The organism is Neisseria sicca 4320, from assembly GCF_000193735.1.
GTDB lineage: Bacteria > Pseudomonadota > Gammaproteobacteria > Burkholderiales > Neisseriaceae > Neisseria > Neisseria sicca_E.
In genome coordinates this window covers 1-41072 of record NZ_AEPF01000076.1, presented here as the reverse complement: position 1 = coordinate 41072, position 41072 = coordinate 1, and the positions used below count along the sequence as shown (strand labels likewise).

The window sequence follows — 41072 nt, the reverse complement described above, 5'->3', positions numbered from 1 at the left end:
AAACAGCCAAACCATCTGTTTCAGACGACCTTTTAAATTTTGTAACCCATTAATTGCAATATTTGGCAACATCTCCTTGATACCGCTTGACCAAATCATCACGATTAGCGACGCGCGCGCTTTCGGCAGACTGTTGGTTCATTCGTGCGATACGGCAGTTGTCTTCTTTGTTCTTACGGTTTTCTTCCTCAATTTTTTTATTTTGCTCCTCAATCAGTTTATTCTTAGCCAGCATCCGCTCATTTAATTTCGCCTGTTGCTCTGCCAGCGTACTCTCGTCCACAGCTTCGGATTTGGGTTTGACCGCCGCCTTGACGCTATGCGTACGGATATTCATCACATTGGAGCGGTCAAGCTGGAGCCGGTTCGGCGTATCGGAATAGCTGTTTCCCTTACCGTTTTTCCATGTATAGACACTGTCTGCCGCCAATGCGCCGGAAGAACACAAAACTGCTGCCGCCAATACGGATAATGCAGAAAGTTTGATTTTCATTAAAATTCCCCTATTCAAATGATGAGCGATTAATTCGAAATGACAATATTGTACTTGATTTTAAACAATATGTCATAACAAGAAGATCACTGTGTATCAAAAAGCAAAAAAATCGCCCCTTTAAACATTTAAGGGGCGCAAAAGGAACACAAACCACTACCAAAACTGTTACAAGGCAAATCCTCCTGATTTTAATTGATGGGTTGCCGGATAAAGTGCTTTCATCAAATCATGCGGTGAAAGCGATAAATCTCTGCTGCCTGTCGTCAGACGACCTTGCTTCGGGGCCAGCTCAAGCAGGCAAGTATCTTTAGCTTGGATAAACTTGTTTTTCGTCTGCCGCAACCGGCGTTGTAAAGCGGAAGCAACTTTCTCGTATAAGCTGTCTTTTTTCTGTACTTCACGGGTATTCGCCACCCAGCTCAGACGAATATCGCTGATTTCGTCTTCAATCAGCAAAATGCCCGCCTCTACTTGCTCTGCCTTATTCATACAAGGCAGCCAAACATAATAGCGTCCGTCCAGCGTAATATAGAAAACATCGTGAACTTCACAATCGTTGCAGCATTGGGTTGCCAAAAGCGAGCGGATGGTTTGTTGATGCAGTCTCAGAATATCAAGGGAGACTTGCTTGAAAATACTTTCCGGCATTTCATTCTCCTTTCGTTCTGTTGCGCTGTTGTTTCGTTTCGATGAGTTGAATTATACGAGTATTTTTTAATTTTGCAAATGATAATTGTTACTATTTCATAAAATTGAAATAACACAATGATTTAAAAAGAAATTAATTTTTTAAAAGTTGAGTACTTTACTCAGAATTTAGTATCCATTAGCCTTTTGAAAGACAAACTGTTTTAGCTCGTCTGAAAATTGTCAGCAATTTCTACCTTTTCGTAACCATAAGACTGCTAATACCCCACTTGTCTAAAATATTTGCCATCACCTAAACAACATCACAATAAGGATACAAAGCAACTCCACTCTATACTTTCACCCCCTCCTTGAGTATGATACGAAACATTTTTTCATTCAGTCATTGGAGCATTTGATGAGACGCCAGATTATCCTTGATACCGAAACCACAGGCCTTTACGCCGAAAACGGCGACCGCTTGGTCGAGTTTGCAGGACTGGAAATGGTCAACCGCCAAATGACCGGACGCTTCCTGCATCTTTATGTCCATCCCGAGCGCGATATGCCTGAAGAAGCCGCACGCGTACACGGGCTGACGATTGACGTTTTGGAAGAGAAAAACGCTCCGCCGTTTGCAAAGGTCGGACAGGAAATCAGCGAATTTATCCGTGGAGCGGAATTGATTATCCACAATGCAAAATTCGACGTAGCCTTCTTAAATATGGAATTCCGCCGCATGGGTCTGCCCTCCGTCGAAGAGCTTGGCTGCGAGATTACGGATACGCTGGCAATGGCGCGTGAAATGTTTCCTGGGCAAAAAGCCAGCCTGGATGCCTTGTGCAACCGTCTCTCCATCGACAAAAGCAAACGCGTACTGCATGGTGCTTTAATCGACTGCGAACTTTTAGGCGAAGTTTATTTGGCGATGACGCGCCAACAATTCGACTTAATGGGTGGAGAAGGTGAAGAAGAAACAAAAGAAGACAAACCTGTCATCATCGCCGAAACAAAACGTTCGTCGCGCTTAAAAATCATCAAAGCCAATTCCGAAGAGCTTGCAGAACACGAAAAATATCTCGACGCGCTAGGAGAAGCCTGTATATGGAGACAGGCAGCCGCGGGAGAGAATGTATGAGCAGACGGCACATCGCCCTGATTCCCGCCGCAGGGGTCGGCGCTCGCTTCGGTGCAGGCAAACCCAAACAATATATCCGGATACACGGCAAAACCGTCTTAGAGCATACGGTTGCCATTTTTACACAGCATCCTCTTATCGACTTGGTCGCCATTGTTGTCTCACCTGATGATCCTTTCATTAATCATCTTCAGACGACCTCTGATAAGACAGTGATTTTCAACGTCGGAGGCGATACCCGGGCAGAAACCGTCCGTAATGGCATGCAAACATTGATGGAAAAGAAGTTGGCGGATAGCCACGATAATATTTTGGTTCACGATGCCGCCCGCTGCTGCCTGCCCCAAGATGCCCTGTCGCGCCTGATTCAGGAAGCCGGAACAAAAGCAGAAGGCGGCATTTTGGCCATTCCCGCGGCCGACACCATCAAACGTTCCGATAGCGACGGACAAATCCTGGAAACCGTACCCCGTACAGACTTATGGCAGGCACAGACACCGCAACTTTTTCAAGCCGGATTATTGAATCGCGCCCTATCTGCCTCCGACTTAAACGGTATTACCGATGAAGCCTCTGCCGTAGAACAACTGGGCATAAGGCCTCTACTGGTACAGGGTGATATCCGCAATCTCAAATTAACCCTCCCTCAGGACGAATTTATCATACGGCTGCTTTTGAATACTTGAATAACCTCGACAAAAAGGTCGTCTGAAAACCAGAATTTGGATTTTCAGACGACATTTTTTCGGCAAGCAGTCAAGTAATGCCACATCAACGCCTACAGTTTTACCTCATTTCAAACAATGGGCCAACCAAATGCCCGCTGCCGTCAATATAAACGAACCGCCGACATGGAGGCATACGGATAATGCAGCAGCCACCCACCGCCCCTCCTGCATCATAGCCACCGTCTCAAGGGAAAAAGAGGACAATGTGGTCAGACTGCCTAAGAAACCGGTAATCAACAGCAAACGCCATTGAGGATCTGCGACCCATTCGGCACAAAATCCGATAAGTAAAGCCCCTATCCAGTTTGCGGCCAGCGTACCCCAGCCCAAAATCGGCGCAGCGGGAAGCAGCAAACCAAGTATCCAACGCAATACCGCGCCAACAACCGCCCCTAGGGCAACCGGAAAAATATTTAAGAAGTTCATAATCAAATTAAAGACAAACTGAAATTACCGTACGCAAGGTCGTCTGAAAATAAAAATACTGATTTCTCCAAGCTTTAACAGACATACTTGCTTAGATTGCAACCAAAGTTCAAATCGCTCTTACCAAAGATAACGATAAAACTGAAATAAACGATGAGTGTTATAATAAATGAATCGACACACCCGACAGGTCATCTGAAAAGGACTAATCGACATGCCCCAACGCGTCTTTATCGTACACGGTTTTGAAGGCAATCAGCACGGCAACTGGTTTGACTGGCTCTCGGCACAAGTCCGCGCTGCAGGTTTCCAAGCCGATGCGCTGGCGATGCCCAATCCCGAACGGCCGACGGTTTCTTCTTGGCAGTTCGCCCTTGACCAACACATCGGCAAACCCGACGAAAATACTTTCTTAGTCGGGCACAGCCTAGGCTGCATCACCCTTCTGCACTTCCTCAGCCGCCAACAGCCCGAAAAAATCGGCGGCTTGGTACTGGCGGCAGGATTCGCCGATTCCTTGCCCCCGCTGCCCGCCCTAGACGGCTATATCAAAGGTGCCGCGCCGGAATTTGACATCCTGCGCAAAATTCAAATGCCCAAACACTGCATCGTCTCCGACGACGACACCCACGTTCCGCCCGAATTGACCTTGAGTATGGCGGAAAAACTCAGAAGCCCCGTTACCCACATCGCCAAAGGCGGACACCTGATGGCATCCGACGGCTTCACAGAACTGCCGCAAGCTTGGGAAGTGTTGAAACCGATGCTTACGGGCTAAAAAATCAGCCGTCAGTCACTTCAAATTTCACATTACAGGGCATCTGCCGCCACAAAACGAATCGACATTCTATCACTTGCAACACCTGAATCCCGAATCCATCATGTCAGTTAAACATTACGAAAACTTCCCCGTCGGCTCGCTCGTCATGCCGCGCCGCCTGCGCAAGCCCACCCATGCCGTTTACGCTTTTGCGCGCACTGCGGACGACCTCGCCGATGAAGGCAGTGCAAAAGCCGATGAACGCTTGCGCGCTTTGGACGAACTCAAGTCCGAAATCGACCGCATACAGCGTGGCGAAACACCGTTGACTCCGCTAATGCAACGTTTGCAACGCGAAGCCATCGTGCCTTTCAAGCTACCGCTGCAACCGTTTTACGATCTTTTGTCCGCATTCAGTCAGGATGTTGTCAAAACCCGTTATCAGGATTTTGGCGACCTGATAGACTACTGCCGCCGTTCCGCCAATCCAATCGGACGCATTATGCTGCACCTGTATGGACAAACCGACGAAGTCAGCATCGCCCAAAGCGACGGCATCTGCACCGCGTTGCAACTCATCAATTTTTGGCAGGACGTTGCCGTCGATTGGCAGAAAGGCCGCGTCTATATCCCGCAAGACGACTTGGAAAAATTCAAAGTAAGCGAAGCGCAAATTACCGAAGGCAAAACGGATTTCGCGTTTCAAAGACTGATGTCTTATGAATGCAACCGCGCATTTCAAATGCTCAAAGGCGGTTCGCCCTTGGGTAAAACGCTGAAAGGACGTTTGGGATTTGAATTGCGGATGATTATTGTCGGCGGACAACTGATTTTGCAGAAACTGGACGGCTGCAAATACGACGTATTTGCGCAACGCCCTGTTTTGGATAAGAAAGATTGGCTGATTATTCTGAAACGGGCATTCTTGAAGAAATAAAGCGACTGGAGCAAGAGGTCGTCTGAAAAGCAGCTTGAAGGCTTCAAGGCTGTTTTCAGACGACCTCATCGCAGCCCTCTCATCGAATATGTATCTTGAAAAAATAGTTACCTTAGCCCCGTTTATAGCAATAGTACACCGCCAACCTAATCAATAATTTCAAATCGTAAAAATCATTCTCTTTGAACTTGGCAAGGCAACGGGTAACGCCCTACCGGTTAAATCCTCCATAAGCTCATTGAATCAGGATATACATAAATCAAACGTCGTCTGAAAGCCTGACGGTTTTCAGACGACGTTTGATTTATGATCTATTGAAATTCCGACAGTCGACTTAAGCCGCAGCCTGCCGCCATTGTGCCAAAAGCTGCTTCAATACCTCAGGCTGATCGTGTCCGTTGCGGATAGCGGCCTCCAACCATCTACAAGCTTCATCTGCATTATGCGCTATGCCCGTTCCGTTAAAATAAAGGCAGGCAAGATTGTATTGCGCCATTGCATCATGATTTAGTGCCGCTTTTTCGAACCATTCTGCCGCCTTGGCATAATTCTGAGCCGTACCGTGTCCGTTGTAATACATCATGCCCAAATTGGTCTGCGCCTTCCCATGACCCAATAAAGCCGAACGTTCATACAGCCTCAATGCCTCTAAATGATCAGGATGGCGGTTCAAACCATAATGCGCAGCAAACGCCTGCTGATAAAGTTGCTCTGCCTCCTGCTTCTTCAAGGCTTTTTCTTTTGCTTCGGCATATTCATCGGGTTTATTGCCCAAGGCAATATCGGCAAGCAGTTTCTGATGTGCCTGGATATTTCCTTTATCCGCTGCCTGACGGTAATAGCGCCGTGCCTTCATAGGATCGGGAACTACACCCAAACCATAACGGTAAATATCGCCCAAAATCCTTAAAGCTTCTGAATGCTGCTGTGCGGCCGCTTTTTCCGCATACACATGAGCCTTGCCGGTATTGCGTTCCACCCATTTTCCCAAGAGGTAAATTTCTGCCAATCTTACCTGTGCGTCGCTGCTGCCGCCTCTTGCCGCAGCCTTCAAACGGTGTATAGCGTCTGTCGGATCAGTTTCCAGCAGTAAATCCGCCAACATAGTTTGTGCGGCAGCAATCCCGCTATCAGCGGCATGGCGCAGATGAACGATGGCAAGCTGCTTGTTCGGGTTGGCTCCCTGTCCCAATTTATATTGCAATCCCAGCTGCCAATGTGCTGCAGGAAAATCCTGCGCCGCAGCTTGTCGGTAAAACAAATGTGCCTGAGCAAAATCGGGAGGCGAGGCATATTGATGGTGTTGCGCTAAAAAGTATAATGCTTGCGGATGATGCTGAGCGGCAGCCATATATGCCCATTGCAACGCCTCTTCATGCCGCCCACCGTCATGCAAACTCCGCATCAGTTTAAGCTGGGCATGGATGATACCTTCTTCAGCCAGCTCCTTGTAAGCCGCCATCAATGTATTGAAAGGCATGCCTTGTGATTCTTGAATCTGGAGCAGATTGTATCGAGCATAAGGATGCCCGCTTCCTGCCGCCTGCTGCATCAATCTGATACCTGCCTGCCTATCCGCCGAAATCCCCAAGCCCTGCAACAGACAGCCTGCAAGTTGAAATGCGGATTCCGCATGCCCAGCTTGCGCAGCCTGACGCAACAAAGGAACGGCTGCCTCAAAATCAGGAGGTGTCCTAGTCAAATGTGAAATTGCTTCCCTATAAAATGTGTCAGCAGTATTCATTTTTATAATCCGATTTGTCTAAAATGCACCGGATAATTAATTTTTCTTGTTTTATGCTATACAAGCCAACCGGCGGCCAAGTCGCGCAAGTTTATCAGAATTTCGCCTTCTTGTTTATTCTATTATAATAATTCTCTTATTATCAGATATATAACACGGTGAAGTGTCGTCTGAAAAAGACGGTAAACTCGTTTATAATACGATTTTTCTTTCGGGCCGTTTTAACCATGAAAAAGGTTGAAAAAAACGTATTGGTGCTGCACAGCGCAAAACAGATGTTCGACTTGGTCGATAAAGTTGAGGACTATCCGAACTTTCTCCCCTGGTACAGTAAAACCGAGGTCATAGAGCGCAAAGATAAGGAGCTCAAAGCACGGCTGTTCATGGACTATATGGGTGTGCGTCAATCTTTTGCGACACACAACCACAACATTCCCGGCTCGGAAATCCGTATGGACTTGCTGGAAGGCCCTTTTAAAACCTTACGCGGTACATGGAAGTTTATCGATTTGGGCGGTGATATGTGTAAAATCGAATTTCGTTTGGAATATGATTTTTCCAATATGCTGCTTTCTACCGTCATTTCCCCCGTATTCAACCACCTTTCCGGTACGCTGGTCGATGCATTCGTCGAAGAGGCAGACAGACGCTATGCTTGAAATCGAAATTGTCTACGGAACGGCTGAAAAACAGATATTACGCTCAATCCGTATTGAGCAAGGAGCAACCGCAAGGATGGCTGTACTTCAAAGCGGCTTGGATAAAGATTTTCCTGAATTGGATTTGAATGCAGCCCCTTTGGGTATTTTTGGCAAAAGAGTCAAAGACGATTTTTTGTTGCGCGAACGAGACCGCATCGAGATATACCGCCCTTTGCTGATTGACCCAAAAGAAGCGAGACGCAAACGGATCGGTAAAACCCAATAAAATGCTTGAAAGGTCGTCTGAAAACCGTTTTCTGTTTTCAGACGACCTCTCTTTGAGGAAACACAATGTCAAATAAAATCAAAATGATTGTAGGACTGGGAAACCCCGGTTCGGAATACGAACAAACGCGCCACAATGCCGGATTCTGGTTTATCGACGAATTGGCATGGCAATATAAAGCCACTTTAAAAGAAGAAAAAAAATTCTTCGGCTCAGTAGCCCGCATCAGCATATCCGGCTCAGACTTATGGCTTTTAAAACCGGCAACATTTATGAACCGCTCCGGTCAGGCAGTAGCCGCGCTGGCACAATTTTACAAAATCAAGCCCGAAGAAATCCTGGTCGTCCATGACGAACTGGATATTCCCTGCGGTAGGATAAAATTTAAATTGGGTGGAGGAAACGGCGGTCATAACGGCTTAAAAGACATTCAGGCACGCTTGGGAACACCGGATTTTTACCGCCTGCGCTTGGGTATCGATCACCCGGGAGACCGAAATCTGGTTGTCGGCTATGTCCTGAATAAACCCAGCCCGGAACACAAACAGCAAATTGATGAAGCCATCAATAAATCATTAAAAGCCGTTCCCATGCTGTTAGCCGGAGAATGGGAAGAAGCCGTACGTTTTTTACACAGCAAATAAATTTCAGACGACCTTTGGGAGCAAACAATGAATGAGCTTCTTGAAGTAATTCAAACAGAATCTGTCGGAACGGTAGAAGAAACACTAGACTTTTTCTTATACGAATGCAGCTTGGACGAAGCACCGACCATTGAAGAAGTCAAACTATGGCGTGATGAACTGGACAAACGGGGGGATAAATTTATCCGTTTGTCCGCCATCTGCCAAAAATGGCTGGATGAGGAAATACAATGAAGCTGCCTTTGAATAAGTTTACCTTGTTAGCAGCGGCTTGGTTTGCAGCAAGTATTTACGCATTACTTTTCAAAGAGTCCGGCAATGCACTCCCTCCCTTTCCCAATTTCGACAAGGTTGCCCATTTCATTACATTCTTTGCACAAACATGGTTAATAGCCAAGATCTTTTTATCCGAGCAAAAACGCGTACCTTATGAAAAACTATTGATATTCGCCTTATTGTTTGCCTTCTTTAGCGAATGGGCTCAAGCAACGTTTACAACGACGAGGGAAGGTTCACTTGGAGACGGAATAGCGGATATGCTTGGCACAGTAGCTGCCTTATGGTTTGCCAAAAAGGTAGGGAATGCGAAATTACAGAATCAAAAGCCTATCTGATGCCATATTCGAATACTGAAAACTTCTTAGGCAGTCTATAAAATAAAAAAACCGATTCCCCATATGGAATCGGTTTTTTAAAATGGAAAATTACAGAGCATCTTTCAATGCTTTACCGGCACGGAATTTAGGAGTTTTAGCAGCAGCAATGGTCAGAGGCTCGCCAGTTTTGGGGTTGCGACCTTGACGTTCTGCACGTTCGCCAACGTAGAAAGTACCGAAACCGACCAGAGTTACGGTGTCGCCTTTTTTCAGAGCGTTGGTTACAGCATTGGTAGTGGCATCCAGAGCTTTTTGGGCGGCAGCTTTAGAAATACCGGCTTCTTGAGCAATTGCTTCGATCAATTCAGACTTATTCACAATCAGTCCCTTCCTATCGTTGAAAATAATGAAATGCCCGAATACTCGGGGCTTCGTACTTTTGAGTACCTTTGCGCTTTATAGCAATTCTGAAAATGCCGTGTCAAGCAAAAAATGCGGAATTGCCCTATTTTACAGGCTTCCAAGGCAAACCCGCATCTTTTGCAACACATTTTTTACAAAATCAGTGTTTGGTCGCTTTCGCCCTTGACTTAGGCTTTGCGGCTTCAACTTGCGTTTCTTCGGTACTTAAAGGCGCAACCCAAGGTGTCGGCTGGCTTTCCAAGCCTAAAGCGAGGACTTCGTCTATCCATTTGACCGGATGAATGGTCAGACCGTTTTTCACATTTTCAGGGATTTCTTCCAAGTCTTTGACGTTGTCTTTCGGAATCAGGACATGTTTGATGCCGCCGCGCAGGGCTGCCAACAGTTTTTCCTTCAATCCGCCGATTGGCAAGACTTCGCCACGCAGAGTGATTTCGCCTGTCATCGCCACATCGGCGCGCACCGGAATTTTGGTAAAGGCAGACACCATCGCCAAGGTCATGGCGATACCTGCGCTCGGACCGTCTTTCGGCGTCGCACCTTCGGGAACGTGGACATGGATGTCTTTTTTCTCGTAAAAATCAGGAGCCAAACCCACTGATTCTGCACGGGAACGGACAACAGACCATGCTGCGGATGCAGATTCCTTCATCACGTCGCCCAACTGGCCGGTACACTGGATCACGCCCTTACCCGGCAACGCCACGGCTTCGACAGTCAGCAATTCGCCGCCGACTTCGGTCCACGCCAAACCGGTAACCTGTCCGATGCGGTTTTCACTTTCGGCAACGCCGTAATCGAAACGGCGCACGCCCAAATAGTCATGCAGGTTTTTCTCATTGACTTTAACCGCTTTAGGCTTGGCTTTGCTGGTTTTCTTGGTTTCAGACGACCTCTTCTTATCTTCGTTCAAGGTAATCTGCATCACCACCTTACGACAGATTTTGGCAATCTCGCGATCGAGCGAACGCACACCGGCTTCACGGGTGTAATAACGGATAATATCGCGCACTGCGTTTTCCTCGACCACCAATTCGCCTTCTTTCACGCCGTTGCGTTTCATTTGTTTCGGCACGAGATACTGCATGGCGATATTGATTTTCTCGTCTTCGGTATAGCCGGACAAACGGATGATTTCCATACGGTCAAGCAACGGGGTCGGGATATTCAAACTATTAGATGTAGCAATAAACATCACATCGCTCAAGTCGTAATCCACTTCCGCATAATGATCGGCAAACTTGTTGTTTTGCTCAGGATCGAGTACCTCAAGCAACGCGCTGGCGGGATCGCCGCGGAAGTCGCTGCCCAATTTGTCGATTTCGTCGAGCAGGAACAGCGGATTCCTCACGCCCGCTTTAGCCATGTTTTGCAGGATTTTGCCGGGCATAGAGCCGATATAGGTGCGGCGATGACCGCGGATTTCGCTTTCGTCGCGCACGCCGCCTAAAGCCATGCGGACATATTGGCGACCTGTCGCTTTGGCGATGGATTCACCCAAAGAGGTTTTACCTACCCCTGGAGGGCCGACCAGACACAGAATCGGACCTTTGAGCTTGTCCATACGTTTTTGGACAGCGAGGTATTCCAAAATCCGCTCTTTGACTTTTTCCAAACCGTAATGGTCGGCGTTCAACACCAAATCAGCTTTGGCAATGTCTTTGCTGACACGGGATTTTTTCTTCCATGGCAGCTCAAGCAAAGTATCGATGTAGTTGCGCACGACAGTGGATTCCGCAGACATAGGCGGCATCATTTTGAGCTTTTTCAATTCCGACAGGCATTTCTCTTCCGCTTCTTTGGTCATGCCCGCTTCTTTGATTTTTGCTTCCAACGCATCCAGTTCGCCGCGTTCGTCTTCTTCGCCCAATTCTTTCTGAATCGCTTTCACTTGCTCGTTCAGATAATACTCGCGCTGGGATTTTTCCATCTGGCGTTTAACGCGGCCGCGAATGCGTTTTTCAACTTGCATGATGTCCAGTTCGGATTCCAACTGGGCGAGCAGAAACTCCATACGGCCGATAATGCCGAAGGTTTCCAAAATCTGCTGACGCTGCTCCAGTTTCAATTGCAAATGCGCAGCGATGGTGTCCACCAAACGGCTGTTATCATCGATACCGTTGATAGTATTGATGATTTCGGCAGGGATTTTTTTATTTAATTTGGCGTATTGGTCAAACTGGGTAAGCAGCGTGCGGCGAATGGCTTCAATATCGGGATTGTCCGCATCCGCATACTCATCGACAGCTTCGACATGTGACAGGAACAGTCCGCCGCTCTCTTCAATGGTCAATACTCTGCCGCGTCGGATACCTTCGACCAACACTTTCACCGTGCCGTCAGGCAGCTTCAACACCTGCAAAACCTGCGCGACCGTACCCGTACGGTGCAAATCGGACGCCGTCGGATCTTCGGTATTCGGGTCGATTTGCGCCAGCAAAAACACCGGATCGTCATTCGCCATTGCCGCTTCCAATGCCGCAATGGATTTCGGGCGGCCCACAAACAGTGGCAACACCATATGCGGATAAACGACGACATCGCGTAAAGGCAGGGTCGCCAATGCGCTGTATTCCTCAAAATGTTTTTCTTTTGTCGGCATATTGTTCTCTACTTGGTAATAAATTCGGAATGTGGCTTAAATTGGGATGGAAAAGCGTATTTCAAGACTTGAAAAAGCCGATGTACGCTTCTATTTTTATCGGCAACTTTTTGCGATAAAATACACGCCATTCGAGGTCGTCTGAAAGGCTGGAAACTTTTCAGACGACCTCTCGGCATACAGCACATCAGGAGTCAGCCATGACCGACCAAACCTCACTAATCGAATTCCCCTGCCAATTTCCCATCAAAGTCATGGGCGATTCGCATCCCGAATTTGAAAAAAATATCTTAGAAACCGTCCGTAAACACGCGCCCGATACCGAGCCGCACCACATTACCACCCGCCAGAGCAGCAAGGGCAACTATACCGGCGCGACCGTCAAAGTAAACGTTGACAGTAAAGAACAACTGGACAAAATCTACCGCGCCCTGACCGATCACGAAATGGTAAAAGTAGTGTACTGATATGAAAATCGTGCATAAAGGCATGGTCGAGTACCAACCGACTTTCGAAGCCATGAAAGCGTTCAACGCAGCCCGCGACGAACATACCGAAGACGAATTATGGGTGGTCGAGCATCCGCCCGTTTTCACACAAGGTCTGGCGGGCAAGCCGGAGCATCTCCTGATTCGCGACGATATACCCGTCGTGCAAATCGACCGGGGTGGGCAAATCACCTATCACGGTCCCGGTCAGTTGGTCGTTTACACCATGATCAACTTCAAACGCCGCAAAACCAGCGTCCGCAACATCGTTTCCGCGCTTGAAAACAGCATCATCGCCACTTTGGCGGAATACGGCATTAAAGCGGCGGCAGACCCGAAACGCCCCGGTGTTTATGTCGGCGAGCGCAAAATCGCCTCACTCGGCTTGCGTATTAAAGACGGCTCCGTCTATCACGGTCTGGCATTGAACGTAAACATGGACCTAAGCCCGTTTACCCACATCAACCCCTGCGGCTATGCCGGCATGGAAATGACCCAAATCACGGATTTTGTCCAACCCTGTCCCTCCTTGGACGAGGTCGCACAAAAACTGACTGCACACCTCGAGACACAACTCACACCGAAAGCGAACAATTAATGAGCGAAATCAAAGTTGACGATCCCAAACGCGGCGTCAAACTCAAAGGCGCGGACAAAACCGCCCGCATCCCCATCAAAGTCGTCCCCCTTCAGGAAAAACTGAAAAAGCCCGAATGGATACGCGCCAAACTGCCGTCACGCAAATTCTTTGAAATCAAAGATATTTTGCGTGAACAAAAAATGCACACCGTTTGCGAAGAAGCCTCCTGCCCGAACATCGGCGAATGCTTCAGCAAAGGTACGGCAACCTTCATGATTATGGGCGACATTTGTACCCGCCGCTGCCCGTTCTGCGACGTGGGACACGGTCGCCCGAATATGCTTGACCCTGATGAACCGAAAAACCTCGCAGAATCCGTCAAAGCCATGAACCTGCGTTACGTCGTCATCACTTCCGTTGACCGCGACGACCTGCGCGACGGTGGCGCACAGCATTTCGCCGACTGCATCAAAGCCATCCGCGAAACCAGTCCGAACACCAAAATCGAAATTCTCGTTCCCGACTTCCGCGGCCGTTTGGACATCGCACTGAAAATCCTTGCCGAAACTCCGCCCGACGTGATGAACCACAACTTGGAAACCCATCCGAACCTGTACAAAAAAGCCCGTCCGGGTGCCAACTATCAGCACTCCCTCGACCTGCTGCGCCGTTACAAAGAAATGATGCCGCACATCCCGACCAAATCCGGCATCATGGTCGGCTTGGGCGAAACAGACGAAGACGTGCGCGAAATCATGCGCGATATGCGGGCGCACAATATCGAGATGATTACCATCGGTCAGTATCTCCAGCCTTCAGACGGACACCTGCCCGTCTTACGCTATGTCACGCCAGACCAATTCAAAATCTTTGAAAAAGAAGCGTACGAACTGGGCTTCAGCAACGCCGCCATCGGCGCCATGGTCCGCTCCAGCTACCATGCCGACGAGCAGGCTGCCGAAGCACTTCGCGAAAGTGTGAATTCTAACAATAAATGATACTGAACATCGCTCTTTGGTGCTATACATCGCTAAATGGTGCTAACATGGAATAACAAGATGCCGGTGATCCAGATTAAAGAATTTCCCAACGACGAAAGAGTTTGGAGAATTGATTGGTTCGGAGCAGTACGAAAAAACGATAACGTACCTACGGAACCGACCATCGACGTTTATCTCAGACCTGTATCAGTAACAGACAAAACGTCTATTGCTGATTTTGGCTGGTTAAATAAAGAGCGAATATGCTGCACTATTGGTGTTGGACAACTGCCAGTACTTACTATCGGTTCTCTTTGGAAAAACGGTAAGTTATTGGATTACCAAGTTATCGTGCCTAGTAATCTACCAAACGTTAACATAGCTGAAGATTCTGTACGTTTGATTGAAGCAGCGCATAAAGATCAAACCGGTTATATCATCAATAAAGCTGCCTTTGATATTGGCGGTTTCAAAAATGGATTATCTGCAAGATGTTTGGCTATTGAATCTGATGGAGATCCCTATTCAATCATTATTCCCGTTGCTGAAGTTATTCGTTTTTATTACGCCATTTCAACCAATTTGGCCAAGATTGCTTTTTTGGGGTCATATGAAACTAATTTCGATCAAATCATCGGTGAGCGATGCGGTTTTGATTCAAAAACCAAGATTCTCATAATCCATTTACGACAATGGCTTTACGATAATGAGGGATGGGTTTTGGGTAGGATTTTAAGGGACAAAAATGCACAGCAGGGATTTTTCCAAATTCATCGTTCGTTAGTCAAACAATCAGTGGGGAAGTATCATCAGCCGATGCCGGAAACTAATTTCCCGTTTCAAGGAAAAACAGATTGGGCTGCACGCTGCCTAAGTTTTACGAGCGGTGGAAAAGTTCGTACCTTAATCTTAGAATTATTGCGTTGTACTGCTCCCTTTCCTTTTTCTAATTTAGTGGTTATTAGAGACAATGATGGCAGGCAAGCATCTCCAGAAACTGATCTACCGGAATCAAATAAACGTCCTTATCTAAGGAACCAGAGATTAAAATCTGGTACTTCAAAAAAACTGCATAGCATAGAAGAGCCTGTGCAGAATATGAAAAGAATGGTTATTGACTATGTAAAAGAACGTTTTGGAGATCTTTGGAATAAAGAACTCATCAAGCCTGAAAAAGAGTTTTGTAATTATAGAAAAACAGACTTACTGTTTTTGCCGCCATCGGAATCGACCACAGCATTGGGAACCGGCGACGGTACATCAGGACAGTCCAAAACTGCTCCTATTTCAATCTCTATTAATGTTGGAAAAGAAACAGGCATCGCTCAAAAGCTACGTTCTCACAGTCGTTCCGAAGCTCTGCCTGCTACCTTTGAAAATATGATGGCCGCTGTCCGATATTTATCAGAGAACTATCAAGATAAAGGTGTTACGGCAAAAGTATGGCCGACCCTATATATGCCGTTAACTTCTAATCGTAGCAGTCAATGGTCTTATTTAGATACTTCTGCAACAACAACCAACCTAGTCAAAACTCCAAGAAGAGTTTTAATTGCCGAACTCAATATAGATAATATGCTATTTTGGTTGGTGGAGTTTGAACAAAGAGAATCAGAATCCTTAACTGCTGCTATGATATATGGAGCAAGTTCAATGAAGGCTGAAGAAATAAAAAAAATCCTGCATTTGCTTGCTCGGTCAAAAGGAATTTGGAAAAATATTCCTCCACACGGGAGATTTCATATCAGGCCAATGAAGCATAGCTGGCCGAGTATCGAAGAATATGCTTCATCTATTTACAAAGCCTGCTTGGCAACTTCCACCTGACTTGTGTTTCTGTTGGTACAATCCAAATCTATTAGTACATCTGTCATTTAGATACATTAATATTTTCTTAATTTTTAGGATGCAACTTATGCCACGCACGCAATTATACTTCACATCAAATAATTATCTAAAGAATTCAACTCATTGTGCTGATTTTTTGTCAAGTGATACGGGAAGTACAAAATACCCGAATTAACTTGGCAAGGAAAAGCTCAAGTCAAACTGCATCATCTGGATGTACCGTTTCATTTTCTCAACAAGCAATATGATTTTCACGCGGCTGCCGGTTCACCAGACAACCGCAGCGACAATATTTTGATCCACGCGATAACCTGTTAGCACTTAAATCACTGTTGCCAGAATTTGGCGGGCGGATACATTGCATTTATAGTCAATTAAAATCAAAATAGGACAGTAGCGCATCGCCAAATTGGGCGTAATCAGACAAAACGGTTCGCAGATACCGCTTAATATTCGCCCACACCTTCTCAATCGGGTTGAGCTCAGGTGAATAAGGTGCAAGAGGCAATACCTTATGACCCCATTTTTCCGCCATTTCCCGTAAGACACCCATACGGTGAAATCGTGCATTATCTAAAATAATCACCGATTTTTGAGTCAATGCGGGCAGTAGGCATTGCTGAAACCACGCTTCAAAAAAGACCCCGGTCATCGTATTTTGATAAACCATCGGAGCAATCAGCCGGTTGCCGACTTGTGCGGACACCAGAGATAAGCGTCGGTATCTTTTCCCACTTATCTGCGCTTTCACTATTTGCCCTTTCGGGCTGCGGGCATAGGGACGGAACAGGTAGCGGTCAAATCCTGTTTCATCCAAATAAACACGTTGGTAGTCGGAAAATTCGGCCAGCTGTGTCAAATAATGCGTTACTTTGGCCGGATCTTGTTCTTTGTAAGTGGTGGTCTTTTTTTGCGCGTCATCCCCATCTGTTTGAGTGCATAGCAAACGGCGGCTGGCGTACAATCAAAATGTTTGGCGATTTCATGCAGATAGGCATCTGGGTGTTGCCCAACATATTGAGCCGGTTTTTGCCTATCCAATTTGACGGCATTTAGACCGGTAACTTGATGTTTTAGGCTGCCTGTTTGTTTTTTAAGGCGAATCCACAGGTAAAGCGTGTTTCTCGACAAGTTAAATGTTGCTGCAGTTTGGCTGATGTTTTTGCATTGTTCGTAATAGTTTAAAGCTTTGTTTCTTAAGTCCGCAGAGTATGCCATGGTTAGACCTTCAAAGTTGAGTGTTGTACTATTTCGTTTTTAATTGACTATAATGAATTCAATAATTTTCAAAACATAGTCTTACGATAAAGCTCTTTTCTTATATTTCGGTTTAGAACATCAATCAGCTTTTTGAACTCGTCTGGACAATCATCAAAATCTTTCAGCATATGGTTATAGCGCAAAACACCATCTTTCCATGCCTGAAAGAGATTGTCCGGATAATTATCGATCAGCCACCAACATAAATCCAAAGTATGGTGGCGTTCGATCAGTTCTCTGCTTTCCCATGCTGTACGCTTGCTTTTGTCAATTTTTTGTGGTTGTGAACCGGTTTTTAGGCATAAATAGGAATATAATTTCGGTGCCAGTCGTTGTGAAGTTAATAGCGTGACAAAGTGGTGCAATATTTTCAAACTGTCTCTATAACTGTTTTGTGAACTTTCTACCGGGTAGTGTTCCAACCAAACTAACAGTCTTCGCCATTGTTCAAGTGTATTACCACTCCAAGCTGTAACGGGTTGTGTTTCTGTACAAGCCAAGTCGGTTTTACACTGCCAGCAGAATTTGAGGGGCCGAAACGCTGTTTCTTGCATATTTCCCATCTCTTGCCGATGGAATGCAACACCCGCACCGCAATGTGAACATCGGTCGTGAAGTATCACTTTGTGCTTTGGGCAAAAGGTATAGCAGGCAACACGCCATGACACCCTAAAATAAGGTTCATAGTCTTCTGCTAAGCACAATGGACAGAACAATAAACCGTATCCTACGCGTTTCCGATGGTATATCTGCAAACTGTTTACCCACGTCAGATGTCCTGATGGACGTACTTTATCAAACAAAATGCCCTGAAAACGCCGTAGTGAAGTTCTATCGATTTTCTCCGCACTTATTCCGCTTTTTTCACTTAGCTTTGTAACTATCCACTCTGGAATATATCTGTCAATGTCCCGATTCCATATCTCATAATTGTTCCCAAAGACTAAGTTGCAAAATGTCTGAACTTTTAGTCCGTTCGCATGTGCCGTTCGAACCAGCCATGAAGACAGTAATTCATTATGATACGGATGGGGATGTGCTGGCCAAAGATGTAAGTCAGACATATCTAAGCCAGTTTGTCTATTTGCCGCTTCCGCTCAGTAGGTGTTACCCAGCCGATTGAATCAAGCACTTCATGATTTATTTGTTCCGTTTCATTTTGTACAGCAGTTGCGGCAGCTTCTGTCAGTACCCGAGATAGCTCTCCAATATATCCTTCGCTCATATTGTACAATCTGACGGCAAGTTCTCTCGTTTGCAGTTCAGACGGTCTTTTCAGGGGGATCATTCTTTCAAAGCTAACCAACAACCGAAGAAAATTTCTATCTAAGTTCCATCTAGGCAGAACAGCCGGTTCGAATCGGTTGGATAACTGCGGATCAGTTTGCAACGCACGGAAAGCATCCTTAGTGCCTATACCGACAATCGGTATTTGTAAATCGTTTCCTAGATATTTGATGACATTCAGAAAAGCCCTTTGCCGGTTCATGCTACCAGCCAAGATATGATGGATTTCGTCAATAATCAGCATTCTAGTTTGCATACGTTTGAGTAAGTGTATGACTTGAGTCTGCTTCTTATCTATTCTGTCATGCGATTTATATGGTGCAAAGATTGCATCTAAAATGGTATTGTAAAATCTTCCTTCATCTGGAACAGGTGGAGCCTGAACCAGCAGTACAGGAACTAATACACTGTCACCATCCAAATTTTGGTCAGCAGGATGTTTTCTCAAAAAACGGTGAGCCAGCATGGTTTTACCGTTATTGGTATCTCCGACAATCAGAAGATTCGGCATACGGTGGATTTTGGGATAAACCAAAAGATCTTCCAGTTTGTTCAAAATATGCTCAGCTTGGGGATAACCTATCCAATGCGGCGAACGGATGTGCCAGATGCGTTCCTCTGTGTCAGCATCCAAATATGTGGCGGTTTTTTTGTGCAAATGAGGATATTTCATGACAAATCATCCAAGTCGTCAAACGGCTGTACATTTTCAAAAGACATTTCAGTCTCCAGCGAATCCGTTTGCGGAAAAGCAGTGGCTGTATTATTGATACCGTTATTCTCTTTGGGAACCGGTTTGGTTATAGCAATACTTTCATTTTTTTTACGTCGTTGCATCGCTCTGCGTACCGCTTTGGTTTTACCTTGAGCTTGTTCTTCCATCTCGCGCATCTTGCCATAAGCTGAAAAAATCATTCTTTCGTCAATGTTGGATTTGTGTTCCTGTTTGAGTTGGCGGTTGATTTCCCTTAACTCCCAAATACTCATAACTGGATGGGAACTGTCCCGGTAAGGGATAGCAAAATAGCTATTCAATTCAGGGTCAAAAAACCAGATTACGCTGAGATCACGAGGGTCAAATCGAAACACAAACTGACGAGCCCTTTTCGGGTTTCCCGGTTCTGTTGCACCAATCCAAGTGCGAAGTACATCATGCCAATAATGAATTTTATGGATGGATACGCCATATTGTTGGACGGTTCTCATTTCAAAAGGCATGAAATCCAATCGGAATTTGGTTTCATCTAGGACTTTAGGCGGCATACCTGTTCCCGGGAGAGAGTCAGTACCGAATATACCTTCTTTATATTTGGCCATCGGCGACATACCCAATGCTGAATGCATCCTCTGGTGATACACACCGGTAATGAAAGTTGTCAGCCATTTTTCAAATTCTGACAGTGTAAATACTGCACTGTCTTCGGAATCATAATTACGACGTTCGACAACATTGGAAAAAGTCGTACCGGGCAAAGTATGTATTTCCTGTAAAACCGTACCCAGCAGTCGCTCTATATGACCACCAAAATGTGGCCGCGCCACCGGACGCCATTCAATGTCGATACCGTATTGTTTACAGGCTTTTTCCAATACTTTGCCGTGAAACTCCCTTGCATTGTCCAAATGGATTTTTCGTGGTAATCCCCAACACGGCCACAAGCCTTCCACTTCATGCTGGGCAAGCCATGTTTCTTTTGTCAGTACAGAATGAGCTAGACACAATCCTGCCGATAATGCACTAGGTGGATCAAAGGAAATGTAGAATCCGGGAATCATCCGGCTGAACACATCAACTGCCATTGTGATCCACGGGCGACCAATTGGTTTACGGTAAACATCATCCACCAGAATAATATCTAGTTTCGTATGGTCTATCTGAATGACCGCCAACGGAAAATCCGCATTGGGAAAACTGCCCTTAGACGGTTTAAACTGCTCCTCAGCAGCTTTTTTCCCCTGTCTTTTCGCTATCTTAAACTGAGGATCCAGCTTGCTGATGCGGGCACGGATAGTATTGTTATGAGGATATGCCAATCCTACATCCAAGCATTGCCGCTTGATCTCGTTAATTATTTGTTGGACTGGCTTTTTTTGTTTGGTCAGATATTCTTTTTCAATAACTGATTGGACGATCTTTTCGACATTGTCGTCAATACGGTAACGGCCCTTGTCTTTTCGGTGTTGTTTGAATAAACCCGTCAGCAAACCTGTTTCGTGGTATTTTCGAAGCCATCGGTAAATGGTATTGGCATGAACACCAAACTGTACAGCTCTTTCTTCAACGGCTTTCTTCGTCCGTTTTTTATTGTCTAGTAAAGGCTTGATAATCTCAAAACGTTTTGTTGCTATGGACCATTCTTGTGCATCAATGGTATTTAAATCTTGTGCGGAAGAAGGTTCATTCGTTATGGAGGACAACTCCGTCACTTTAACTTGATAAGTTTTACGGCTTTCTACCTCAGTCAGCAAAACCGCGTCCAAATCCACAACGTTTGTAATTACACAGCAGATCCCGTTAAATTCGACTATTGCCCCCGGTCGAATATCTAACACAGCCTTTCCAGTATTCATCGCTTTCTCCATAATGTAGAATTCATCGTCAGCGGTAGGTTCAAATCTGCACCGATTTCTCCTACGGCCACTAGATACCATAACACTGGTAAAATCTTTGCCTGATTCCACTCATCTTGAAAAATAGCTGCAACTAGCTCTCTCGGAGTAGCTGTTTTAAGCTCTTTTAATTTTTGGTCAAGTAGTATCATATATGGCTCGTAATATTCATGCACAACGGCATTCCGCATATAGGGCAGCAGAAATCGCACGTTTTGAAGATAGACTGTATGAATTTCAACTTCAGTGACCAGTTTGAACATCCAGCCCTTTTGTCGGCAAAATGCTCTTGCTGCCTTAAATTTTGGCTGCAATACTGACCAGTTTTTCCTCAAATCGCTTCGGTATTTGACTTCATAGAGAATTATCGTAACAGGTTGCCGACTAGGTTTGTAGTGCACCAAAACATCAGGTGTGTACATATGCTTTTTGCCGGAATCATCAAACCATTCGATAGAAACCGGTTGTACCTCGAAGCGGATTACATCGGGACAAAACTCCAATAAACTAAGGAAATCCCGTTCCAAAGAAGATTCATAAGCTGCGCAGCCTACAGACTTAGAATGGGCGGCCATTCCGGTGATATTGCGGTAATTTTTGGGAATTTTTCTGACAGGCATGATAATTCAGTCTCAAATATTGTTGTAATTTTGACTTAAGGATAAATTTTTAACCCGTTTAGCACTAAATAATAATGTAGAAAATAAAGTTTTAGTTCGTTTGGGCACCATTTAATGATAGAATTTACAGAAAGTCATGGCGGCGGTTGCAGTCACCACTGATAAATGGAAAAGACGTAAGTAATTTTAGTGTTGCTTACACTGTTCGCTTTGTTGCATGACAATTTTAAAAAAGTACAAACAACTTAATCATTTCCCGTAAAAAAGGTCGTCTGAAAATTTTCAGACGACCTTTCCTCATCTCATCGACAGTCTGGTTGAATCAATCCAGTTTTTTAAAATGGCGGCGGCGTTCCAGTTCGCTCAGGTAACGTTTGCGCAGGCGGATGGATTGCGGCGTGATTTCAACGAGTTCGTCATCGTCGATAAACTCGACCGCACCTTCCAGCGTCAGCTTGATCGGCGTAGTCAGGCGTACGGCTTCGTCGGTACCGCTGGCGCGGACGTTGGTAAGTTTTTTGCCTTTGAGCGGGTTAACGACTAAATCGTTTTCTCGGCTGTGGATGCCGATAATCATGCCTTCGTAAATTTTATCGTTGGGCGATACGAACATACGGCCGCGGTCTTCCAAGTTCCACAAGGCATAAGCGACGGCTTCGCCTTGCTCTTGGGAAACCAGTACGCCGTTGTGACGGCCGGGCATGTCGGGTTTTACGGGCGCATAGTCGTCGAACACATGGCTCATCAGACCGACACCGCGCGTCAGGGTCATAAATTCGCCTTGGAAACCGATTAAGCCGCGTGCTGGAATATGGTATTCGAGGCGGGTACGGCCGTTGCCGTCGCTTTCCATATTGGTCAGTTCGCCACGGCGGCGACCGAGTTCTTCCATGATTGCGCCTTGGTTGTCGTCAGGCACGTCCACGGTCAGGTTTTCATAAGGTTCGCATTTTTGACCGTCGATGTCGCGGTAAACGACGCGCGGTTTGCCGACTGCCAGTTCATAGCCTTCGCGGCGCATGTTTTCCAGCAAAATGGTTAAGTGCAGTTCACCGCGTCCGGATACGCGGAACACGTCGGCATCGGCGGTATCTTCTACGCGCAGGGCGACGTTGGTCAGCAACTCTTTTTGCAGGCGGTCGCGGATTTGGCGGCTGGTCACGAATTTGCCTTCTGTACCCGCGAGCGGGCTGGTGTTGACCATAAAGTCCATGGTCAGCGTCGGTTCGTCCACGCTCAACATCGGCAAGCCTTTTGGATTGTCTTTGTCGGTAATGGTCACACCGATACCGATGTCTTCGATACCGGAAATAATCACTATGTCGCCGGCTTCGGCTTCTTCAAGCGGCACGCGTTCCAAGCCTTTAAAACCCAAAAGCTGGTTGATGCGGCCTTGGGCGATTTGCTGATCGTGGTTCATGACGGCAACGACTTGGCCTGGTTTGATGCGTCCGTTCAGGATACGACCGATGCCGAGGCGGCCGGTGTAGTTGTCGTAGTCGAGTTGGGAAATTTGCAGTTGCAGCGTTTCGTCCGCACTGCCGCTCGGTGCGGGCGTGTGTTTTAAGATGGTATCGAACAGCGGACGCATATCGTTGCTCTCGTCGGTTTCTTCCAGTTTGGCGAAACCGGACAGACCGGAAGCGTAAACAATCGGGAAGTCCAACTGCTCGTCGGTTGCGCCCAAGTTGTCGAAGAGTTCGAAAGTTTGGTCGATGACCCAGCTCGGACGGGCGGAAGGTTTGTCGATTTTATTGATGACGACGATCGGTTTCAGCCCCAAAGCCAAGGCTTTTTTGGTCACGAAACGGGTTTGCGGCATCGGACCTTCCTGCGCATCCACCAACAATACGACGCAGTCCACCATACCCAAAACGCGCTCCACTTCGCCGCCGAAGTCGGCGTGTCCCGGAGTGTCTACGATGTTGATGTGGTAGCCTTCGTAATCGATGGCGGTGTTTTTGGCGAGGATGGTAATGCCACGTTCTTTTTCAATGTCGTTGCTGTCCATCACGCGTTCGTCAACCTGCTGGTTGGCGCGGAATGTACCGGATTGGCGCAGCAGTTGGTCAACTAATGTGGTTTTGCCGTGGTCGACGTGGGCGATGATGGCAATGTTGCGAATTTGTTTCATGGTGATATGTATTTCAAATGATTTTTATCAAAAAGTAACTCGCGATTATATCACGGTTCATCTTATCGGACGGTACACAGTAGATTAAATTTGAATTGGTAGGGTTTTTGCTTTGGCTTGAATGTGATTCGTTCAGGCGTTTGGCGGTAAAGGCATTTGAGAATAATTAATAATAAAATTTGATTGAATTTTGTAATTTATTTGCTTTTGTTTATGGTTAAAGAGTGTAAATGTTTTTGAACGATGAAATGGATTCTTAATACCAATGGCAACAAATATCTATATAAAACAAAATATTGAATTTTCAGACGACCTTTTAAGCTCACTGTTTTTTTTGATAATTGTTTGTATTTTAAATAGAAAATTTGTCAAGCATCAGACTTTTTCATACAATTCAGTCATCAAGAAACGACACGCAACCCGTCTTTTAGAGACTTTAATAACTCCAAAGAAAGAGAAAAAATTATGCAAGGCAATCAATCTGTTATCGATTACATGAACGAACTGTTGTCCGGTGAGCTGGCTGCACGCGATCAATACTTCATCCACTCACGCCTGTACTCCGAATGGGGCTACAACAAACTGTTCGAACGTTTGAATCATGAGATGGAAGAAGAAACTACGCACGCCGAAGACTTCATCCGCCGTATCCTGATGCTGGGCGGTACACCTAAAATGACCCGTGCCGAACTGAACATCGGTACCGACGTGATCTCCTGCCTGAAAGCGGATTTGAACACCGAATACGAAGTGCGCGATGCGTTGAAAAAAGGCATCAAACTGTGCGAAGAAGCACAAGACTACGTTACCCGTGATTTGATGATTGCCCAGTTGAAAGACACTGAAGAAGATCACGCGCACTGGCTGGAACAACAACTGCGCCTGATCGAACTCGTCGGCGAAGGCAACTACTACCAAAGCCAACTGTAATTAAGCGTATAAGGAGCTGAAAATGAAAGGCGATCGCTTAGTTATCCGCGAATTGAATAAAAACTTGGGCTTGCTCTTGGTTACCATCAACCAATATTTCCTGCATGCCCGCATTTTGAAAAACTGGGGCTTTGAGGAATTGGGCGAACATTTCTTCAAACAATCCATCCGCGAAATGAAATCCGCGGACGATTTAATCGAGCGTATTTTGTTCTTGGAAGGTCTGCCTAATCTGCAAGAATTGGGCAAACTGCTTATCGGCGAATCAACCGAGGAAATCCTGACCTGCGATTTGACAAAAGAACAGGAAAAACACGATGCCCTCGTCGCTGCCATCGCCATCGCGGAACAACAGCAAGACTATGTCAGCCGTGATTTGTTGGAAAAACAAAAAGACATCAACGAAGAGCACATCGACTGGCTCGAAACCCAGCAGGAGCTGATCGGCAAAATCGGTTTGCCGAACTACCTGCAAACAGCGGCGCAAGAGGACTAAAACACAAACCACTGCCAAATATAGCAGTCCCTGCACCCATAAACGGCATATCTTTTTGGATATGCCGTTTTTTTTTACATCAAACTCGTCTGAAAAACAGTATTTCGGTCTTTCAGACGACTTATCTCTTCTAAAGAATATGTAATCCTGTGAAACCCCAATCCCATACAAAAGCCCTGAAAACCGGACAAGTTTTCAGGGCTTAATTTTGTATTCTACACTTGTTTACATGCTAAGGGATTGAAAGATAAGATGTAGTCTTAAGTAATAACAGTTCTCATTGATGTAAGTCAAAAAAGCATCGGGTATGCGTTCACATCTCCGCCAATCATTACACTTCATAGAGCTAAACTGCTATTCTGTAAAGGTAAATTTTTTACTACCTATAAATTCTATCTGACAAATTAGGAGCTTGATATGACAACCGATGTACAACAACGCCCTGCTGCTTGGGAAGGTTTTGTCGGCGGTAATTGGGAAACCAATGTCGATGTGCGCGATTTTATTCAAAAGAACTACACGCCTTATGAAGGCGATGCGTCTTTCCTCGCGCCTGCGACTGAGGCAACGACCAAACTGTGGGCGGACGTGATGGAAGGCATCAAAGTCGAAAACCGCACGCACGAACCTTACAAAATTGATGCGCAAGTCGTGTCCGGCATTACCAGCCATGCGCCGGGCTATATCAATAAAGATTTGGAAACCATTGTCGGCCTGCAAACGGACGAGCCTCTGAAACGCTCAATCATGCCGTTTGGCGGTTTGAGAATGGTACAAGACGCGTGCAAAGTGTACAACGTTGAATTGAACCCCGAAGTCAGCGAAATCTTCACCAAATACCGTAAAACCCATAACCAAGGCGTGTTTGACGTTTATACGCCTGATATCCGCCGTTGCCGCAAATCAGGCGTGATTACCGGTTTGCCGGACGCTTACGGTCGCGGCCGTATTATCGGCGACTACCGCCGCGTGGCATTGTACGGTATTGACTTCTTGATGAAAGACAAATTCAACCAATTCAATTCACTGCAAGCCAATTTGGAAAACGGTGTGGATTTGGAAGAAGTCATCCGCCGTCGCGAGGAAATCAACGACCAATACAAAGCCTTAGGTCAAATGAAAGAAATGGCAGCCTCTTACGGCTACGATATTTCCGGCCCTGCGAAAAATGCGCAGGAAGCCATCCAATGGACTTACTTCGCCTATCTTGCCGCCGTTAAATCGCAAAACGGCGCCGCCATGTCCTTTGGCCGTGTGTCTTCGTTCTTGGACATCTACATTGAGCGCGACCTGAAAAACGGCGTGATTACTGAAACCCAAGCGCAAGAATTTATCGACCATTTGGTGATGAAACTGCGTATGGTTCGTTTCCTGCGCACGCCCGAATACGACCAACTCTTCTCCGGCGACCCGATTTGGGCAACCGAATCCATCGGCGGTATGGGTTTGGACGGCCGCACGCTGGTAACGCGCACCAACTTCCGCGTGCTGCACACCTTGTACAACATGGGACCGTCTCCTGAGCCGAACATCACCGTATTGTGGTCTGAACAACTGCCACAAGGCTTTAAAGAATACTGCGCCAAAGTATCCATCGACACTTCGTCTATCCAATACGAAAACGACGACTTGATGCGTCCTGACTTCAATAGCGATGACTACGCTATTGCCTGCTGCGTGAGCCCGATGATTGTCGGCAAACAAATGCAGTTCTTCGGCGCCCGCGCCAACTTGGCGAAAACCCTGCTGTACGCGATCAACGGCGGCGTGGACGAAAAATCCAAAGACCAAGTCGGCCCGAAAACCGAACCCATTTTGGACGAAGTCTTGGACTACGACACTGTCTTTGCGCGCATGGATCAATTCATGGATTGGCTGGCAACCCAATACATTACCGCGCTGAACATCATCCATTACATGCATGACAAATACAGCTACGAAGCTGCGCTGATGGCGCTGCACGACCGCGACGTGAAACGCACTATGGCCTGCGGTATCGCCGGTTTGTCTGTGGCCGCCGACTCGCTGTCCGCCATCAAATACGCCAAAGTCAAACCGATTCGCGACGAAAACGGTATTGCCGTCGACTTTGAAATCGAAGGCGAATATCCGCAGTTCGGTAACAACGACGACCGCGTGGACGACATTGCCTGCGACTTGGTGGAACGCTTCATGAAAAAAGTGGCGACCCACAAAACTTACCGCAACGCAACGCCGACCCAGTCCGTGTTGACCATTACCTCCAACGTCGTGTACGGCAAAAAAACCGGCAACACGCCGGACGGCCGCCGCGCAGGCGCACCGTTCGGTCCTGGTGCCAACCCGATGCACGGTCGCGATGTCAACGGTGCCGTCGCTTCGCTGACCTCCGTAGCCAAATTGCCGTTCGAGTTCGCCAAAGACGGTATTTCCTACACCTTCTCCATCGTGCCGGGCGCATTGGGTAAAGACGAAAGCTCACGCGAACGCAACCTCGCAGGTTTGATGGACGGCTACTTCCACCACGAAGAAGGCGAATTGGAAGGCGGTCAACACTTGAACGTCAACGTACTGACCCGCGAAACGCTGGAAGACGCGATGAACAATCCGGACAAATATCCGCAACTGACCATCCGCGTGTCCGGTTACGCCGTACGCTTCAACTCGCTGACCCGCGAACAACAGCTTGACGTGATTACCCGCACCTTTACACAAACCATGTAAAGCAAAGGGTTTACAGTAAACCAAGCCGGGGGACGGATTATCCGGAACCCGGCTTGATTTTGCCTGAAGCAATGGTTTGATAATATAGTGGATTAACTCCAAATCAAGACGACCGAAGCCAGTACAATAGGGAAATAAAATTCAAATGAGAAAATTGAATAATCACGATGTTCATAAACGGTATCAAAATCGTTTAGAAGATGATGTAGAGTTCACTATCAACTATGGGCTTCCTTTGAGTTGTTTGTGGTCGACCATCAAAGACTTTTCCAGCGATTTTGAAGAGAAAACCGAAGCGTTCTTTATTCTTTTCAAAGAGCTGCTGCGCAGAGGTCATCTGAAACTGCAACGCGACGGGCAAATCATCGAGCATACGCCCGAAGAATGGGAGCGGATATTTAGGGAAGTATGGCCTGAATATGAAATCGAACCCAATCCACTTCCCGGCTATGCCCCGTTTGATATTCGAATGTGGCTTACGGTCGAGGCTCCTGCCTACGCCGTATGGATAGATCCCGAAGACGGTAGCGAATACTGGGCGGGATAAAATACCAATGTTTGTAATAAATGCCTGTCTGAAAAACAGCTTCTTCAGACGGGATTTATTCCAATTATCGGTGATATACAGAGTTTTGTACAAGCACAGACCGCTGCCGATTACCTGTTTGCTTTGCTGGGTGCGGTTCTAGGTATCGGTGAAGCGATACAGGCCTATAAAGTAGCGAAAGCGGCAAAAAATTTACAAGGATAGAGTTATCATTAAATCCCGTTTACCTATTTAAAAACAGCCCATAAACTTCTCACAACAGGGAACATAATGCCCGCGCATTAATCCAATAAGAAGAACCCTCTGCAACACAAAAACAAGTTTTCAGACGACCCCAATATCCGGTACATCAGACACCATGCAGACAACCATCGCCATCAACCCCGAAACACCCGCCCCCGCCAAAGACCTCGGACACCGCCACTACAACGGCAAAGGCATCGTCCATTCCGTAGAATCCTGCGGCGCAGTGGACGGTCCCGGATTGCGCTACGTCCTTTTCCTGCAAGGCTGTCTGATGCGCTGCCTCTACTGCCACAACCGCGACACATGGGACTTGCACACCGAACAAGCTCAAGAAATGACCGTGCCCGAAGTCATGAAGCAAGTCATGTCTTACCGCCACTACCTGCGCGCCACAGGCGGCGGCGTTACCGCCACAGGGGGCGAACCGCTCCTGCAATACGAATTCGTACGCGACTGGTTTACCGCCTGCCACGAACACGACATCCATACCTGCCTCGACAGCAACGGCTACGCCCTGCATTACGATTCCATCCTTGACGACCTGCTCGACCACACCAACCTCGTCATGCTCGATTTAAAACAAATCGACCCCGAAATCCATAAAGTCCTCGTCGGCATCCCCAACACCAAAACCCTCAAATTCGCTCACTACCTCGCCGAACGCAAACAGCCCGCCCGCGTCCGCTACGTCGTCGTCCCGGGCTATACCGACGACGACCGTTCCGCCCACCTGCTCGGCGAATTCATCGCAGACATGGACAATATCGAAATGGTCGAGCTTCTCCCTTATCACGAACTGGGTGCGCACAAATGGGCATTGTGCGGCGACACCTACAAACTCACCGGCGTACATCCGCCTCCCAAAGAAACCATCCTCAAAATCAAATCGATTTTAGAAAGTTACGGCAAAAACATTATTTATTGAGTTCCAATCCCAAAAGGTCGTCTGAAAATGAAATATTCGGTTTCAGACGACCTTTTAGCACTCTTAATACATCCGAACATACAACTCATAAATTATATAATTCAGATAGTTAACAATAAACTATCCAAAATACGAAATAAAACTATACTTTTTCTTAATTTATGCGATAATAGCTAAACAAATTCTTAGCTACTTTGATAACATCCCTTACGAGAACAGCATCATGTCAGATGAAAAAAGCAAAGCCTTAGCCGCCGCCCTTGCCCAAATTGAAAAAAACTTCGGCAAAGGCTCCATCATGAAAATGGATGGCAGCCAGCAAGAAGAAAACCTTGACGTCATCTCCACCGGCTCGCTCGGCCTAGACTTGGCACTCGGCGTCGGCGGTCTGCCGCGCGGTCGTGTCGTCGAAATCTTCGGCCCGGAATCTTCCGGTAAAACCACGCTCTGTCTCGAAGCCATTGCCCAATGCCAGAAAAACGGAGGCATCTGTGCCTTCATCGACGCCGAACACGCCTTCGACCCTGTTTACGCCCGCAAACTCGGCATTAAAGTGGAAGAACTCTACCTCTCCCAACCTGACACCGGCGAGCAGGCTCTGGAAATCTGCGACACGCTGGTACGTTCCGGCGGTGTGGATATGGTCGTTGTCGACTCCGTAGCCGCCCTCGTTCCCAAAGCCGAAATCGAAGGCGAAATGGGCGACAGCCACGTCGGCCTGCAAGCCCGCCTGATGAGCCAAGCCTTGCGCAAACTGACCGGCCACATCAAACGCACCAACACACTGGTCGTCTTCATCAACCAAATCCGTATGAAAATCGGCGTGATGTTCGGCAGCCCCGAAACCACCACCGGCGGCAACGCCCTCAAATTCTACGCCTCTGTCCGCCTCGACATCCGTCGCACCGGACAAATCAAAAAAGGCGACGACGTTATCGGCAACGAAACTAAAGTCAAAGTCATCAAAAACAAAGTCGCCCCTCCGTTCCGCCAAGCCGAATTCGATATCCTGTACGGCGAAGGCGTAAGCTGGGAAGGCGAACTGATCGACCTTGGCGTCAAATACGGCATCGTTGAAAAATCAGGCGCATGGTACAGCTACAACGGCGCAAAAATCGGACAAGGCAAAGACAACGTCCGCGTATGGTTGAAAGAAAACCCGGAAATCGCCAACGAAATCGACGCCAAAATCCGCGCTGCCGTAGGAATCAACGTTGATATTACCGAAGGCAAACTGGACGACACCGACGGCGAACGTCCGGAAGAATAAGCCTCTGCCTAACTTCCAATTAAAAATACGAAAGGTCGTCTGAAAACAAATATAGCGTGTTCCGCTAAAAAGTTTTCAGACGACCTTTCCGCACTCAACAGAAACATAGCCCTAAAAATGATAGAAATACCTACATCGTCATTCCTATAGAGGTAGGCATCTGGAAATTAGAAATTACGGCAATTTTTAAATGTTACCGACGAAATACCCAAGATCTGGATTTCCACCATAGCCTGTCCTCGCACAGACATAGGAGAAAATAGCGACTTCCAAGTTAATCTTCTGTATTTTAAAAAATTTCAGAAATTCTGCTCCCTTTTAACTTTTAATCTCTCTACACCTTCACCCGATACCCTGATTTCGGGCTTTCATATACTTTTTCCAGTAACCCCAGCACCTCCGCTACTTGGCGCGGCTGCACCGCTGCGGGAGTCTTGCTTTGCAGGGCGTCATAAAGGTTTTCATAAAACGCCGCATAATTTCCGCTGACGCTTTCGATTTTTTTGCGGACGACTGCCCCGTCGATTTCTGTGTGCAGGATGCCCCATTCGTCTTCCGGTTCACGGCTCCACGCCCCGACGGGTTGCGCGCCGCCGAGCAGCAGGGCTTCTTGGTTGTCGGCGTTTTGTTTGACGTATGAACCGCGTTTACCGTGCAAGGTCATGAACGGCAAAGGTTCGCGGGCATATTTGCTTGCGGTCAGGGCGACTTTTTTGCCGTCGGCGTAATAAAGCGCGATATAGAAATTATCATCGCTGACTGCTCCGTCATGTTGATAGCGCACGTCGGCGTAAAGTTCGTCGGGCATCCCGAAAATATCGACCGCCATATCCATGAGGTGCGAACCCAAGTCGTACACCAGCCCTACGCCCGCCTCGCCGGTTTCCTTCCAGCGTTTTTTGTTCAATGTAGCCGCATAACGTTCAAAACGGAATTCCGCATCCACAATTTCGCCTAAAAGGTCGTCTGAAAGCAGCTTTTTGGCGGTCAGCGGCGCGCTGTCCCAGCGGCGGTTTTGGTAAGCGGTCAGCAATACGCCCTGCCGCTCGGCGAGTTCCGCCAGTTCCAAGGCTTGCGCCGCCGTGGCGCACAACGGTTTTTCCACCACCACATTTTTACCCGCCCTTAAAGCCTGAACAGCAAAATCGAAATGCGTCTGGTTCGGCGTGGTAATGACCACCAAATCGACATCGTCGGTAAGCAATTCCTCAAACGAACGCACGGTCTGCGCCTGCGGCAGGACTTCCTGTGCCTGATTGCCGCTGCGTTCAAACACGCGCACGACTTCAAACTGCGAATCCGCACGCCAAAACGGCAGATGGAACACCTGCGCCGACATGCCGAACCCCGCCAATCCGATTTTGATTTTCCGCATGACCAAACTCCTTTTCAGACGACCTCAAATTGCCGTATATCCGTTATAATACCGCACTTATTTCACACAGGCGGTCTGAAAACAAAGTTGAAACGGCCGCCGCCGTTTAAGGAAAACCATGAGAAAACCGCAACGCGGCTATGCCCGCCAAGACCGTGTCAAAGAACAAATCATGCGCGAACTGGCCGAGCTGGTCCGCACCGGCCTGAAAGACCCGCGCGCAGGCTTCATCACCATCAACGAAGTCGAAGTCACCCGCGATTACAGCCACGCGACTGTGTTCTACACCGTCCTCGACGACAGCACCCGCGACATCACCGAAGAAGCCTTGGAACACGCCAAAGGCCACCTGCGCAGCGAGCTGGCGAAACGCATCAAACTCTTCAAAACGCCCGAACTGCACTTTAAATACGACGAATCGCTCGAACGCGGCATGAGCATTTCCAGCCTCATCGACCAAGTAGCTGCCGAAAAACCGGTGGAAGATTAAAGGCAAAGGTCGTCTGAAAACGCCGCAATCAAAGCGCGAGTCTGTTTTCAGACGACCTTTCGCCATCATTTCCCTCCCACACATCCGCCACTTACCCTTCTCCATCACTATGACCGCCAAACCCGCCAAACGCCCCGTCAACGGCGTCCTCCTGCTCGACAAGCCTGAAGGACTTTCCAGCAACACCGCCCTGCAAAAAGCCCGCCGCCTCTACAACGCTGAAAAAGCGGGGCATACCGGCGTACTCGATCCTTTGGCGACCGGACTTTTGCCCGTCTGCTTCGGCGAAGCGACCAAGTTCGCCCAATACCTGCTGGATGCCGACAAAGCCTACACCGCCACCCTGAAACTCGGCAAAGCCAGCAGCACCGGCGATGCCGAAGGCGAAATCATCGCCACTGCCCGCGCCGACATTTCCTTAGCCGAATTTCAGAGGGCATGCCAAGCCCTGACGGGCAACATCCGCCAAGTGCCGCCGATGTTTTCCGCCCTCAAACACGAAGGCAAACCGCTGTACGAATACGCCCGCAAAGGCATCGTCATCGAACGCAAACCGCGCGACATCACCATTTACGCCATCGATATTACCGAGTTTGACGCACCCAAAGCCGTCATCGACGTACGTTGCAGCAAAGGCACCTACATCCGCACCCTCAGCGAAGACATCGCCAAACACATCGGCACGTTCGCCCACCTGACCGCCTTGCGTCGCACCGAAACCGCCGGTTTTACCATCCGCGAAAGCCATACGCTCGAAGCCTTGGCAGAATTAAACGAAACCGACCGCGACGCCCTGCTCCTGCCCTGCGACGTTTTAGTGCGGCACCTCCCAAAAATCGAACTGAACGACCGCGCCGTAACCATGCTCAAATGTGGCCAACGCCCGCAGTTTACCGAAGACATCTCCACCGACCGGCCCATCCGCGTTTACGACAGAAGCGGAACATTTATCGGCTTGGTGGAATACCAAAAAGAAATCGGCCGCCTCAAAGCCCTGCGGCTGATGAATACGGCGAAAGACTGAATGGTTTGATGATTAAGTGAAAATATAGGAAAGGTCGTCTGAAATATAGTTTTCAGACGACCTTTTCAGTTGAATTTCTTAAAATATTGGCAAATTTGAAACAACCGTTCTAACTCCATGAAAAAAGTCGTCTGAAAACCTGTCATTCCCGTTTTCAGACGACTTTTCGACTATTATCGCTATTGCCCTTGTTCCGTTTTCTTTTTGCGCGGACGGCGGCGGCGTTTCTTTTTTACACCTTCATTTCCCTGCGCACGAGCATGGTTTGTCGTCATTTCGTTGCGTAAACCCTCATCGGCATGCTGGAAACTGTTCCACCATTCGACCGTTTGGCGGTCAATCTCGCCCACTTCGCCGCGCAACACCAGAAAGTCGTAAGCAGCCCGGAAACGCTGCTGCGCGAGCAGGCGGTGCGGACGGGCGCCGCGCATCTGTTCGAATTGCGGTTGGAACTGCCAGATTTCCCGCATGGTCGCGGCAAAACGCTGCGGAACGCCCCAACCTTTTTCAACATCGCTCCGCAGGGATTCGATAGCGTCTGTCAGTGCAGGCGCAGGCTTTTGCCCCTGTGCCAGATTCTGTTGCCAGCGTCGGTTGACATCCGGCCACAGTACGGCAGCCAAGACGAAGCCGACTGAAACCGATTTCTCCTGACGCAGCCGCTCGTCAGTGTTTTTCAGTGCAAGCGAAATAATGCGGTTTTCAGCCTTTTTTGCCGATTTCAACGCAGTCAAAAGCGGATGGATATCGTCTGAAACACCCAAGCTGTTGAGCTTTTTCAAACATTCCCGCGCATGGCCGGAAAACAGCAGCTTCATGATTTCGTCAAACAGGCGGGCGACAGGTTCGTGTTTCAGATGACCTGCATACTCCGGAATCGGAGCGGCAGTGGATTCCTCCACCGAAAAACCAAGTTTGCCCGACAAGCGTACGGCGCGCAGGATACGGACAGGATCTTCACGATACCGCTCCGCAGCATCGCCTATCATAACCAGGCTTCTGGCGGCTATATCGTTGACGCCGTTATGGAAATCCAAAATTTCTTCGCGTATCGGATCGTAATACAACGCATTGCAGGTAAAGTCGCGGCGCATCGCGTCTTCTTCTATGCTGCCATAAGTGTTGTCTTTCATAATCCTGCCGTGCGCGTTTTGCTGCACCTTGCCGCCGCCGCGGAATGTCGTTACTTCTATGGTTTCCGGACCTGTCATGACATGGACGATTTGGAAACGCCTGCCGATGATGCGGCTGCGGCGGAAAATTTTTCTTACCTGCTCCGGCGTGGCATTGGTAGCGACATCGAAGTCTTTAGGCTCTACGCCCAACAACAAATCTCTGACCGCCCCACCTACGATGTAGGCTTTGAATCCTTTCTCTTGCAGACGTTTGACGGTTTTTTCCGCTGCGAAACTGATCATATCCGCGTTGATGCGGTACTCTTCAGCGGGGATGATTTCCTTGCGAACCTCGGTTTGTCTGCTCTGTCTGCCGGACAAAACTTTGTTCAGCCATTTTTTCAACATAGTCCTGATACTCTTTCTTGTTATTCTTCTGCCTGCAACCGGAAGCCTCCGTTGCGTGCGGGGCGTCATTATACCTTAAGTTGTGCAAACCTATGTCGTCTGAAGCCTCGCAGCCTCCGGCTGGCAGGCGCAGCGGTTTTAAATTACAATGAACCAAACTTATCCTTCCTGTACGATGATGAAAAAAACCAACGTATTATCCTTATTCCTCGTTCTTGCCGCGACCGCCTGTTCAGACGGGTCTTCCGACAGCGTTACCGACAAATTCAAAAGCGAATTCCGCAAAGGTTTTGTAGAAGGCGCAACAGAGCAATGCGTCGCCAAAGTACCGAAAACAAGCCTGCTTTCGGAAGAAACCGTACTTCAAGTCTGCACCTGCACTGCCGAAAAGATGGCAGACCGCATTTCGGTGGAAGATATGTCTGCCATCCTGTCGGGCAATATCAGTGAAAACGTCAAAGAACAAATCAAACAGAGCACCACGGACTGTTTGAAAGAAACTGTCGGATTGGACGGCAAGCGCGCCGCTTCAGACAGCAAATAAACACTCCCTCCTTCTTCAAACCTCGTCTGAATCTTTTTCGGACGTTTTTCAAAATCATTCAAGAAATCGAGTTTGACATGACCACATTCGCGCAATTCCTTCCGGAACATTTACAGCAAAACGCCCTGCCCGAACAATTAGGCAGCGTATTCGAATCCGTCATCTCCGCCTGTAGCGAAATCAGCGGAAAAGTCCGCCTGGGTGCGCTTTCAGGCGTTTTGGGCATGGCAGGTACGGGCAACATCCAAGGTGAAGACCAAAAGAAACTCGACGTTATCGCCAACGATATTCTCATCCGTATCTTAAAAGACAATCCGTCTGTTGCCGGTTTGGCAAGCGAAGAGGAAGACACTTTTGTCGCCGCCCATCCTGACGGACGCTATTTGGTTTTATTCGACCCGCTGGACGGCTCGTCCAACATTGATGTCAACATCTCCGTCGGCACGATTTTTTCCATTTTGGAGAAACCCGAAGGCGATTTGGAAACGGCGTCATTTTTGCAAAAAGGCCGAGATCAAGTTGCCGCAGGTTATGTTTTATACGGCCCGCAAACCCAACTGGTCTTGACCGTCGGACACGGTGTTTCCGTCTTTACTTTGGACGAGGACGGCAATTTTGTGATGACCAAAGAAAATCCGCGCGTTCCTGAAACCACCAAAGAATTTGCCATCAATATGTCCAACCGCCGCCATTGGCTGCCGCCCGTCCAACGCTATATCGACGAACTGCTGGCAGGTGAAACCGACAGTCGCGGTAAAAACTACAATATGCGCTGGGTTGCCAGCATGGTTGCCGAAATCCACCGCATCCTGATGCGCGGCGGCGTGTTCATGTATCCTCAAGACAAACGCGATCTCTCCAAACCGGGAAAACTGCGCCTGATGTACGAAGCCAACCCGATGAGCCTGATTTTGGAACAGGCAGGCGGAGCGGCTTTCGACGGACAAATCGACATGCTGGATGTCGAGCCGGTCGGATTGCACCAACGCGTCGCCGTCTTCATGGGCAGCAAAGAAGAAGTGGACTGTATCCGCAAACTTCATCAAGCCTGATAGGTGTAAAAATTAAATGTAAAAAGGTCGTCTGAAATTACCGTGTATGTTTCAGACGACCTTTTCCCAACATTCTGAAAATCAGGATAAGCGGGAAAAACACCTCCTTACCTTCTTCCGATTATCCATGCTTTATGTGAATTGCGCTGTGGATATATCAAATTAATGATTGATATAAAGGAAGAAAATATGATTGATTAAAAAACAGGCAGATAAAACTCCTAAAAAACAAGCAGAATTTGTCAAGCCTTTGCTAACCGCCGAACAGAATTTTTTGCCCCCGTTTTTCAAACGCGTTACACTTTCTCCTCGTCTGTTTTCAGACGACGTTTCACTCCAACCGTGCCGCTGCCGTCATTGCGCCGACAGTCAGGCAGTCAGCGTCATTGCGCCGCTGTAAACACGAAAGAACACACTATGACCATCTCTCCCGTCGCCTTGCGCCGTAAGATCGAGCGCAAGCCGCATCCAACCGCGCGTTATTGGAAAAAATGCGATGTCGAAGCCCTGTTCAGACTTCCCTTCCTCGACCTCGTTTACCAAGCCGCTGAAATCCACCGTCAGAATTTCAACCCGCGCGAAATCCAGCTTTCCACCCTGTTGTCCATCAAAACCGGCGGCTGCCCCGAAGACTGCGCCTACTGCCCGCAATCGGCGCACCACAACACCAATCTGGGCAAAGAACAGATGATGGATGTGGACGAAATCGTTGAAAAAGCCAAAATCGCCAAATCGCGCGGCGCAAGCCGTTTCTGCATGGGCGCGGCATGGCGCGGCCCCAAACCCAAAGACGTGGAGACGGTTTCCGCAATCATCAAAGCCGTCAAAGGATTGGGCATGGAAACCTGTGGCACGTTTGGTATGCTCGAAGACGGCATGGCGGAAGACTTCAAAAAAGCAGGTTTGGATTACTACAACCACAATCTCGACACCGACCCCGAGCGCTACAACGACATCATCCATACCCGCAAACACGAAGACCGCATGGATACCTTGGGCAAAGTCCGCAACGCCGGTTTGAAAGTCTGCTGCGGCGGTATCGTCGGCATGAACGAAACCCGTGCCGAGCGTGCCGGACTGATTGCCAGCCTCGCCAATCTCGATCCGCAGCCCGAAAGCGTGCCGATTAACCAGTTGGTTAAAGTGGAAGGCACTCCGCTTGCCGATGCCGAAGATTTGGACTGGACGGAGTTTGTCCGCACCATCGCCGTAGCACGGATTACCATGCCCGAGAGCTACGTCCGCCTGTCGGCAGGGCGCAGTAATATGCCCGAATCCATGCAGGCAATGTGTTTCATGGCGGGCGCGAACTCGATTTTCTACGGCGACAAGCTCTTAACCACCGAAAACCCTGACGAAGACGGCGACCGCCTGCTGATGGAAAAACTGAATTTGTATCCGCTGCGGTTTGAGTTGGAAGAAGAATACGAAGCGGCACAGCAGGAAAACGAAACGCCGAAAATCAAAGTGGATTATTAATCCTTCCACAAAAACACAAGGTCGTCTGAAAACGGGCTTCAACGTTTGATTTCGTTGAAACAGATTTTCAGACGACCTTTTTTTGCAAAGATGGAATAAGATTCAGGCATTATGCCATCTTGTTTGTCTACCATCTATTCCATTATAATTCGCCCTTGAAAAAACCTTCGTTTTTCTGTGGAATCACTCTCTAAAAAAGAGCAAATTCTTCCTAGATTCCCGAAAAACAATACAAAGGTCGTCTGAAAGCATCGTTCAATGAAGCTATGTTTTCAGACGACCTTTTTGAACACGCAGACAGGCAGATTCAAACAAAAACATTACCGTCTCCTGCCATTCCATCCACACATCCAACACACACCGCATCATGTACCGTCTTACCGCCTATCCCATCTCCCCGAAACAGGCCACCTTCATCGGCCTTTTTGCCGTCTGTTTTTGGAGTTCCGTTATCGGGTTAATCCGTACCTTGAGCCTGCACATGGGGGCGGTAGGCGGCGCAGCAGTCATGTACAGCCTTGCCACGGTATTGCTGCTGCTGATTTTCGGCAAACCCGATTTGCGCCGCTTCAGCCGGAATTACCTTTTTTGGGCAGGTATCTTTTTTGTCGGCTGCGAACTGTGTCTGTCCCTTTCCATCGGATATGCGGACAACGCCAGACAAACCGTCGAAATCGGCATGGTCAATTATTTATGGCCGACTTTTACCATCATCGGCGCGGTCTGGTTCAACAAACAGCCGGCAAAATGGTGGATTGCCATAGGCTTTGCACTATCCTTCATCGGCATCGCCATCGTCTTGGGCGGGGAAGGCGGATTGTCCCCCGCCCATATTTACCGCAATGTCCTCGCCAATCCCGCAGGCTATATCATGGCGCTCTTGGACGCGCTGTTTTGGGCGGCATATTGCACACTGACCGCGCGGGTTAAGGCGCAGGGTAATGCCGTCGGCTTTTTCTTTTTCCTCGTTTCCTGCGTCCTGTGGGCAAAATATTTTGCAGGCAGCTACGGCAGCCTCAATTTCGATACTGAATCAGTCTTATACGCACTTGCTGCCGCATCCTGTATGGGTTTGGGCTATGCAGTGTGGAATATCGGCATCTCGCGCGGCAATATGACCGTTTTGGCAGGCGCATCTTATTTTATTCCCGTTTTCTCCGCCCTGATTTCATCCTTCCTGCTCGACGCACCGCTTCCTACGGAATTTTGGCAAGGTGCGGCGATGGTATGCATCGGATCCGCCGTGTGCTGGTTGGCAACAAAAAAGAAAGCATAACTCTACCTCTAAATCAGAGAAATAAGATTTTCGATTGAGACATATACAACGCGACCGTACTTGACCGTGTCGCATCTCAACACAACGTCGTCTGAAAACAGGCATGGCAGATTTTGCTCAAGCCGGTTTTCAGACGACGTTTTTCTCATCAAAGTACCAACTTATCTTTTGGGCGACAGTTTATCGACCAGACCGCCGTCAGCGAAGAATTTCTTCATGATTTTATCCCATGTACCGAATTTTTCGTTGGGACTGAAGGTTTCGATTTCGGGGAAATCTGCTTTATGTGCGGCAAAGACTTCGGCATTGCGCGGGCGAAGGTAGAGTTTGGCGGCAAGCTCCTGCGCGGGTTTGCTCCATAGATATTCCAAATATTCTTTGGCGGCTTCCTGAGTACCTTTCTTGTCGGCAACACTGTCCACAACGGCAACAGGGGTTTCAGACAGAATGGTATAGCGCGGATAAACGATTTCAAACTGATCTTGGGTCAGTTTTTTGCTGACGTGATTCGCCTCGTTTTCAAAGGTAACCAAAACGTCGCCGATATTGCGCTGACTGAACGTTGTCGTGGCAGCACGTCCGCCGTTTTCAAACACAGGCGTATTTTTCAGGACGGACGCGGCAAATTCCTGCGCTTTGGCTTCATCACCGTTATTGGCTTTCAAACCGTAACCGTATGCCCCAAGGAAAGCATAGCGGCCGTTACCCGTCGTTTTCGGATTAGCGAGTACGATTTTGATACCGTCTTTCGCTAAGTCGCTCCAGTCTTTGATTTGTTTGGGATTACCTTTACGAACCAGAAAAACGGTTACGCTGGTATAAGGAACAGCGTTATCGGGCAGACGTTTTGCCCAATCGGGTTTAATCAGCCCTTTTTGTTCTAATAATTGGATGTCGGAAGTCTGGTTCATGGTAACGACATCTGCCGCCAGCCCGTTGGCAACAGACAATGCCTGTTTGCTGGAACCGCCGTGCGACTGTTGGATGTCTATGTCTGCGCCCTTGTGTTTACTTTGATATTCCCTGACAAACAATGGGTTGTATTCTTTATAAAAATCTCGTGCCACATCATAAGAAACATTCAATAGTTTCACACCTTTGCCGTCTGCCGCAGGTAAAGACGGTGAAGCGGTGTTTTGTTCGGATTGCGGCGAGCATGCTACTAGAATGGCAGCAGCGAAAAGGGCGGTTGTGCGGACAGTCATTTTGTTCTCCGGATATTTGACGGGCACACTTTATACCGACGTTTCAGACGATGGAAATAATGTTTGCTTTCAGGTTTAGCGGTTTTGGTTATATAGTGGATTAAATTTAAATCAGGACAAGGCGACGAAGCT

The 41072-nt window shown here is 47.9% G+C and carries 41 protein-coding genes; 26 read left to right on the top strand and 15 right to left on the bottom strand.

Annotated features, from left to right (window positions below):
- Positions 1-49: 49 nt before the first annotated feature.
- Entirely contained in the window at positions 50-493 is a 444-nt protein-coding gene (locus NSCA4_RS0107720; RefSeq protein ID WP_016687595.1) for a DUF4124 domain-containing protein, read from the bottom strand.
- A gap of 168 nt (positions 494-661) precedes the next feature.
- Entirely contained in the window at positions 662-1144 is a 483-nt protein-coding gene (locus NSCA4_RS0107715; protein ID WP_016687594.1) for an NGO0322 family iron-responsive protein, read from the bottom strand.
- A gap of 394 nt (positions 1145-1538) precedes the next feature.
- On the opposite strand from NSCA4_RS0107715, the gene dnaQ reads away from it, so the two are divergent.
- Both dnaQ and ispD read left to right on the top strand, forming a co-directional pair.
- A complete protein-coding gene (dnaQ, locus tag NSCA4_RS0107710) occupies positions 1539-2261 on the top strand; it encodes a DNA polymerase III subunit epsilon (RefSeq protein ID WP_029609644.1) in 723 nt (240 codons plus the stop codon).
- Positions 2258-2947, top strand: a complete 690-nt coding sequence (gene ispD / locus NSCA4_RS0107705; RefSeq protein WP_016687592.1) for a 2-C-methyl-D-erythritol 4-phosphate cytidylyltransferase — start codon at positions 2258-2260, stop codon at positions 2945-2947. The genes dnaQ and ispD overlap by 4 nt, the downstream gene beginning before the upstream one ends.
- A 105-nt stretch (positions 2948-3052) precedes the next feature.
- On the opposite strand, the gene crcB is transcribed toward ispD, so the two are convergent.
- Positions 3053-3415 carry a fluoride efflux transporter CrcB gene (gene crcB, locus NSCA4_RS0107700; RefSeq protein WP_016687591.1) on the bottom strand — a complete coding sequence of 121 codons (363 nt, stop codon included), beginning with the start codon at positions 3413-3415 and terminating at the stop codon, positions 3053-3055.
- A gap of 214 nt (positions 3416-3629) precedes the next feature.
- Here crcB and NSCA4_RS0107695 point away from each other — a divergent pair, with 214 nt between their 5' ends.
- Together NSCA4_RS0107695 and hpnC are read left to right on the top strand one after the other, a co-directional pair.
- On the top strand, positions 3630-4193 hold the full coding sequence (locus tag NSCA4_RS0107695; RefSeq protein WP_016687590.1) for an RBBP9/YdeN family alpha/beta hydrolase: 564 nt from the start codon (positions 3630-3632) through the stop codon (positions 4191-4193).
- 103 nt (positions 4194-4296) lie between these two features.
- On the top strand, positions 4297-5112 hold the full coding sequence (hpnC, locus tag NSCA4_RS0107690; RefSeq protein ID WP_029609642.1) for a squalene synthase HpnC: 816 nt from the start codon (positions 4297-4299) through the stop codon (positions 5110-5112).
- Between the two features lie 334 nt (positions 5113-5446).
- On the opposite strand, the gene NSCA4_RS0107685 is transcribed toward hpnC, so the two are convergent.
- Positions 5447-6856 (bottom strand): tetratricopeptide repeat protein, encoded by a 1410-nt coding sequence (locus NSCA4_RS0107685; RefSeq protein WP_016687588.1) that lies wholly within the window; start codon positions 6854-6856, stop codon positions 5447-5449.
- Positions 6857-7083: 227 nt separating this feature from the next.
- Between NSCA4_RS0107685 and NSCA4_RS0107680 the strand changes: the two genes are divergently transcribed.
- The 5 genes from NSCA4_RS0107680 (at position 7084) to NSCA4_RS0107660 (ending at position 9041) form a co-directional block, all read left to right on the top strand.
- Positions 7084-7515, top strand: coding sequence for a type II toxin-antitoxin system RatA family toxin (locus tag NSCA4_RS0107680; RefSeq protein WP_016687587.1), 432 nt, complete (start codon positions 7084-7086; stop codon positions 7513-7515).
- Positions 7508-7783, top strand: coding sequence for an RnfH family protein (locus NSCA4_RS0107675; protein WP_016687586.1), 276 nt, complete (start codon positions 7508-7510; stop codon positions 7781-7783). Before NSCA4_RS0107680 ends, NSCA4_RS0107675 begins: the two co-directional genes overlap by 8 nt.
- 65 nt (positions 7784-7848) lie before the next feature.
- Positions 7849-8427: an aminoacyl-tRNA hydrolase gene (gene pth, locus NSCA4_RS0107670; protein WP_016687585.1), complete on the top strand. Its 579-nt coding sequence runs from the start codon at positions 7849-7851 to the stop codon at positions 8425-8427.
- 27 nt (positions 8428-8454) lie between these two features.
- The gene (locus tag NSCA4_RS0107665) at positions 8455-8661 is read left to right on the top strand and encodes a hypothetical protein (RefSeq protein ID WP_016687584.1); all 207 of its coding nucleotides are present in this window, start codon (positions 8455-8457) and stop codon (positions 8659-8661) included.
- Positions 8658-9041: a VanZ family protein gene (locus tag NSCA4_RS0107660; RefSeq protein WP_016687583.1), complete on the top strand. Its 384-nt coding sequence runs from the start codon at positions 8658-8660 to the stop codon at positions 9039-9041. Before NSCA4_RS0107665 ends, NSCA4_RS0107660 begins: the two co-directional genes overlap by 4 nt.
- Positions 9042-9131: 90 nt before the next feature.
- On the opposite strand, the gene NSCA4_RS0107655 is transcribed toward NSCA4_RS0107660, so the two are convergent.
- Positions 9132-9401, bottom strand: a complete 270-nt coding sequence (locus NSCA4_RS0107655; RefSeq protein ID WP_003677477.1) for an HU family DNA-binding protein — start codon at positions 9399-9401, stop codon at positions 9132-9134.
- Positions 9402-9585: 184 nt separating this feature from the next.
- Positions 9586-12048 carry an endopeptidase La gene (lon, locus tag NSCA4_RS0107650; RefSeq protein WP_016687582.1) on the bottom strand — a complete coding sequence of 821 codons (2463 nt, stop codon included), beginning with the start codon at positions 12046-12048 and terminating at the stop codon, positions 9586-9588.
- A gap of 200 nt (positions 12049-12248) precedes the next feature.
- Here lon and NSCA4_RS0107645 point away from each other — a divergent pair, with 200 nt between their 5' ends.
- Genes NSCA4_RS0107645 through NSCA4_RS0107630 form a run of 4 tightly spaced genes read left to right on the top strand, consistent with a single transcriptional unit; the run spans position 12249 to position 15923 of the window.
- A complete protein-coding gene (locus NSCA4_RS0107645; protein WP_016687581.1) occupies positions 12249-12515 on the top strand; it encodes an HP0495 family protein in 267 nt (88 codons plus the stop codon).
- A 1-nt stretch (position 12516) separates the two neighbouring features.
- Positions 12517-13134, top strand: coding sequence for a lipoyl(octanoyl) transferase LipB (lipB, locus tag NSCA4_RS0107640; RefSeq protein ID WP_016687580.1), 618 nt, complete (start codon positions 12517-12519; stop codon positions 13132-13134).
- Positions 13134-14114, top strand: coding sequence for a lipoyl synthase (gene lipA / locus NSCA4_RS0107635; RefSeq protein ID WP_016687579.1), 981 nt, complete (start codon positions 13134-13136; stop codon positions 14112-14114). The genes lipB and lipA overlap by 1 nt, the downstream gene beginning before the upstream one ends.
- Before the next feature lie 60 nt (positions 14115-14174).
- The gene (locus NSCA4_RS0107630; RefSeq protein WP_241479485.1) at positions 14175-15923 is read left to right on the top strand and encodes a hypothetical protein; all 1749 of its coding nucleotides are present in this window, start codon (positions 14175-14177) and stop codon (positions 15921-15923) included.
- 391 nt (positions 15924-16314) lie between these two features.
- On the opposite strand, the gene NSCA4_RS13965 is transcribed toward NSCA4_RS0107630, so the two are convergent.
- From NSCA4_RS13965 to typA, 6 genes are all read right to left on the bottom strand, one after another.
- Positions 16315-17162, bottom strand: a protein-coding gene (locus NSCA4_RS13965; protein WP_100206352.1) for an IS630 family transposase whose coding sequence is annotated in 2 segments (ribosomal slippage) — positions 16315-16847 and positions 16847-17162 — 849 coding nt in all. Because the reading frame shifts where the segments join, the coding sequence is not laid out codon by codon here.
- Between the two features lie 68 nt (positions 17163-17230).
- The gene (locus NSCA4_RS0107615; protein ID WP_029609641.1) at positions 17231-18268 is read right to left on the bottom strand and encodes a TniQ family protein; all 1038 of its coding nucleotides are present in this window, start codon (positions 18266-18268) and stop codon (positions 17231-17233) included.
- Between the two features lie 2 nt (positions 18269-18270).
- A complete protein-coding gene (locus NSCA4_RS0107610) occupies positions 18271-19164 on the bottom strand; it encodes a TniB family NTP-binding protein (protein ID WP_016687574.1) in 894 nt (297 codons plus the stop codon).
- On the bottom strand, positions 19161-21062 hold the full coding sequence (locus NSCA4_RS0107605) for a TnsB C-terminal domain-containing protein (protein WP_255265292.1): 1902 nt from the start codon (positions 21060-21062) through the stop codon (positions 19161-19163). The genes NSCA4_RS0107610 and NSCA4_RS0107605 overlap by 4 nt, the downstream gene beginning before the upstream one ends.
- Positions 21059-21721 (bottom strand): heteromeric transposase endonuclease subunit TnsA, encoded by a 663-nt coding sequence (locus NSCA4_RS0107600; protein WP_016687572.1) that lies wholly within the window; start codon positions 21719-21721, stop codon positions 21059-21061. The genes NSCA4_RS0107605 and NSCA4_RS0107600 overlap by 4 nt, the downstream gene beginning before the upstream one ends.
- 322 nt (positions 21722-22043) lie before the next feature.
- Positions 22044-23855: a translational GTPase TypA gene (typA, locus tag NSCA4_RS0107595; protein WP_016687571.1), complete on the bottom strand. Its 1812-nt coding sequence runs from the start codon at positions 23853-23855 to the stop codon at positions 22044-22046.
- Between the two features lie 465 nt (positions 23856-24320).
- Here typA and bfr (NSCA4_RS0107590) point away from each other — a divergent pair, with 465 nt between their 5' ends.
- The 6 genes from bfr (NSCA4_RS0107590) (at position 24321) to recA (ending at position 30972) form a co-directional block, all read left to right on the top strand.
- Positions 24321-24785: a bacterioferritin gene (bfr, locus tag NSCA4_RS0107590; protein ID WP_016687570.1), complete on the top strand. Its 465-nt coding sequence runs from the start codon at positions 24321-24323 to the stop codon at positions 24783-24785.
- 22 nt (positions 24786-24807) lie between these two features.
- Entirely contained in the window at positions 24808-25281 is a 474-nt protein-coding gene (gene bfr, locus NSCA4_RS0107585; protein WP_016687569.1) for a bacterioferritin, read from the top strand.
- A 417-nt stretch (positions 25282-25698) separates the two neighbouring features.
- On the top strand, positions 25699-27984 hold the full coding sequence (pflB, locus tag NSCA4_RS0107580) for a formate C-acetyltransferase (RefSeq protein ID WP_016687568.1): 2286 nt from the start codon (positions 25699-25701) through the stop codon (positions 27982-27984).
- Positions 27985-28129: 145 nt separating this feature from the next.
- Positions 28130-28531 (top strand): DUF596 domain-containing protein, encoded by a 402-nt coding sequence (locus tag NSCA4_RS0107575; protein WP_016687567.1) that lies wholly within the window; start codon positions 28130-28132, stop codon positions 28529-28531.
- A gap of 358 nt (positions 28532-28889) precedes the next feature.
- Positions 28890-29702: a pyruvate formate lyase 1-activating protein gene (pflA, locus tag NSCA4_RS0107570; protein WP_016687566.1), complete on the top strand. Its 813-nt coding sequence runs from the start codon at positions 28890-28892 to the stop codon at positions 29700-29702.
- A 223-nt stretch (positions 29703-29925) separates the two neighbouring features.
- Entirely contained in the window at positions 29926-30972 is a 1047-nt protein-coding gene (gene recA / locus NSCA4_RS0107565; RefSeq protein WP_016687565.1) for a recombinase RecA, read from the top strand.
- Between the two features lie 334 nt (positions 30973-31306).
- On the opposite strand, the gene NSCA4_RS0107560 is transcribed toward recA, so the two are convergent.
- Entirely contained in the window at positions 31307-32347 is a 1041-nt protein-coding gene (locus NSCA4_RS0107560; protein ID WP_016687564.1) for a Gfo/Idh/MocA family oxidoreductase, read from the bottom strand.
- A 118-nt stretch (positions 32348-32465) separates the two neighbouring features.
- Here NSCA4_RS0107560 and rbfA point away from each other — a divergent pair, with 118 nt between their 5' ends.
- Complete coding sequence (rbfA, locus tag NSCA4_RS0107555; protein WP_003685554.1) at positions 32466-32837, top strand: 30S ribosome-binding factor RbfA; 372 nt, start codon at positions 32466-32468, stop codon at positions 32835-32837.
- Between the two features lie 109 nt (positions 32838-32946).
- Positions 32947-33861, top strand: coding sequence for a tRNA pseudouridine(55) synthase TruB (gene truB / locus NSCA4_RS0107550; RefSeq protein WP_016687563.1), 915 nt, complete (start codon positions 32947-32949; stop codon positions 33859-33861).
- A 179-nt stretch (positions 33862-34040) separates the two neighbouring features.
- On the opposite strand, the gene NSCA4_RS0107545 is transcribed toward truB, so the two are convergent.
- Positions 34041-35384, bottom strand: coding sequence for a polynucleotide adenylyltransferase PcnB (locus NSCA4_RS0107545; protein WP_016687562.1), 1344 nt, complete (start codon positions 35382-35384; stop codon positions 34041-34043).
- A gap of 148 nt (positions 35385-35532) precedes the next feature.
- On the opposite strand from NSCA4_RS0107545, the gene NSCA4_RS0107540 reads away from it, so the two are divergent.
- From NSCA4_RS0107540 to yddG, 5 genes are all read left to right on the top strand, one after another.
- Positions 35533-35928: a hypothetical protein gene (locus NSCA4_RS0107540; protein WP_016687561.1), complete on the top strand. Its 396-nt coding sequence runs from the start codon at positions 35533-35535 to the stop codon at positions 35926-35928.
- Between the two features lie 77 nt (positions 35929-36005).
- Positions 36006-36980 carry a class 1 fructose-bisphosphatase gene (locus NSCA4_RS0107535; RefSeq protein ID WP_016687560.1) on the top strand — a complete coding sequence of 325 codons (975 nt, stop codon included), beginning with the start codon at positions 36006-36008 and terminating at the stop codon, positions 36978-36980.
- Between the two features lie 193 nt (positions 36981-37173).
- A complete protein-coding gene (locus tag NSCA4_RS15070; RefSeq protein ID WP_016687559.1) occupies positions 37174-37380 on the top strand; it encodes a hypothetical protein in 207 nt (68 codons plus the stop codon).
- 17 nt (positions 37381-37397) lie between these two features.
- Complete coding sequence (bioB, locus tag NSCA4_RS0107525; RefSeq protein WP_016687558.1) at positions 37398-38459, top strand: biotin synthase BioB; 1062 nt, start codon at positions 37398-37400, stop codon at positions 38457-38459.
- 367 nt (positions 38460-38826) lie between these two features.
- Positions 38827-39735 (top strand): aromatic amino acid DMT transporter YddG, encoded by a 909-nt coding sequence (yddG, locus tag NSCA4_RS0107515; protein ID WP_016687556.1) that lies wholly within the window; start codon positions 38827-38829, stop codon positions 39733-39735.
- A 161-nt stretch (positions 39736-39896) separates the two neighbouring features.
- Here the strand turns inward: yddG and NSCA4_RS0107510 are convergent, their stop codons facing one another.
- A complete protein-coding gene (locus tag NSCA4_RS0107510; protein WP_016687555.1) occupies positions 39897-40940 on the bottom strand; it encodes a sulfate ABC transporter substrate-binding protein in 1044 nt (347 codons plus the stop codon).
- Positions 40941-41072 lie beyond the last annotated feature (132 nt).

What these genes read in the sequence shown, in the direction of transcription:
- NSCA4_RS0107720 (WP_016687595.1), bottom strand. Translation starts at nt 493, where the DNA reads ATGAAAATCAAACTTTCTGCATTATCCGTATTGGCGGCAGCAGTTTTG.
- NSCA4_RS0107715 (WP_016687594.1), bottom strand. Translation starts at nt 1,144, where the DNA reads ATGCCGGAAAGTATTTTCAAGCAAGTCTCCCTTGATATTCTGAGACTG.
- ispD (WP_016687592.1), top strand. Translation starts at nt 2,258, where the DNA reads ATGAGCAGACGGCACATCGCCCTGATTCCCGCCGCAGGGGTCGGCGCT.
- crcB (WP_016687591.1), bottom strand. Translation starts at nt 3,415, where the DNA reads ATGAACTTCTTAAATATTTTTCCGGTTGCCCTAGGGGCGGTTGTTGGC.
- NSCA4_RS0107695 (WP_016687590.1), top strand. Translation starts at nt 3,630, where the DNA reads ATGCCCCAACGCGTCTTTATCGTACACGGTTTTGAAGGCAATCAGCAC.
- hpnC (WP_029609642.1), top strand. Translation starts at nt 4,297, where the DNA reads ATGTCAGTTAAACATTACGAAAACTTCCCCGTCGGCTCGCTCGTCATG.
- NSCA4_RS0107685 (WP_016687588.1), bottom strand. Translation starts at nt 6,856, where the DNA reads ATGAATACTGCTGACACATTTTATAGGGAAGCAATTTCACATTTGACT.
- NSCA4_RS0107680 (WP_016687587.1), top strand. Translation starts at nt 7,084, where the DNA reads ATGAAAAAGGTTGAAAAAAACGTATTGGTGCTGCACAGCGCAAAACAG.
- NSCA4_RS0107675 (WP_016687586.1), top strand. Translation starts at nt 7,508, where the DNA reads ATGCTTGAAATCGAAATTGTCTACGGAACGGCTGAAAAACAGATATTA.
- pth (WP_016687585.1), top strand. Translation starts at nt 7,849, where the DNA reads ATGTCAAATAAAATCAAAATGATTGTAGGACTGGGAAACCCCGGTTCG.
- NSCA4_RS0107665 (WP_016687584.1), top strand. Translation starts at nt 8,455, where the DNA reads ATGAATGAGCTTCTTGAAGTAATTCAAACAGAATCTGTCGGAACGGTA.
- NSCA4_RS0107660 (WP_016687583.1), top strand. Translation starts at nt 8,658, where the DNA reads ATGAAGCTGCCTTTGAATAAGTTTACCTTGTTAGCAGCGGCTTGGTTT.
- lon (WP_016687582.1), bottom strand. Translation starts at nt 12,048, where the DNA reads ATGCCGACAAAAGAAAAACATTTTGAGGAATACAGCGCATTGGCGACC.
- NSCA4_RS0107645 (WP_016687581.1), top strand. Translation starts at nt 12,249, where the DNA reads ATGACCGACCAAACCTCACTAATCGAATTCCCCTGCCAATTTCCCATC.
- lipB (WP_016687580.1), top strand. Translation starts at nt 12,517, where the DNA reads ATGAAAATCGTGCATAAAGGCATGGTCGAGTACCAACCGACTTTCGAA.
- lipA (WP_016687579.1), top strand. Translation starts at nt 13,134, where the DNA reads ATGAGCGAAATCAAAGTTGACGATCCCAAACGCGGCGTCAAACTCAAA.
- NSCA4_RS0107630 (WP_241479485.1), top strand. Translation starts at nt 14,175, where the DNA reads ATGCCGGTGATCCAGATTAAAGAATTTCCCAACGACGAAAGAGTTTGG.
- NSCA4_RS0107615 (WP_029609641.1), bottom strand. Translation starts at nt 18,268, where the DNA reads ATGTCTGACTTACATCTTTGGCCAGCACATCCCCATCCGTATCATAAT.
- NSCA4_RS0107610 (WP_016687574.1), bottom strand. Translation starts at nt 19,164, where the DNA reads ATGAAATATCCTCATTTGCACAAAAAAACCGCCACATATTTGGATGCT.
- NSCA4_RS0107605 (WP_255265292.1), bottom strand. Translation starts at nt 21,062, where the DNA reads ATGAATACTGGAAAGGCTGTGTTAGATATTCGACCGGGGGCAATAGTC.
- NSCA4_RS0107600 (WP_016687572.1), bottom strand. Translation starts at nt 21,721, where the DNA reads ATGCCTGTCAGAAAAATTCCCAAAAATTACCGCAATATCACCGGAATG.
- typA (WP_016687571.1), bottom strand. Translation starts at nt 23,855, where the DNA reads ATGAAACAAATTCGCAACATTGCCATCATCGCCCACGTCGACCACGGC.
- bfr (WP_016687570.1), top strand. Translation starts at nt 24,321, where the DNA reads ATGCAAGGCAATCAATCTGTTATCGATTACATGAACGAACTGTTGTCC.
- bfr (WP_016687569.1), top strand. Translation starts at nt 24,808, where the DNA reads ATGAAAGGCGATCGCTTAGTTATCCGCGAATTGAATAAAAACTTGGGC.
- pflB (WP_016687568.1), top strand. Translation starts at nt 25,699, where the DNA reads ATGACAACCGATGTACAACAACGCCCTGCTGCTTGGGAAGGTTTTGTC.
- NSCA4_RS0107575 (WP_016687567.1), top strand. Translation starts at nt 28,130, where the DNA reads ATGAGAAAATTGAATAATCACGATGTTCATAAACGGTATCAAAATCGT.
- pflA (WP_016687566.1), top strand. Translation starts at nt 28,890, where the DNA reads ATGCAGACAACCATCGCCATCAACCCCGAAACACCCGCCCCCGCCAAA.
- recA (WP_016687565.1), top strand. Translation starts at nt 29,926, where the DNA reads ATGTCAGATGAAAAAAGCAAAGCCTTAGCCGCCGCCCTTGCCCAAATT.
- NSCA4_RS0107560 (WP_016687564.1), bottom strand. Translation starts at nt 32,347, where the DNA reads ATGCGGAAAATCAAAATCGGATTGGCGGGGTTCGGCATGTCGGCGCAG.
- rbfA (WP_003685554.1), top strand. Translation starts at nt 32,466, where the DNA reads ATGAGAAAACCGCAACGCGGCTATGCCCGCCAAGACCGTGTCAAAGAA.
- truB (WP_016687563.1), top strand. Translation starts at nt 32,947, where the DNA reads ATGACCGCCAAACCCGCCAAACGCCCCGTCAACGGCGTCCTCCTGCTC.
- NSCA4_RS0107545 (WP_016687562.1), bottom strand. Translation starts at nt 35,384, where the DNA reads ATGTTGAAAAAATGGCTGAACAAAGTTTTGTCCGGCAGACAGAGCAGA.
- NSCA4_RS0107540 (WP_016687561.1), top strand. Translation starts at nt 35,533, where the DNA reads ATGAACCAAACTTATCCTTCCTGTACGATGATGAAAAAAACCAACGTA.
- NSCA4_RS0107535 (WP_016687560.1), top strand. Translation starts at nt 36,006, where the DNA reads ATGACCACATTCGCGCAATTCCTTCCGGAACATTTACAGCAAAACGCC.
- bioB (WP_016687558.1), top strand. Translation starts at nt 37,398, where the DNA reads ATGACCATCTCTCCCGTCGCCTTGCGCCGTAAGATCGAGCGCAAGCCG.
- yddG (WP_016687556.1), top strand. Translation starts at nt 38,827, where the DNA reads ATGTACCGTCTTACCGCCTATCCCATCTCCCCGAAACAGGCCACCTTC.
- NSCA4_RS0107510 (WP_016687555.1), bottom strand. Translation starts at nt 40,940, where the DNA reads ATGACTGTCCGCACAACCGCCCTTTTCGCTGCTGCCATTCTAGTAGCA.